Consider the following 48779-nt stretch of genomic DNA (forward strand, 5'->3'; position numbering starts at 1 on the left):
CAAAGGCCAACGTAAAGCGATGATTTTTGGAGGGTGGGGGGGGGTTGTGTTCCCGCACCACCCCGGTTACCCCCGCCGGGGGGGCCTGGTGGCCGCAGACGTGGCCCCCAACGGTCCTGCCCACCCACACCGCCCCACCTCTGACAGATCTCTGCTGCTGTTGGTAGGTGTCGACCCTGGTCGACACGGTAGATCCACGCCATGCGTGGATGAATCTCTGTCAGGCATCAAAAAACGGGCAGGGTCGGATCCCTTTTCAACAGAAAAAGGGCTCCGATCCGAGCATCGCTGAATACGGGACACAGTGCCCCTCTCCTGCTGCTATCGCCAATTCACCTTGACCTGTTAACGTGCAGTAATGACCTGTGGCATTCTCCTCGTAACACATCCCGGGGTCGGGACCGCCCTGCTTGACGTGGCGACCCGGCTCCTGCGGCAATTGCCGCTGAAAACCGAAGCTTTCGAAGTACCGTTCGACGCAGACCTGGACGCCCTGCTCCCGCTCGCCTCGGCCGCCCTGCGGCGGGTCGATGGGGGTGACGGTGTGCTGATCCTGACCGACCTGTACGGCGCCAGCCCCGCCAACCTTGCCGGGCAGCTGGCCCGGCTGGGGACCCCGGTTCGCCGGGTGTCGGCGCTGAGCCTGCCGATGTTGCTGCGGGTGATGAATTATCCGGAACAGGGACTGGATCAACTGCCCGCCACAGCCGCGGCGGGTACCCGTAATGGAGCGATAGTCGACGATGCTTGAACGAGAACTCACCGTGAGCAACCGCCTGGGCCTGCACGCCCGGGCCACCGCCAAGCTGGTGCAGACCCTGGCGCCGTTCCGCTGCAACGTGACCATGGCCGCCAAAGGCCGTGAGATCAACGCCAAGAGCATCATGGGCGTGATGCTGCTGGCCGCCGGCCAGGGCACCCCGGTCACCGTGCGCATCAATGGCGAGGACGAAGCCGCCGCGATGGAGGCGGTGGTCGGCCTGTTCGAACGCCGTTTCGACGAGGACAGCTGAGCGTGCCACGCGCACGCGCCGGCCAGCCCCCTTCCGGCCAACGGCCGGTACTGCTGCTGGCGGGCCACGGTGCCGCCCGCGGCACGGCAATGGGCCGCGCCCGCGTGCGCCTGCCGCATGCACTGGAAGTGGCCGAGCAGCGCGTTGCCGCCAACCAGGTCGAGGCCGAGCTGGCCTGCCTGCATCGCGCGGTGGATGCCGCACGCACGGAGATGCACGAGCTGCGCCAGCGCCTGCATGGGGCCCTGAACCAGGAAGTGGGTGAGTTCCTCGACCTGCATGCGCTGCTGCTGGACGATCCCGAGCTGCTCTATGGCCTGGACGAACTGATCCGCAGCGGACCGTACAGCGCCGGCTATGCATTGCGCCTGCAGCGCGACCGCCTGGCCAAGGTCTTCGACGGGATGGACGATGCCTACCTGAAGAGCCGCATGGACGACCTCGACCATGTGATCGGCCGCATCCATGCCTTCCTGCAGCCCGAACGCCCACCTGCGGTGAAAGGCCTGGCCGGCGAGATCCTGGTCTGCGACAACATCGCGCCCTCTGAACTGGCACAGCTCCAGGCACAGGGCGTAGTCGGCATCGTCACCGCCGCCGGCAGCGCGCTCTCGCACAGCGCGATCCTTGCGCGCAGCCTGCACCTGCCCTTGATCGTCAACGTGCCGCAGCTTCTCAGCCGCATCGCCGATGGCGACGTGCTGATCATCGATGGCGCCGACGGCAGCATCACCGCCAATCCACAGGCCGATAATCTGCGCGACTATCGCGCACGACTGAAGGAACACGCGCGCGAACAGCGCGAGCTCGGCCGCCTGCGCAGCAAGCCCAGCCGCACCCGCGACCAGGTCGACATCGCCCTGCTGGCCAATGCCGAATCGCTGGAGGACGTGACCCAGGCGCATGCGCTGGGCGCCCACGGCCTGGGCCTGTACCGCACCGAATTCCTGTTCCTGCAGCGCAACGAGCTGCCCGACGAAGAAGAACAGTTCCAGACCTACCGCGATGCCGCCCTGGGCATGAGCGGGCGACCGGTGACCATCCGCACCCTCGACCTGGGCGCGGACAAGGCTGATCGCACCGGCCTGACCCTGAGCAACGAGGAAAACCCGGCGCTCGGCCTGCGTGGCGTACGCCTGTCGCTGGCACGGCCGAAGGTAGCCGACACCCAGCTGCGCGCGATCCTGCGCGCCTCGGCCTACGGCAAGCTGCGGGTGCTGGTGCCGATGGTCAGCACCCGCGAGGAGCTGCTGGCGGTGCGCCGGCGCATGCTCAAGCTGACCGAACAGCTGCGCAACGAAGGCCACATGGTGTCCGACCACGTGCCACTGGGCGCGATGATCGAAGTCCCGGCCGCTGCACTGGCGCTGGAAAGCTTCATCGACCTGGTCGATTTCCTGTCGATCGGTACCAATGACCTGGTGCAGTACCTGCTGGCGGCCGACCGCAACAATGAAGCGCTGGGCGAGCTGTATTCGCCGTTGCACCCGGCGGTGCTGCGGCTGCTGCAGATGGTGATCGAGACCGGCGCGCGCCACCGCATCCCGGTGGCGGTCTGCGGCGAGATGGCCGGCGATGCGCGGATGACGCCACTGCTGCTGGCACTGGGCCTGACCGAATTCAGTCTGCATCCCGGCACCCTGCTCGAGGTCCGCCGCGCGATCCGCGAGGCCGATCTGGCGACGTTGCGTGCACGCGCGCCCAAGCTGCTGGCCGCGCGCGACCGCCGCGCCATCGAGCGCTGGCTGGCGCTGGTGGCGGACGCGTCCTGATTTCCGCGCCACGCGCTCGCCGGGCATGGCCCGGCGGAATTTGTGGACCCCGCTGGCCGCTGGCCCGACGCAGATTCGATCCGCAGAAACAGCCCCTTGTTGTTCAAGGGGCGCGCCGACAGGCGCGGGGATAAGGTTGAATGCGTGGACCCCGGTGGCCGCAGGCCAGCGGGGTATGCGTTGAAACATCCCCTTGCGATAATGACGCGCTGAACACCCCTGTTGCCGCATCCTTGCCGGGATCGCGGCTTTTCTTATACCCGCGGGAGCTGCGATGGCTGAAGCTGTACGCCACGACAAGACTGCGCGCCAACTGCGGATGTTGTCCGATGCACTGGACAGCGGCCGGCTGGGCCCGGTGCGTCGCCTGGTCAACACCCTGGCCCCGGCCGAGATCGGCAACCTGCTCGAGTCACTGCCACCGGGCAAGCGCGAGGTGGTGTGGGGCCTGGTCGATCCGGAAGATGACGGCGAGGTGCTGGTCCACGTCGGCGACGACGTGCGCGAAAGCCTGCTCGCGGACATGGACCCGGACGAGATCATCGCCGCGGTCGAAGACCTGGACATCGACGACCTGGCCGACCTGGTCGAGGACCTGCCGGATACGGTCATCGACGAAGTCCTCAAGTCGATGGACCGCGAGAACCGTGAGCGCCTGGAACAGGTGCTGTCCTATCCAGAGGACAGTGCCGGCCGCCTGATGAACCCGGACGTGGTGACCGTGCGCGCCGACGTCAATGTCGACGTCGTGCTGCGCTACCTGCGCCTGCGCGGTGAACTGCCCGACCACACCGACCACCTGTTCGTGGTCAGCCGCCGCCACCAGTACCTCGGCCGGGTGTCGCTGGCGGCACTGGTGACCCACGAGGACACCACCCCGATCAACCGCCTGATCGACGACGAGCAGCCAGCCATCGACGTCGGCGAGAGCGACCAGGAAGTCGCCCGCCAGTTCTCCGACCACGACTGGATCTCCGCGCCGGTGGTGGATGACAACAACATCCTGGTCGGCCGCATCACCATCGATGACGTGGTCGACATCATCCGCGGCCAGGCCGAGCACCAGGCGCTGGGCGCCGCCGGCCTGGACGAGGACGAGGATCTGTTCAGCCCGGTCTGGCGCGCGATGCGCCGCCGCCTGATGTGGCTGTCGGTGAACCTGTGCACGGCCTTCCTGGCCTCCAGCGTGGTCGGCCATTTCGAAGGCACGATCGACAAACTGGTGGCGCTGGCGGTGCTGATGCCGATCGTCGCCGGCCTCGGTGGCAACGCCGGTACCCAGGTGCTGGCCCTGATGGTGCGCGGCCTGGCGCTGGGCCAGGTGGGCGCCTCCAACGCCCGCACCCTGCTGTGGAAGGAAGTGCGCGTCGCGCTGCTGAACGGCGTGATGCTGGGTTCGGTGCTGGGCCTGATCGTGCTGGCCTGGTTCCACTCGCCCGGGTTGTCGGCGGTGATCGCCATCGCGCTGACCTGCAACCTCCTGTTCGCTGCATTGGCGGGCGTGCTGGTGCCGTTGACGCTGAAACGCTTCGGCTTCGACCCGGCGCTGGCCAGCGGCATCTTCCTGACCGCGGTGACCGACTCGATGGGCTTCTTCACCTTCCTCGGCCTGGCCACCCTGGTGCTGCTGCACTGACCGTCCCATGGGTCGGATCCCCGCTGCGCGGGGCTCTGGCCCGATCCCAACTGGATCCCCCATGGCAACGACAATCGAAAACTACTTCCTGCCCGGCTGGCGCGACCAGCAGCACACCTGCCCGGCCTGTGAATGGAAGGGCTGCTCGCGGGCCATGGTGATGGAGCTGGACGAGGACGCCACCGAGTACGACTGCCCGGTCTGCGAGAACCCGCTGCTGGTGGTGCTGCATCCGGACATGGCACAGGTACAGGCCGCCGCTGCCGAAGGCAATGCAGAAGCACAGGAGCAGCTGGACATCATCGCCAGCTTCCCGCGGCCGGAGTGACGCGGCGCATGATGCTGCGTTGACCCACGCCGGACTACGATGCGGGTGACCCTACCGCCTCGGGAACGCCCATGGTCCGTTCGATGTCGCGCTGGCTGCCGCTGCTGGCCTTTCTGATGATGACGGGCTGTGCCTCGCTGCCGGACAGCGCGCGCGGTCGCTTCGAGGCCCGCGCAGTGAAGGTGGATGGCGAAACGGCTTACTACCAGGTGTTCATTCCGGCGGCATCGGCGCGCACGCCGGGCTCGCTGCCGGTCGTGCTGTTCCTGCATGGCTCCGGCGAGCGCGGCGGCGATGGCGTCAAGCAGACCCACGCTGGATTGGGACCGTACCTGCGCGCGCATGCGGCCGATTTCCCGGCGCTGGCCGTATTTCCGCAGGTGCCGGGGCGCGAGGAATGGAGCGGACGCAACAACCGCGTGGCGCTGGCTGCGCTGGACGCCGCCATCGCCGAGTTCGGTGCCGACCCAGCGCGCCAGTACCTGACCGGCATGTCGATGGGAGGCTATGGCAGCTGGGACATCGCGCTGGACGACCCACGCCGCTTCGCGGCGATCGTGCCGGTGTGCGGCGCGGTACTGGCCCCGCGTGCGGTGCGCCCGACCCTGTTCGTCGAGCAGGTCGCGCAGGAGCCCGACCCGTACGCGACCATCGCCCAGCGCCTGCGGCACACCCCGATCTGGATCTTCCACGGCGCACTGGATGACGTGGTCCCACCGGACGACGACCGCCGGCTTCACAGCGCCTTCCTGGCCACCAATGCACGCGACATGCGCTATACCGAGTACCCGGAAGGCAACCACAACGCCTGGGATGCCACCTATGCGGACCCGGCAATGTGGGCGTGGCTGTTCGCGCAGAAGCGCTGAGCCACAGCCCCTGGTAGCTGCCAACCTTGGTTGGCATTGACTGCTCTGGTAGTTGCCAACCTTGGTTGGCACTGGCCTACCTGAAACCAAGCCAGTCCCCGATGTTCATTGGAAGCAGGCCTGTCCATGCTTGCTCCATGCAGAACACACGTCTCCTGCTCGGTCGTCGCTCCAGCATCGGCCTCAGCTATATCCTCACCACCGTCGTCCATGACCGCGCACCGCTCTTCACCAACGCCGCAGCGGCCGCCTTGGCAATGCGCGAATTCCAGCGACTGGATCAGGAAGGCTTCACCCGCTCGATCACCTACGTGGTCATGCCCGACCACATCCACTGGCTGGTCGAACTGCGCGCGGGGACGCTGGAAACCGTCATGAAGCGCTTCAAGTCGCGCACAGCCCAGCAGGCAAATCGCTTGCTGGGGCGGATCGGGCGCGTCTGGCAGGCGTGCTATCACGATCATGCAATCCGCTCTGACGAATCGTTGCACCGGCATGCGATGTATCTGATGGGAAATCCGATCAGGGCCGGGCTGACGACGCGGCTGGGGCAATATCCCCACGCATGGTGCGAATGGGAGCTCGGGGCTTCGTGTGATCCGCTCGACAACTTGGGCGCGGATAGATAGTGCCAACCAAGGTTGGCATCTACCAGAGCGGTGCGCGGTCAAGCCGCGCGGTAAGTGTGTCAACCAAGGTTGACACCTACCAGAGCGGGCATCAGCCCAGCAGGGTTTCCAGCACGGCCATGCGCACGGCGACGCCGTTGGCGACCTGGCGCAGTACCCACGACTGCGGGCCGTCGGCCACCTCGTCGGTCACTTCCACGCCGCGGTTGATCGGGCCCGGGTGCAGCACCGCGGCATCCTTGCCGGCGCGTGCCAGGCGCTCATTGGTCAGGCCGTACTGTGCGTGGTACTGCTCCAGCGACGGCACCAGGCCTTCTTCCATGCGCTCGCGCTGCAGGCGCAGCATCATCAGCGCGTCGACGCCTTCCAGCATCGCATCGAAATCATCGCCGACCACACAGCCCTTCAGCGTCTCGTCGTCCGGCAGCAGCGACTGCGGGCCGCACACGCGGATCTCGCCCACGCCAAGCGTGCGCAGCGCGTGCAGATCCGTGCGGGCCACGCGCGAGTGCTTCACGTCGCCGACAATCACCACCTTCAGCTTCGAGAAATCCGGGCCCTTGGCCTGGCGCAGGGTCAGCATGTCCAACAGGCCCTGGGTCGGGTGCGAACTGCGGCCGTCACCGGCGTTGATCAGCGCAGTGCCCTCGCCCGCCGCTTCGGCCAGGGCGGCCACGGCGCCGTCATCGGGATGGCGCACGACGAAGCCACGCACGCCCATCGCTTCCAGGTTGCGCAGCGTGTCGCAGGCGGTTTCGCCCTTGCGCGTGGACGAGGTCGAGGCATCGAAGTTCAGCACGTCGGCGCCCAGGCGCTGCGCGGCCAGCTGGAACGAACTGCGGGTGCGCGTGGACGGTTCGAAGAACAGCGTGCACACCGCCGAACCGCCCAATACGTGGCGCTTGTTGCCGACGCGACCGACCGCAGCATCGCGGATCTGCCCTGCCCGGTCCAGCAGCTGCAACAGGGTTTCGCGCGGCAGGGCCTCCAGGGTCAGCAGGTGGCGCAGGCGTCCGGAGGCATCGATTTGCTGGGCAGTCATGGCGGGTGTCGGTAGTCAGGGAATGGGGGTGGCGTCGTCCGGCGACGACAGCCAGCGGTCGATGATCACCGCCGCGGCCACGGCATCGAGGGCGGCCGCATCGCGGCGGCGCTTGCGCCCTTCGGCGCGCTCGACGGCGAAGCGGCGGGCGGCTTCGACCGAGCTGGAGCGCTCGTCGATCATCACCACGGGCAGCTTGAAGCGTTCCCGCAGCTGGCGGGCAAAGCCCTGCGCGCGCTTGCGGTTGGGCTGGTCCTGGCCGTCCAGGGTCAGCGGGTCGCCGACCACCAGGCCATCGGGCTTCCATTCCTTGAGCAGGCGCTCGATCGCGGTCCAGTCCGGGCCGTTGCCATGCACATCGACCACCGCCACCGCGCGCGCATGCGCCGCGAAGGCACTGCCGATGGCCACGCCGATCCGTCGCGAGCCGACATCGAAACCCAGAACGGTGCCGTCACGGCGGATCGCCGGGGCAGAAGATACCGGTGCGGGCGCGGCCGGCTCAGACATGGCCGCTGTAATCCGTCAGCCGGAACAGGTCCACGCCGATACGCGAGGCCGCACCCTGCCAGCGCTGCTCCAGTGGCAGCTGGAACACCAGCTCGGCGTCGGCCGGCACGGTCAGCCAGCTGTTCTCGGACAGCTCGCTTTCCAGCTGCCCTGCGCCCCAACCGGCACAGCCGAGGGTGACCACGGCGTTGGCCGGGCCTTCGCCTCGCGCCATCGCCTCGAGGATATCGCGCGAGGTGGTCAGGTACAGGCCATTGCCCACGGTCAGGCTGGAATCCCACGCCCGCGCGTCGTCATGGATGACGAAGCCGCGCTCGGGATGCACCGGGCCGCCGTTGAGCACCATGCGCGCCTGCAGGTCGCCATCGCCGGTGGTGATGTCCATCTGTGCAAGCACTTCACCGAGCGTGTACTCGGAAGGCTGGTTGACCAGCACGCCCATCGCCCCGTTCTCGTCGTGCTGGCAGATCAGCGCGACGCTGCGGGCGAAGGTCGCGTCGAGCAGCGACGGCAGCGCGACGAGCAGGTGATCGGCAAGGGAGGTCGGCGTTACTGGCATGGCCCCATTCTAGCGGCTGGGCGCGCCGGGCGCCTCCACTCGACGGTCACGGCGCGCATAATGACGTCCCACCGCGCAGGAGTTCGACGTGTCCGGTTACTGCCTCATCGCCCCGGGCCATCCGGTGCACGACTACTACCACGCCAACGAGTACGGCTTCCCGCAGCGTGACGAGCGCGAGCTGTTCGAACGACTGGTGCTGGAGATCAACCAGGCCGGCCTGAGCTGGGAAACGATCCTGAAGAAGCGCGAGGGCTTTCGCACGGCCTATGACGGTTTCGATGTGGACCGTGTGGCAGCCTATGCCGAGCAGGACATCGAACGCCTGCTGTCGGACGCCGGCATCATCCGCAACCGGCTGAAGGTGCTGGCGGCGATCCACAACGCGCAGGTGATCCAGCAGCTGCGGGCCAGCCACGGCAGCTTCGCGTCGTGGCTGGATGCGCACCACCCGCGCAGCAAGGCCGACTGGGTGAAGCTGTTCAAGAAGACCTTCCGCTTCACCGGCGGCGAGATCACCGGCGAGTTCCTGATGAGCTTGGGCTACCTGCCCGGTGCGCATGCCGAGGACTGCCCGGTGCATGCGCGGCTGCTAACGCTGTCGCCGCCGTGGTTGCAGGCCGCCACCCGCTGATGGATATCCGCCGGGCATGGACCGGCGTTACCACGCGTGGGTTCCGGTAGTGCCGGCCGCTGGCCGGCAACCCCGTTGAACGGTCACACGCCCATGTAGCGGCCAGGGCGGTGGTTGAACATCAGCACCAGGCTGAGCACCACCGCGCCGATGGCCGAGTACAGCACCTTCGACGGCGACAGCACGAAGAACGCGGCCACCATCAGGCAGGCGTCGTAGGACATCTGCACCTTGCCCGCGCTCCAGCCGCGGGTGCGCTGCAGGTACACCGCCAGGATGCCGATGCCACCCAGGCTGGCACGGTGGCGGATGAAGAACAGGATGCCCAGGCCCGACAACGCGCCACCGACGATCGCCGAGTACAGCGGGTGGATGTGCGAGAAGTCGATCCAGCGCGGCAGCAGGTCGGTCAGCACGCCACAGGCGGTGACCGCGGCGAAGGTCTTCAGGGTGAATTCCCAGCCCATGCGCCGCACCGCCACCCAGTAGAACGGCAGGTTGACCAGCACGAACACCACGCCGAAGTTCCAGTCCAGCGCGTAGTGCAGCAGAAAGGCCATGCCGGCCATGCCGCCGATCATCAGCCCGCTCTTGGCGAAGATGGCCAGCCCCAGCGAGGCCACCATGGTGGCCAGCACCATGCCCTGCACGTCCTCGGCGATCGAGTGGCGCAGCGCTTTTCCGTCGGCGGTGGTGCCGGCGCTGTCGGGCGGCGGGGTCAGCGGACCAGCGGTGACCAGGTGGCCGTCAGCGTCGTCGCACGGCGCGGGGCCATGGGAGGGAAGGGACATACGGGTGGGGAACAGCAGGTGGGGAGCGGTATTAGACACGATCTGCATGACAGTTGCAGATGAAATCGTTCAGCTGAATGCGCCCCACCCCGTTCTCTGCCGGCCGCCGATCAGCCTTTTCCGGCCAGGTGATGCGCCACCAGCGCGTTGGCGTGGCCATGGCCCAGGCCATGCTCACTTTTCAGGAAGCTGACCAGTTCCATGTGTTTCAGGCCCTTCTTCCCGGCCAGCAACCCGAACCAGTGCGCCACCGGCTGCCCGTAGGTCTTCTCGATGGAGGGAAAGTACGAGGCCGGGCCTTTCGGCTTGGTGTCAGTGCTCATGTGCAGCTCCCGTTGAAGTCATTCATTCGACGAACCACAGTCCCTGAGATCGACATCCCCACACGTCTACACAGAATGGGATCGGAGCCGTTCCAACAGCTCGCGGGAAACTGTCGAAGGCGGGGTGGCTCAGGTTGCGGGGGCGTGAGCGCCATGGGCCCGAGGGCATGCCTCGGGCGGGTTGGGCAGGACGCCCAACCCCGGTCTTGCCGTGTGCGCAGGACAGCGCACACGAGCAAGGCGCGACCGAGGCTACATGGGTGAGGGCACTTTGCTTGCGAAGCACTGCTTCGCAAGCGCCCGAACGCACAGCCGCCGGCGGCTGGGCCGGGCCCCGGAGGGGTACTTGCGCCGTCCCCCGCAACCTGAGCCACCCCGCCTCCCACAGGAAGCCAGCTTTTGACGTTGCCGTTGCCGTTGATTCGGCAGGTGCCGGGCGCAGCCCGGCCGTATCATTCCCGCATGCCCCGTGAAAACCTCAACGACCTGCAGGCCTTCGTCCACGTCGCCCGCGAGGGCAGCTTCACCAAGGCCGCCGCGCAGCTGGGCGTCTCCCAGTCTGCGCTCAGCCACGCCATGCGCGGCCTGGAACAGCGCCTTGGTGTGCGCCTGCTGACCCGCACCACCCGCAGCGTGTCCACCACCGAAGCCGGCGCCCACCTTCTGGAAACGCTCGCCCCTCGCCTGGCCGGGATCGAGGATGGGCTGGCCGCGCTGGCCGAGTACCGCGAGCGCCCGGCTGGAACCATCCGCATCAACGCCACCGGCCATGCCGCGGAGTACATTGCCTGGCCGCGGCTGGCACCACTGCTGCAGCAGTATCCGGACCTCAAGGTGGAGCTGACCGCCGACTACGGGCTGGCCGACATCGTCGCCGAGCGCTACGACATCGGCATCCGCCTGGGGGAGCGGCTGGCCCGCGACATGGTCGCCGTGCCGGTCAGCCCGCCGCTGCGCATGCGCGTGGTCGGCGCCCCCACTTACTTCCGCCAGCACGTGGTGCCTCGGCACCCGGACGACCTGGCCGCGCACAACTGCGTGACCCTGCGCCTGCCCACCCATGGCGGGCTGATGCCGTGGGATTTCGGCCAGGACGGCAACGAACTGAGCGTGCGGGTGAGCGGTCAGTGGATCTTCAACAGCATGGGCATGACCCGGGCCGCCGCGCTGGCGGGCAGCGGGCTGGCGTGGCTGCCTGAAGACCAGGTGCAGCCGATGCTGGAGGATGGGCGGCTGCAGTCGGTGCTGGACGACTGGTGCCCGCACTTTGATGGCTATTACGCGTACTACCCGTCGCGCCGGCATGTAACGGTGGCGATGCGCACGGTGCTGGACGCGCTGCGTGGGCCGATGAAGGACTGAGCTGGGGAGTGCGGACCAACGGTCCGCACCCACCACACTCTGCACCCACCCGAGGCAGGATGGCGCGGTGATCAGCCCTTCGCCTGCGCCGCACGCTGTGCGTTGTAGCGCTCGCCGACGATCGACACTTCATCCAGCGCCTGCGCGATGCGCTGCAGTTCCTCCGGCGCCAGCTGCAGGTCAGCCGCGCCCAGGTTCTCTTCCAGGCGGTGGATCTTGGTGGTGCCCGGAATCGGCACGATCCACGGCGCCTGCGCCAGCAGCCAGGCCAGCGCCACCTGCGCCGGGGTCGCGCCGCGTGCTGCAGCAATCGTACTGATGCGATCCACCAGCACCTGGTTGGCGCGGCGTGCTTCCACCTCGAACCGCGGCACGCTGTTGCGGAAGTCGTTGGCGTCGAAGGTGGTATCGGCATTGATCGCACCGGTCAGGAAGCCACGGCCCAACGGACTGAACGGCACGAAGCCGATGCCCAGTTCCTGCAGGGTCGGCAACAGTTCGCGCTCCGGTTCACGCCACCACAGCGAATACTCGCTCTGCACGGCCGCGACCGGCTGCACCGCGTGCGCACGGCGCACGGTGGCGGTGCTGGCCTCGGACAGGCCGAAGTGGCCGACCTTGCCCTCGGCGATCAGGTCGCGCACGGTGCCGGCCACGTCCTCGATCGGCACGTTCGGGTCGACACGGTGCTGGTAGAACAGGTCGATATGGTCGGTGCGCAGGCGTTTGAGACTGGCTTCGGCCACGGCGCGGATGTTCTCGGGGCGGCTGTCCAGGCCGGTATCGGTGCGCGCATCCTTGAAGCCGAACTTGGTGGCGATCACCAGCTTGTCGCGGTAAGGCGCCAGGGCCTCGCCGAGCAGGTCTTCATTGGTGTACGGGCCGTACACTTCGGCGGTGTCGAAGAAGGTCACGCCGCGTTCAACGGCAGCGTGCAGCAGGGCGATGCCCTGGCTGCGCTCGACCGGCTGGCCATAGGCATGGGTCAGGCCCATGCAACCCAGGCCCAAGGCGGAAACCTTCAGACCGCTGCGGCCGAGTTCACGTGTCTGCATCGTGGTGCTCCAGAGGGGGAACGCTGACGATACGCCTGCAGGGGCTGCCGATTGAATGGGCAGCGTTGCAGTTGGTCATGACTGGAATTCATCAATCGCCCGCGCGCGGTAGCGCCGACTGTCAGTCGACTGCTTTCCAACGGCCAGGGAAATCCCGCGCTGCGCGCGAGAGTCGACTGGCAGTCGACTCTACAGATCTGCAGGTCACCGGACCTCGGAGATCTCAACGCCATCCAGGCCCTGTGACAACGTGCGTGCGTCGCCGCCCTGGCTGAGCTTGATGCGCAGGCGCACTTCGTTCTGCGAGTCAGCATAGCGCAGCGCGTCCTCGTAGCTGATCTCACCGGCCTGGTACAGCTCGAACAGGCTCTGGTCGAAGGTCTTCATGCCCAGCTGGACCGAGTCCTTCATCACTTCCTTCAGCTTGTGGATCTCGCCGTCGCGGATGTAATCCTGCACCAGCGGCGTGCCGAGCAGGATCTCCATGGCGACCTTGCGCGAACGGCCATCGGGCGACGGCACCAGCTGCTGCGCGACCACGCCCTTGAGGTTCAGCGACAGGTCCATCAGCAGCTGGTTGCGGCGGTCTTCCGGGAAGAAGTTGACGATGCGGTCCATCGCCTGGTTGGCGTTGTTGGCATGCAGGGTGCACAGCACCAGGTGACCGGTCTCGGCGAACGCGATGGCGTGGTCCATGCCTTCGCGGGTACGCACCTCACCGATCATGATCACGTCCGGCGCCTGGCGCAGGGTGTTCTTCAGCGCGGCTTCCCAGCTGTCGGTATCGATGCCGACCTCACGCTGGGTGATGATGCAGCCTTCGTGCTTGTGCACGAACTCGATCGGGTCTTCGATGGTGATGATGTGGCCGGTCGAGTTCTGGTTGCGGTAGCCGATCATCGCCGCAAGCGAAGTCGATTTACCGGTACCGGTGGCACCGACGAACAGGATGATGCCGCGCTTGGTCATCGCCAGCGTCTTGATGATCGGCGGCAGGCTCAGTTCCTCCACGGTCGGAATGCGCGTCTCGATGCGACGCAGCACCATGCCGACCTGGTTGCGCTGGTAGAAGCAGCTGACACGGAAGCGGCCAACACCGGACAGGCCGATGGCGAAGTTGCATTCGTGGGTCTTCTCGAATTCCTCGCGCTGTGCCGGGGTCATCACGTTGAGGACCAGGTCGCGGCTCTGCTGGGGCGTCAGCGGGGTCTGCGTGATCGGCGAGATCTTGCCGTTGACCTTCATCGCCGGCGGCATGCCCGCAGTGATGAACAGGTCAGAGGCGCGCTGGTGCGCCATCAGCTTGAGGAACGAAGTGAAATCGATGGTGGTCGCGGTTGTGTTCACGGCGGGCTCCCGGAAAGCGGTTTACCAGGTAACGGTCGGTGGAGGAAACAACGCGGAGCGGCCGCGCCATTGCGCGCGCCGTCCGTTGCTGCCCCGCCTTACTCGAACAGGCGCTTGTCCTTGGCGTACTCGCGGGCCTGGTTGCGGGTGATCAGGCTGCGCTTGACCAGGTCCTGCAGGTGCTGGTCCAGGGTCATCATGCCGTACTGCTGGCCGGTCTGGATGGCCGAATACATCTGCGCCACCTTGTCCTCGCGGATCAGGTTGCGGATGGCCGGAGTGCCGACCATGATTTCCCACGCTGCGGTACGACCGCCGCCAACCTTCTTCAGCAGCGCCTGCGAGATCACCGCACGCAGCGACTCGGACAGCATCGAGCGCACCATCGGCTTTTCGCCGGCGGGGAACACGTCGATGATGCGGTCGATGGTCTTCGCTGCCGAACTGGTGTGCAGGGTGCCGAACACCAGGTGGCCGGTTTCCGCGGCGGTCAGTGCCAGGCGGATGGTTTCCAGGTCACGAAGTTCGCCGACCAGGATGATGTCCGGGTCCTCACGCAGCGCAGAACGGAGCGCTTCATTGAAGCCGTGCGTGTCTCGGTGCACTTCGCGCTGGTTGATCAGGCACTTCTGCGAGGTATGCACGAATTCGATCGGATCCTCGACGGTGAGGATGTGGCCGTATTCGTTCTTGTTGATGTAGTCGATCATCGCCGCCAGCGTGGTCGACTTGCCCGAGCCGGTCGGCCCGGTCACCAGGATCAGGCCCTGCGGCTGCTGGATCACCTCGCGGAACAGCGGTGGGCAGGCCAGGTCCTCGAGGGTGAGCACCTCGGACGGAATGGTACGGAACACCGCACCCGCACCGCGGTTCTGGTTGAACGCATTCACTCGGAAGCGCGCCAGCGACGGGATCTCGAACGAGAAATCCACTTCGAGGAATTCTTCGTAATCGCGGCGCTGCTTGTCGGACATGATGTCGTACACCAGCGCGTGGACCTGCTTGTGGTCCAGGGCTGGAATGTTGATCCGGCGAACATCGCCGTCCACGCGGATCATCGGCGGCAGGCCTGCGGACAGGTGCAGGTCGGACGCTTTGTTCTTTACGGAAAACGCCAACAGTTCGGCGATATCCATGAGCGGCTACTCCCCAATAACGGCTTCGACTGGAAGGATCTTTCCCCGGGAGGCAGTATAGCCTCCCGATTCAACGGAACGCGTTACGTGGCCACTCCCCTGCCCCAGATCCTGAGCAACCTGCATGCCGCCGCCGAGGCCGCTGGCAGGCCCGACCCGCGCCTGCTGGCGGTGTCCAAGACCCAGCCGGCTGAGGCCGTGGCCGCGCTGGCCGCACAGGGCCAGCACGCCTTCGGCGAGAACTACGTGCAGGAAGCGCTGGCCAAGATGCAGGCGCTGCAGCACCTGGCGCTGGAATGGCACCTGATCGGCCACCTGCAGTCGAACAAGGCCGATGCCGTGGCCATCCACTTCGACTGGGTGCAGAGCGTGGACCGGCCCAAGCTGGTAGCCGCACTGGCGCGCCATCGTCCGGCCGCGCGTGGCCCGCTGAACGTACTGATCCAGGTCAACATCGACGACGAATCCAGCAAGCACGGCTGCGCGCCGGAGCAGGTGGAGGAACTGGCCACGGCGATTGCCACCGAGCCCAGCCTTCGCCTGCGCGGCCTGATGGCGATTCCCGCGCCGTGGCCCGAGGCCGAGCGCCGTCGGGATGCGTTCGTGCGCATGCGCACACTTTTCCAGGCGCTGACCGAGCAGTACCCGCAGGTCGACACGCTGTCGATGGGCATGAGCGGCGACTACGCTGAAGCCATCGCCGAAGGCGCCACCCTGGTGCGCATCGGTACCGCACTGTTCGGCGCACGCCCGCGCCCAGCCTGACTTTTCGAGGAGATTTCCATGGCAGCTGATTCCATCACCTTCATCGGGGGCGGCAACATGGCGCGCAGCCTGATCGCCGGCCTGATCCGCCAGGGCACACCCGCCGCGCACATCCACGTCGCCGAACCGGTTGCAGCGCTGCGCGAGTCGCTGGCTGCCGACTTCGGCGTACAGGTGCACGACAACGCGGTTGATGCTGCCGCACAGGGCAGCACCTGGCTGCTGGCGGTGAAGCCGCAGGTGCTGCGCGAGGTCTGCCAGTCGCTGCAGGCGCTGGCACAGGCGAACCGACCGCTGGTGGTATCGATTTCCGCGGGTATCACCAGCACGCAGCTGGAGCGCTGGCTGGGTGGCAACCTGCCGGTGGTGCGTGCAATGCCGAACACGCCGGCCCTGCTCGGTGCCGGCGTGACCGGCCTGTACGCCACGCTTTCGGTGGATGCGCAGCAGCACGCGCAGGCCGAGAAGGTGCTGGCCAGCGCAGGCCGCACCGTGTGGATCGACAGCGAAGCACTGATGGATTCGGTCACTGCCGTATCCGGCAGTGGCCCGGCCTATGTATTCCTGCTGGCCGAAGCGATGGAAGCGGCGGGCATCGCCCAGGGCCTGCCAGCCGACGCCGCGCGCACGCTGGTGGTGCAGACCCTGCTGGGTGCCTCGCGCATGCTGGATGAGGCCGGTGAAAGCCCGGCCGAGCTGCGCCGCCGCGTGACCTCGCCGAACGGAACCACCCAGGCCGCGATCGAGAGCTTCCAGGCTGGGGGTTTCGAGGCGTTGGTGGACACGGCGCTGCGCGCCGCGCAGGTGCGTGGACAGGAATTGTCTGCGGCGAATGATTGATCCCCTGGGGTCAGATCCCTTTGCCGAGGCAAAGGGATCTGACCCCATCTACCGCCCCAAGTTGGCCATGACGAAATCAACGAAGCACTGCAACCGCGGGCGCGGCCTGCGATCAGGCAGGTAGATCAGGTGCATCGGCCGTGGTTCGGGCAGGTAGTCGCGCAGCAGCGGCTTCAGGCGCCCGGCGGCAATTTCGCCCGCCAGCAACGCGGTCGGTTGCAACACCAGGCCCGCTCCGGCCACGGCAGCTTCTCGCAGCGCGAAACCATCATTGCAGGTCAGGCGCGCCTCCCAATCCACCTGTTCGCCATTGGCCAGCTGCCAGCCGTGGCCACCACGCCAGGCCAGGTGGCTCAGGCAGTCGTGCCCTTCCAGATCGGCGGGTGTGCGCGGCGTGCCGCGCCGGCGCAGGTACGCGGGCGCCGCGCACAGGCTCATCGCGTACGGCGGCAGCGGCCGCGCCACCACTTCCTGCGACGGCAGCGGCCCGACCCGGATCGCCACGTCGAATCCCTCTTCGATCAGGTCCACGCGGCGGTTGCTCAGGTCCAGCTCGATGTTCAACTGCGGCTGTGCGCGCAACAGCGTGGCCAGCTGCGGAGCCAGCACGCAGCTGCCCCAGGTGGTCGGTGCGCTGACCCGCAGCAGGCCGCGCGGCTGCACCTGCAGGCCGGCCACATCCGCCTCGGCCTGCTGCACCTGCTCCAGCACCTGCCGGCAACCGGCCAGATAGGCCCCACCGGCTTCGGTCAGGCGTTGGCGGCGGGTGTTCCGCTGCAGCAAGGCCGTGCCCAGATGCGCCTCCAGCTGCTGGATGTACTTGCCGACCATCACCGCCGACACCTGCAGCTGTTCGGCAGCCCCTGCAAAGCTCCCGCGCTCGGCCACGGCAACAAAGGCCTGCATGCAGCGCAATGTATCCATTACTAATCCAGAGTTAGGAATCAGCGAAGCATACGCCCCTTACCTAACCCCTTTGTGAGAGCGCAGACTGCGACCATCTCCTCGCAAGGAACGACCATGAAGATTCTCCTCGTCGGTGCCAGCGGCACCCTTGGCCAGGCAGTTGCCCGCCAGCTGGGACAGCAGCACCAGATCCTGGCCGCCGGCCGCCGCAGCGGTGAGCTGCGCGTGGACCTGACCGACGACGCCAGCGTTGCCGAGCTGTTCGCACGCACCGGCCCGGTCGATGCGGTCATTTCCACCACCGGCTCGGTGCACTTCGGCCCGCTGCAGGCGATGACGCCGGCTCAGTTCAACCTCGGCCTGCAGGACAAGCTGCTGGGGCAGGTGCGGTTGGCACTGGCCGCGCAGCATCACCTCAATGCAGGCGGTTCGATCACCCTGACCAGCGGCATCATCAGCGCGCAGCCAATCCGCGACGGCGTCAACGCCACCGCCGTGAACACCGCACTGGAAGGCTTCGTGCGTGCGGCGGCGCTGGAGCTGCTGCCCCGTGGCCTGCGCATCAATGTGGTCAGCCCGAATGTGCTGATCGAATCGATGGCGGCCTACGGCCCCTACTTCCCGGGCTTCGAAGCCGTGAGCGCGCAGCGCGCGGCAATGGGCTACCAGCGCGCAGTGGAAGGCATCCAGAGCGGCGAGACGATCACGGTCTGGTGATCCGCCGGGCATGGCCCGGCGCTACCGGGAGCCGGGCGCTTTATTGCCGGTCATTCCCAGCGCATCGGGCCGTCGCCGCGTTCACCGAGGACGTCTTCGGGATTGGCCAGGCGGCAGCGCTGCAGCGACAGGCAGCCGCAGCCGATGCAACCCGTCAGCTCATCGCGCAGCAGCTGCAGCATGTGGATGCGCTCCTCCAGCTCGGTGCGCCAGCGCGCGGACAACCTGGCCCAATCCGCCTTGGTCGGTGCGCGGCCGTCGGGCAGGCTCTCGAAGGCACGGCCGACCGCTTCCAATGGCATGCCCACGCGCTGCGCTACGCGGATCACCGCCAGCCGGCGCAGAACGTCGCGGCTGTAGCGGCGCTGGTTGCCCGAAGTGCGCAGGCTGCTGATAAGCCCCTTGCGCTCATAGAAGTGCAGCGCCGAAACCGCCACGCCACTGCGCTGGGAGACTTCGCCAACGCTCAGTTCCTGGGACACCATTACTTGACCTCAACTGCAGTTGAGGTGTCATGCTGCTATCTTCGCCGCCTGTTGACAAGCGCGGCCCGCAGCTGACCCGCATGACCCCCACGCTCTCCCCCGCCAACGCCAGTACACCGGCCGACACTTCGATCCTGTCCGCGCGCTACCGCGCCACCACCATCGGCATGGTCGCGCTGGTCGCGCTGCACGCCTTTGAGGCCTTGGCGGTAGCTGCCGCCATGCCGACCGTGGCCGTGGCACTGGACGGCCTGCGCCTGTACGCACTGGCCTTCGGCGGCACCCTGGCCACCAGCGTGATCGGCATGACCCTGGCCGGGCGCTGGGCGGACCGCCATGGGCCGGCACGGGCGCTCTGGTACGGGTTGGCCTGCTTCGTGCTGGGCCTGCTGCTGGCCGGCTTTGCCATGCGCATGGGCATGCTGGTGGCAGGACGCCTGCTGCAGGGCCTGGGTGCGGGCGCGATCTCGGTCTCGCTGTACGTGATGGTCGGCCGCAGCTACCCGGAGCACCTGCGGCCGAAGGTATTCGCCGCCTTCTCGGCCGGTTGGGTGGTGCCATCGATGGTCGGCCCGGCGTTGAGCGGCCTGATCGTGCAGCACCTGGGCTGGCGCTGGGTGTTCCTGGCGGTGCCATTGCTGGCGGTTCCGGCGGCCCTGCTGCTGCGCCCCGCGCTGGCACGCATGCAGCCCAGTCCTGCCGGCAGCGCCGATGATGGAGGCGGCAAGGTGGTGCGCTGGGCCAGCGGTGCCTCGCTGGCAGCGTTGTTGCTGTACTTCGGCGGCCAGCAGCAGGGAGCAGCGGCCTTGCTCTGTATCGGCGTGGCGATGCTGGCGCTGCTGTTCTGCGTACATCGACTGCTTCCGCCCGGAACACTGATCCTGCGCCGTGGCCTGCCCAGCGTGATCGCGCTGCGTGGCATCGCGGCGGCCGCTTTCTTCGCCTGCGAGGCCTACCTGCCGCTGCTGCTGCAGCGCGAACGTGGCCTTTCGCCCAGCTGGGCCGGTGCCGTACTCAGTCTCGGTGCGCTGGGCTGGTTTGCCGGCTCGTGGCTGCAGGGCCACCAGCAGCGTGGCTGGTCACGCCAGCAGCTGCTGCGCGCCGGCACGACGATGATGACCGTCGGCATCGCCGCCACGCTCGCAGTGCTGTTCAACGTGGTGCCACTGCCGGTGTCGCTGCTCGGCTGGGCCGTGACCGGCTTCGGCATGGGCATGATCTACGCAAGCCTGTCGGTGCTGACGCTGTCGCTGTCGGCGCCGCAGGAGCAGGGTGCCAACACCTCGGCACTGCAGCTGAGCGAGGCCCTGTCGGTCACCACTGCGCTGGCGGTCTCCGGCGCCTTGTTCGCGCTGTTCGTGGAATCGGCACCACACACCGGCTACCTGCTGTGCCTGGCCATCACCCTCGGCCTTGCGGTGTTGGCCACGGTGATCGCGCGACGGGTGTAACGCCACCGGGCGGATTCCGCCGGGCCACGCCCGGCGAAGGCAGCGGTCAGGGTGTCCTGTCGGCTCCCACATCATCGATGTCCCGATGCAGGATGCGCCGCACTTCCAGCACCGCCTGCGGGGTCTCCTGCACGCTGTGGCCGGAGATGATCACCTTCTCCGACAGCGCGCCCGGCAGGTGCGCACTCCAGTACGGCACCAGCCCGTCATCGGACTTTTCCACCGGCAGTTCCGGCTTGCGCTGGGCGATGATCGAGTGGTACTTCAGGCCCGCTTCGATCGGCAACTGCGCGGCCGCCTTCACGAACGGATCGCTGGCCTTGAGGTTGTCGATGCTGTTGGGGATCTTCGGCTTGGCGGTGCCATCGACCTGCTGTTCGGCCTGCGCGAGCGCCATGAACACATCCTCGAACTTGCCGAGTATGGTCAGAGGCAGGCGCACCAGGCGACCGATCAGGCGGCCAACCTTGTTGCCGGCGATGTCGGTACCCTGGTGTGGCGCGGCGATGAAGATCGCACGCTCCACGTTCGGCTGCGCCTTGAAGTGCAGCAACGGCCCCAGCTTGTTCTGCACCCGCTTCAGGCGCTCACCCTTCAGATCGTAGTTGGCCAGCAGGTCATTCCACAGCACGTCGCCCGAATCGCTCACCAGCAGGCGCGCCAGCACGCCGCCCATGCTGTGGCCGATGTAGACCATGTCCTTCGATGCACGCGTGCTGCCGTTGGTGTCGAAATGCTTCAGCGTATCGTTGAACGCATTGGCGATCTCGTAGCGGTTCAGTGCGATCGGCGCATTGGTCGGGTAATAGACCTGCCAGACCTGGAACTGCTGGCGCAGTTCGGGGTCGCCCATGATCTCGTTGGCCAGGTTCACCCAGGCTTCCGGGCTGCTGGCCAGGCCATGCAGCATGAAGATGATGCGGCGGTTCGGATCCCACGGCTGCATCAGGTAGATGTGCGGTTCGCCGATGCCCTCGCTCATGCCGAACAGGGTGCGCAGTGATTGCCGGGCGAAACCGCTCTGCGCCAGCCACAGGCCGTAGGCCGCCGTGAAATTGCCGGCCAGCGGCACCTGTTCGCCATGCAGGGTGACGCGCTCGGTGGCTTCCGGCGAATAGGCATCCAGCTCGACCCGGCGCGTGCGCATCACGTCTTCCAGGCTGCTGCCTTCGAAGCGCAGCAGCGCTGTGACGTTGATCGAGGACATCTCGCTGAACTCAGGCACCGAGTCGTCATGGCGATGGCGGCGGCCACGGCGTGCGTCGTCCTCATCCTCCTGCGGCGCCTCGGCCTTGGGGCCATCGGCTGCAATCACCGGCGCGACCAGCTTCGGCGGGTCCATCACCATCACCAGCTCGGCACCGAAGCCATCGCGGCGATAGGTGCTGCGCAGGCCGACGAAGCTGACGGTGCCGGCCGGCACCAGCTGCGCCGGGATGCTCTTCAGGTTCAACTGCTGGTAGTTGGAAGCCAGCGACCAGCTGCCGACCGAGACCGGCTTCGTGTAGTCCTCGCCGGCAAGTGCCGCAGCACGCGCGCGCACGAACAGCACCACTGCCGCCTTCTCGGCCGCGTAGTTGTAGTAGTCGCGTACCTGCGTCTGCCGGTCCTCGAAAGCTCGATCAGACGGAGACCGGCCGCTGTAGAACAGGTAGGCATAGGCATAGCGCGCCGCTTCCAGCCATGCATCCAGCGCCGCATCGCTCATCGGCGGATCGCCGGCCGCGGTCTTCTTCGGGGTCAGCGCCAGCGCTGCTTTCACCCACAGTTCGGACAGCGCCGACAACCGCTGCTCGACATTGAGATCGTCGGTCATCAGCAGCGTGCTGCGGCAGACCATGAAGTCCTTTTCGCACTGCGACTCGTCCAGGCCTGCCGCGCTGAGCGTCTCGCGCGCGGCCGGGCTGAGCTTGCCGGTGTTGAGCACATCGGCACGCTTGTTGACCAGCGAATCGCTGGACTTGACCTGCTTGACGGTGACCATCGCGCAACCGCTGCTGCCCAGCAGCAGGAAGGCGGCGAACAACACCGGCAGCAGACGCTGCCAGCGGCTTGGGAAGAATCGGGTCATTACTGCGGGTCCTGCTCGGTGCCGGGCACGCCCTGGCGGATCACGGTGGAGAAGTGCGGGCCATCGCCCAGGTCCAGCGCACGCTGGGTGATGCGGCCCTTGTCGTGCAGCTCGGCGTACGGCACGCCTGGAGTGAGCGCGCCGACCTCCTGCGCGTATTCGGCCAGGTAACCGGACAGCAGCAGGCGGTAATCCAGCGGCAGGCGCGGTGCGATGTGGCGGGCCAGGTCGAAGACGATCGTGGTGCAGTTGCTGGTCAGCGTGTTGTAGAAGCCCGGCCTGGCATCCAGTTCACGGGCCTGTTCGATGTAGGCCGCGAACAGTTCCTTCAGCTGCGTGCGGTCCATACCATGCAGCCGGTACAGGTAGACATCCTCACCACGCGCATTGGTGCGGGTGCGGATGATGTCGGTCTCCTCCGACGCCACCAGGGTCATCTCGAACTTGCGGAAGAAGCCGCCCAGTGCCGAGAACGATTCACCGCGTTCCTTGCGGATCTCCAGCGAGAACACCACGTGGCGGCCATCCTCGAAGCCGAACGAGATCAGCGTGTGGGCGATGGCCGGTCCCATCCAGTAGGACAGAACGAGGTCGGCCGAGCGCAGCTGGTCCAGGTCGTACCCGCGGCGCACCCAGTGCGCGTCATAGTCGGTCTCGGTGCGCCAGGTGAAATCACGCACGTTGTCGAACACTACGTGGTGGCCATCGAAGGACACCACGTGCAGGCGCTGCGCGACGTCGTCGGCCCATACGCGGTCCTGGCGCGGGGTCAGCAGCAGCCACCACAGCACGGCCAGCGCCAGCGATGCGCCGAACATCAGACCCAACCTGCGTGACCCACGGCCACGCGCGATCCGCCACGACGCCCACAGGGCAACCAGCAGCCACAGCACGGCCACGCCGACGGCCAACCAGTCCGGGCCGGGCAACTGGTATGCCAGCAGCCCGGTCACCCACAGCGCCGCCAGCGCCATGGCACTTCCTGTCATCCAACGTCCTGCGGCGTTCACTGGCATCCTGTCGCGGTCTTGTAGCCGCATAGTTAGCCACAAGCCGGATCAGCGTGGCATCTACGGCCCGTTCAGGCAGGCCGGCGCAGGGTCGACAGCGGCCGTTGCGGCCGCCTTCCCCCCCCCAGGAGAAACGATGGGTATCACGTCCGTGGCCGGCGTTCCGGTCCAAGCCCGGCACCGCGCCACCTGCCACTGCGGTACGGTCGAACTGCTGCTGGACCTGCCTGATGGCATCGTCGACCCGCGCCGCTGTGACTGCTCGATGTGCCGCCGCCGTGGCGCCATCGCCGCCAGCGTCACCCGCGCCGGCCTGCAGGTGGTGCGCGGGCAGGACCACCTGCGGCTGTACCAGTTCAACACGCATGTGGCCGAGCACTACTTCTGCGGCGTGTGCGGCATCTACACCCACCACCGGCGTCGATCCAACCCGGACCAGTACGGCTACAACGTGGCCTGCCTGGAGGGCATCGACCCGTTCGCACTGGGCATGATCCCGGTCAACGACGGGGTCAATCACCCCGCCGACCGCACCGCCTAGTGACGTGTGCGCCGCGGCGGTGCGGCGACCTTCTGCCAGGGCGCCATGCCGCTGCGCCCGGCCCGCACCGGGCGTTTCAGCCAGGGGCGACGGGGCGCGGCCTGCGGCTCGGCCGCGACCGGGGGAGGTGAGGGTCTGCGGCCAGGCCAGAGATGGTCGAGCAGCCACATGGCGGGTCTCCGTGGGGGACGGGGACGACCAACGCTAGCCCTGCATCGGCAAAGAACGGGTGAGGATGCCGCGGCAGGCAGATGACAGGTGGCCCCTCAGTCCTGCGGCCGGGATCGGCCAAGGCTGCGGACCAGCACGAAGAAGAGCGGCACCAGCATCACCGCCAGCACCGTGCCGGACAGCATGCCGCCGATCACGCTCATGCCGATTTCACGTCGACTGACTGCACCCGCACCGGTCGCCAGCGCCAACGGAATCACGCCGGCCACGAAGGCCAGCGACGTCATCACGATCGGCCGCAGGCGCAGGCGTGCGCCCTGCAGCGCGGCCTCCACCGCTGAGCTGCCCGCGCGATAGCGGGCCTCGGCGAACTCCACGATCAGGATCGCATTCTTCGCCGACAGGCCGATGGTGGTCAGCAGGCCGACCTGGAAGTAGATGTCGTTGACGAAGCCCGCCGCGGTGGTCGCCAGCACCGTGCCGATGACCCCCAGTGGAATCACCAGTACCACGGCCACCGGTACCGTCCAGCTTTCATAGAGCGCAGCCAGGCACAGGAAGATGAAGGCAATCGAGGCCAGGTACAGCCACAGCGTCTGGTTGCTGGCCAGCCGCTCCTGGTAGGACAGGCCACTCCACTGCAGGTCGAATCCCGGCTGGTCCGCAACCAGCGCCTGCATGCGCTGCATCGCCTCGCCCGAACTGCGCCCTTCCGCGGCACTGCCCTGGATCTGCATCGCCGGCAGACCATTGAAGCGCTGCTGCAGCTGCGGCCCACGCGCCCAGTGGCTGCTGGCGAAACTGGCGAACGACGCCATCTGGCCGTTGCCACCACGCACATACCACTGGCCGATGTCGTCGGGCACGCTGCGGTAGGGCTGGTCGCCCTGCATGTACACACGCTTGACCCGGCCTCGATCGAGGAAATCGTTGATGTAGCTGCCGCCCCAGGCCGCTGACAGGGTGGAATTGATGTCGGCCTGGGACAGCCCCAGCGCGCTGGCCTGCGCATGGTCGATGTCCAGCCGCAGCTCGGCCTTGTCGCCCAGGCCGTTCAGGCGCACCGAGGTGAGCCCATCATCTTCGCCGGCCGCACGCACCACCTGCTCCTGCGCCGCCTGCAGGGCCACGCGCCCGGCGGCGCTGGTGTCCTGCAGCCACAGTTCGAAGCCACTGGACTGGCCCAGTCCGCGCACCGCCGGCGGCGCCAGCACATTGACCCTGGCATCGGGCAACCCGCGGAAGTAGGCATTGGCACGCGTGATGATCGCCGCAGCGGTGTTGTCGCCGGTACGCTCATCCCAGGGTTTCAGTGCGAGGAATCCCTGTCCGGCATTCTGGCCGGTGCCGGCATTGTTGCGGCCGACCACCACGAACACCACGTCCAGGTTCTGCTTCTCGTGCTCCATGAAGTAGCGGCTGATCTGCTCGCCCAGTGCTTCGGTACGCGCCATCGGCGTGCCCTCCGGCGTGGAGAACTGGAAGGTCACCTGGCCCTGGTCTTCCACCGGCAGGAAGCCGGTGGGCATGCGCGCGTACAGCGCAATCATGGCGACCACCAGCAGCAGGTAGAACGCCATCCAGCGCCGCGGCCGGGCGACCACGCCACCGAGCTTTCCCTGATAGGCCAACTGGCTGCGCTCGACACCCCGGTTGAACGCCCTGAAGAAGCGGCCCTGCGGTTTCTGCGCCGAAGACGGCTTGAGCAGGGTCGCGCACAGCGCCGGAGTCAGCGTCAGCGCAACCAGCGCCGACAGCGCCATCGCCGAAGCAATGGTGATCGAAAACTGGCGGTAGATGATGCCGGTGGAACCACCGAACAGGGCCATCGGCAGGAACACCGCGCCCAGCACCACGGTGATGCCGATCAGCGCGCCGGTGATCTCGCCCATCGATTTTTCGGTGGCCTCGCGTGGCGGCAGGTGCTCGTCGTGGATGATGCGCTCCACGTTCTCCACCACCACGATCGCGTCGTCGACCAGCAGGCCGATCGCCAGCACCATCGCAAACAGGGTGAGCGTGTTGATCGTGAATCCCGCGACCGCCAGCACCCCGAACGTGCCCAGCAGCACCACCGGCACCGTGATCGCGGGGATCAACGTGGCACGCAGGTTCTGCAGGAACAGGAACATCACCACGACCACCAGCACGATGGCTTCGATGAGGGTATGGATGACACCTTCGATCGAGACCCGCACGAACGGTGTGCTGTCGCGGGGATAGGCAACCTGCAGCCCGGGCGGGAACGTTGGCCGCAGGCGTTCGATCTCCTCGCGGACCGCATCCGCGGTGGCCAGCGCGTTGGCCCCGGAGGCCAGCGTGACCGAGAAACCCGCCGCCGGATAGCCATTGAGATAGCTGCTGGTCTGGTAATTCTCGGCACCGATCTCCACCCGTGCCACGTCGCCCAGGTGCACGGCAGCGCCGCTGGGAAGCGTGCGCAGGATGATCGCGCGGAACTGTTCGGGCGTCTGCAGGCGCGACTGCGCGGTAACGGTCGCATTCAGGCTCTGCGTTGCGCTGGATGGCAACGCCCCCAGCTCACCGGCGGTGACCTGGGTGTTCTGGGCCTGGATGGCCGTGCGCACGTCGGCCGGCATCAGGTCGTAGGCGCGCAGCTTGTGCGGGTCCAGCCACACGCGCATCGCATACGCCGAGCCGAACACATTGATCTCGCCCACACCGGGAATGCGGCTGATCGGATCCTGCACGTTGCTGACCAGGAAGTCGGAAACGTCCGCCCGTTCCATGCGCCGGCTGGTGTCATACAGCGATACCACCATCAGCGAGTCGCCCTGCGACTTCGCCACGGTCACGCCCTGCTGCTGCACTTCCTGCGGCAGCCGGTTGATGGCCTGGTTGACGCTGTTCTGCACCTGGACCTGGGCGATATCCGGATTGGCGTTCTGGTCGAACGTGACCGTGATCCGCGCCTGCCCCGATGACGAACTGGTGGAGGAGAAGTACAGCAGGTGATCGATGCCCTTGATCTGCTGCTCGATCACCTGGGTGACGCTGTCTTCCACCGTCTGCGCCGAAGCACCGGTGTAGTTGGCGGTGATGTTGACCTGCGGCGGTGCGATGTCCGGGTACTGTTCGACCGGCAGCTGGCTGACGGCGATCGCGCCGAAGGCCATGATGCAGATCGCCAGCACCCAGGCGAATACCGGGCGATGGATGAAGAAGCGCGGCAACATGCTCAGCCCTTCCCGGCGGCTGCCGGAGCGATTGCCGCCGCGGGCTTCACCTGCACCGCCATGCCATCGGAGAGCCCCTGTGCGCCGGCCACGACCACCCGTTCACCTGCAGCGATGCCATCAAGTACCAGCCACTGGTCGCCAATCGCCCGCGCGGTACGGAACAGGCGCAGCTTCGCCTTGCCCCCCTCATCCACCACCCACACCTGCGCCTCGCCCTTCGGGCTGCGGTCCACCGCAGACTGCGGCACCAGCAAGGCCTGCTGCTGCGTGCCCTGCCCCACCTGCGCCCGCACATACATTCCCGGCAGCAGCTGCCCGGCGGGATTGGGAAAACGTGCACGCAGGGTGATGCTGCCGGTTTCCTGCTGCACATCGATATCGGCAAATTCCAGGGTGCCGGGCAACGGATATTCACTGCCATCGGACAGCCGCAGCCGCACCGCAGCGGTGGTGGCCTGCACGCCTCCATCGGCGATCGCGCGGCGCAGGGCCAGGTACTCGTTGCTGGACTGGGTGATGTCAACGTTCATCGGGTCGACCTGCTGGATCCGCGCCAGTGGGTTGGCCTGGCCCGAGGTGACCAGCGCACCCGGTGTGAACAGCGCGCGGCCGATGCGACCGGCGATCGGCGCGGTCACCGTGGCGAAACCAAGCCGCGTGCGCGCGGTATCCAGGCTCGCCTGTGCCGCCTGTACCGCGGCTGCGGCCTGCTGCCCGCTGGCGATGGCGTCATCCACGTCCTGGCGCGCGGCCAGCTGCTCGCCGCCCAGCGCCTGCATCCGCTGCGCGCGCAGGCGTGCGGTCACTGCCGCTGCTTCGGCGGTCTTCAGGTTGGCTTGCGCCTGGTTCACTGCCGCCTGGTACAGGGCCGGCTCGATCTGGAACAAGGGCTGCCCGGCACGCACGGATTCGCCCTCTTCGAACAGGCGTTTCACCAGCACGCCATCCACCTGCGGCCGCACGTCAGACTCCCGCGATGCGATGGTCCGCCCAGGCAGCTCCTGTTCCATCGCCAACGGCTTCTCCTGCAGGGTCAGCACTTCCACCTCATGAAGCCTGCCGGCCGGCTTGGGCGCATCCTTGCCGCAGGCCGACAGCAGGCTGAGCAGAACGAGTGCAAGCAGCGCCGGCCGGCGCATCCTCAGTGGTCGGGCGTGGCGTGGCAACGGGGTGTGCAGGAGGTTCATCGGTGGCCGGGATTCCGTGCGCCGGGGGGAGACGCTCGGCGCCGAATATAGAAGACCCGTGCGTGGATTCCGGCGAATCACGCATGAAACATTTTTCATTTGCAGTCACCGCGCGCGGTTGCGAGGATGGCAGCCATCCAACCTGCACAATGGCCCATGCCGCGCGTACTCACCATCGAGGACGACCTTGTCACTGCGGAGGAAATCGCAACCGAATTGCGCAGCCATGGCTTCGAGGTCGACGTTGCCGTTGACGGAACTGCCGGCCTGGCATTGGCGCGGGCGGGCGACTACGCGGTGATCACCCTGGACCGCATGCTGCCCGGCATCGATGGCCTGGCGCTGGTCACTGCCCTGCGGCGCGAAGGTATCGTCACGCCCGTACTGATGATCAGCGCGCTGTCGGACGTGGACGAGCGCGTGCGTGGCCTGCGAGCAGGTGGCGACGATTACCTGACCAAGCCGTTCGCCTCGGATGAGATGGCCGCCCGCGTGGAGGTATTGATCCGTCGTCAGAGCCAGGCCGGTCCTGCCGACAATGTCCTGCGCGCCGGCGACCTCGAACTGGATCTGATGACCCGTTCGGCCCGGCGTGGCGGGCAGGAGATCAGCCTGCTGCCGACGGAGTTCAAGCTGCTCGAGTTCCTGGTCCGCAATGCCGGCCAGGTGGTCACCCGCAGCATGTTGTTCCAGGAAGTCTGGGGCTATCACTTCGATCCCGGCACCAACCTGATCGACGTCCACATCGGCCGTGTCCGCAGACGCATCGAGCAGCCCGGCCGCCCGCAACCCATCACCACCGTACGTGGAACCGGCTATGTCTTCGATGCGCAACCCTGACCAGTGGCGCTCGTCCAGCAGCCGCCTGCTCGGGTTGTACTGCATCCTGTTCGTGGCGTGGTCGAGCCTGCTGCTGGGCGTGATGTACTGGCGCATCGCGGATTACCTGAGTGACCTGACCGAATCGGGCCTGCAGCAGCGCGCGCACCTGTTCATGAGCTTCGACGGCCCGGCACTGGATGAAGCGTTGCGCGACAGCCAGCGCTTCGATCTGCACCAGGTCTATACCTATGGGTTGTTCGACAAGACCGGCATGCCGATGGCGGGCCCGCTGACAGCGATCCCCGAGGGACTGCCGCTGGATGGCAGCTCGCATCCGGTCGAGGGTTGGACGCTGGCCGATGGGCCGCACGAGGACGGTGGCAGCGCGCTCGGCGTGGTGACCCGGGATGGCAGGACGCTGGTGTTCGTGCGCCAGAACGGCAAGCTCATGGCGGTCAACAGCATCATCCTCGATGCATTGCTGTGGGGTGTGTCGCTGACCGTCATTCCCGGCCTGGTGGGCTGGCATCTGCTCCGCCGGCGGCCGTTGAAACGGATCCAGCAGATCGAAGCCGCCACCAGCCGCATCGTTGCCGGCGACCTCGGCCAGCGCCTGCCGGTCTCCAGCCGCCGCGACGAGATCGACCGGCTGTCGAGCATCGTCAACGCCATGCTGGAGCGCATCGAGCAGTTGATGACCGAGGTCAAGGGCGTGTGCGACAGCATTGCCCACGACCTGCGCACGCCCCTGACCCGCCTGCGTGCCCACCTGTACCGCATGCGCGCGGGCCTGGACGAACAGAACCCGCATGCCGATCCTCTGGACAAGGCGCTGGCCGAGACCGACATGCTGATGGCGCGCTTCGCCGCGCTGCTGCGGGTGTCGGAGCTGGAGAGCCACCAGCGACGTTCGGCCTTCGACGCGGTCGACGTCACGGAGCTGCTGCAGGAACTGCACCAGTTCTACCTGCCACTGGCCGAAGAGAAGCAGCAGTTGCTGGAGCTGCAGGTGGACCCGAAGGTCGGCCCGCTGCGTGGCGACCGCGAGCTGCTGTTCGAAGCGCTGGCCAACCTGCTGTCCAATGCCCTGCAGTTCACGCCGGCGCAGGGCCACATCCTGCTGCGCGCGGTGGACGATCAAGGTGTTCCCAGGATCGATGTGATCGACAACGGGCCGGGCATCCCACCGCAGGACCGCACGCTGATCTACCAGCGCTTCTTCCGTGGCAGCAGCAGCGTCGGCCAGGGACCTGGATTCGGCCTGGGCCTCTCGATCGTGGCCGCCATTGCCGGCCTGCACGGCTTCCGTGTCCGCGCCGGCAGCGCCCCCGGCGGCGGCGCCTGGATGAGCATCCGCGGCGCGACGGATGGCCTGCCCTGAGCAACGGCCTTCGAGCCAATGCGCAGCCCCCGCAGGAAAGGAAAAACCAGCTGGCAACCGACACACCCCCTGCTGCCCGCGCGCGGTGACCGGCGCCTTCAGCCCTCGGTTCTGATCACAGCCAACCTGGGCCGTCGCAGCAGCAGATGCAACAGCACAGCGCATGCGGCGGTCAGCAGCGCCAGGACCCGCAGCAGTATCGCCAGCGCCTCGGCACTGGCCTGCTGCAGCTGTGCGCCGCTCATCGCCGGAAGCAGTGCCTGCGCCTGTGCCTGCGCCCCCGTGGCCAGATAGGCACCAGCGCGCGCCAACGATGCGGGCGATGCTCCCTGCAGCTGGTGGCCGATCAGCAGCGCAAGCAAGGCAGTGACTGCGGCCAATGCGATGCCTTCACCGGCCACCCGCACGGTTCCGAAGATGCCGGCGGCCATGCCCGCACGCTGTACCGGCACCACACTGACCGACAGCCCATCCATCAGGCCCCACGGCAAGGCCGTTCCTGCACCGACCAGCATCAGCAACGGCACCCACTGCGAGGGCGACGGATGCGATGCATGGCGCGACAACAGGTACAGGCCAGAAGCACAGACCAGCAGGCCCAGCGTGCACAGCCGCGCACTTCCAACGCGCTCCGCCCATTGCGCAGTCAGCATCGGCAGCACCAGCATCGGCGCAGACAGGGCCAGCATCTGCAGCCCGACCAATGTCGTGCTCTGTGCATGCACGCCCAGCAACTGCAGCGGCAGTACCACCAGCAGCACCACGTAGCCGAAGCAGGTTGCGACCGGCAGCAGCTGGACACCGAGGAACGCTGGTTGCGAGAACAGCGAGAGGTCCAGCAACGGTGAGCGGTGCAGCCGTTCGATGCAGACGAATACCCCGCCCAGCAACAGCGTCGCCAGCAGCGCCAGTTGCACGCGCATGGCATGCAGGCCGAATTCACCCAGCCACAACAGGGCCAGGGTCAACGCCGCCAGCATCAGGCTGAAGCCCAGCATGCCGCCAACATCCAGCCGCCCGCGTTCGCCATGGCTTTCGGGCAACGCGCGCGCGCCCAGGGCGAACGCCGCCAGCGTCAGCACACCGCCCGCGGCGAACACACTGCGCCATCCCAGAGCATGCAGCAGCAGGCCCGCGAGCAGCGGCCCCAGTGCCAATCCTGCACCGAACGTGGTGCCCAGCAGGGCGAACACACGGGCACGCACCGGACCCTGCCAGGCATGCGCCAGCGCGGCGGTGCCGGATGCCAACGCCGCTGCAGCGGCAACGCCCTGCAGGCCGCGCGCCAGATCCAGCCACAGCAGCGTGGGCGCGAGGCAGACGACGATCGTGGCGACAGTGAAGCCTGCCGTGCCCAGCAGGAACAACCGTCGTCGGCCATAGCGGTCGGCGAGGCCACCGGCAGCAAGCAGCAGGCTGCCGAAGGTCAGCATGAAGGCATTGGTCACCCAGGCCAGCGCGGTCGGCGACGACGCCGCCGAACGAGCCAGCACCGGCACCGCGACGGCGCCGGCCGAAAAGGACAACGGCAGTGCCAGCGCGGCCAGGCAGACGGCAAGCAGCGTCCACTGCTGCTGCGTGCGGACGGGTATAGGGCGTATCGAAACCGGGGCCATGCGGGCCTCCATCCATCAGGGGCATTGATGATGGACAGGCCGCTATTCCCGAAAAACAGGCTCGATGGACGTTGATTGCGGCTTAATGTTCCGCAATCATGACTGCATGGACTCCATCTCCGCCCTGCTTGCCTTCGTTCGTACCGCCGAGGCTGGCAGCATCGTCGGCGCCGCCCGCGTGCTCGGCCTCTCCGCGTCGGCGGTCGGCAAGCGCATCGCCCGCCTTGAACAGGAACTCGGCACCCGCCTGTTCCAACGCACCACCCGCCGCGTGCACCTCACCGACGAAGGCGAACTGCTGCTGCAGCGCTGCCGGCGTGCACTGGACGAGCTTTCCGAAGCACAGGCGGACCTGGCACAGCGCCAGCACGCACCCAGTGGACTGCTGCGTATCGGCCTGCCCACCATCGGCTACCGCTTCCTGTTGCCGGTACTGCCCGGGTTCCAGCAGCGCTACCCGCAGGTGCAGCTGGAACTGGACTTCAACGACCGCATCGTTGACGTGGTCAGCGAAGGTCTGGACGCGGTGATACGCAGCGGTGAACTGGCCGATTCCAGCCTCACCGCACGGCGGCTGGGCGGCTTCCGTTTCATCCTCTGTGCGGCGCCTGGCTATCTGCAGGCGCACGGGACTCCCGGCGACGTGAGCGATCTGCGCATGCATGCGGCTCTGCGCTTCCGCTACCCGACTACCGGGAAGCTGCATCCCTGGCAGCTGCCGGGGGTGGAAGGCGATGCGGGCGCACGCCTTACGACGGCGATGACCTGCAACAACATGGAAGCCGTGCTGGCCGCCGCCATCGGTTGCATGGGCCTGGCCTGGATGCCTGACTTCCTTGCCGCCGACGCATTAGCCGACGGCCACCTGCAACAGGTGCTGCCCGCGCTGCCCACGCACAAGGGGCAGTTCTCGCTGCTATGGCCCGGTGGACGCCATCCCAGTGCGCGCCTGCGGGTGTTCATCGATTATGCTGTCGCACACCTTTTCCGCGACGCTACGTCCCCGTTTGTGTTCAGCGGCTGAAACGGCGCGCGCCGGCGACGCAGATCACCGCGACCACGGTCACCAGCACCATGCTGAGGCTGACCGCTTCATGCAGCAACAGCGCAGCCAGCGCCAGGCCGAAGAACGGTTGCAGCAGCTGCAGCTGGCCGACCGCGGCGATACCGCCCTGGGCCAGCCCGCGATACCAGAACAGGAACCCGAGCAGCATGCTGAACACCGCCACGTAGCCCAGCGCCCACCACGCGGATGCCCCCACCTCAACGAACGAGGGCGGGCGCGTCAGCACCGTCAGCGGCAGCATCACCGGCAGTGCCAGCAGCAGCGCCCAGCTGATCACCTGCCAGCCGCCGAGATGGCGGGCGAGCCGACCGCCTTCCGCGTAGCCCAGTCCACACACCACGATCGCCGCCAGCATCAGCAGGTCGGCCTGCAGCGAGGCCTCAATGCCGTTGCGCGCGGCATAGCCGACCACGCAGGCACTGCCCAGCAGCGAGAACAGCCAGAACGCCGGGCGCGGCCGATCGCCACCGCGCAGTACGCCGAACACCGCAGTGCTCAGCGGCAACAGGCCGAGGAACACGATGGTGTGCGCTGATGAGGCGTGGCGCAGGGCAAGCGCGGTCAGCAGCGGGAAGCCGACCACCACGCCAAGGCTGACCACCGCCAGCCCGGGCAGGTCGCTGCGTCGCGGAAAGGGTTGGCGCAACAGCAGCAACAGGCCGAGGCCGAGTATGGCGGCGATGGTGGCGCGCGCGGCGGTGACGAACCCGGCGTCCAGCTGCAGCACGGCCAGGCGGGTGGCCGGCAACGAGCCGGCAAAGATCACCACACCGATGAAGCCATTGATCCAACCACTCGCCGACCGTTCCACGCCTGTACTCCCGGGGTGCCGGGCGGTGCCCGGCGGGATCTCCATGGAAGCACCTGCGGCCCGCGCTCCCCAGCTACAATCCAGTACAGTTTCAAATAACTGTACCGCCCACACTTACAGCACACTTTCGCCGTGACGCGCCCGCTTACCCGCATCGAATCGGTCATCCAGGCCGTCCGCACCCGCATCGGCACGCGGGTGGATGGCGCCGGCTCGCGCCTGCCCTCGGTACGCGCGCAGGCGGCGGCGATGGGCGTGTCGGTCTCCACCGTGGTCGAGGCCTACGAGCGCCTTGCCGCTGAAGGGTGGATCAGCGCGCGTGCCGGTTCCGGCTTCTATGTCAGTGGACCGGCCGCACCGCTTGCCCTGGCCGAGATGGAACCACGCCTGGACCGCGCGGTGGACCCGCTGTGGGTGTCGCGGCAATCGCTGGAAACACCGCCCGCGCACCTCAAGCCGGGCTGCGGCTGGATGCCCAGCGACTGGCTGTACCACGACGGCATGCGGCGAGGCCTGCGTCGGCTGGCGCGCGGCGATGCTCCCCACCTGGTCGATTACGCCGGCCCGCTCGGCCTTCTACCGTTGCGCCATCTGCTGCAGCGACGTGCAGCTGCGCTGGGCATCGACGCACCGATGGAGCAGATCCTGCTGACCGAATCCGGTACGCATGCGGTCGACCTGATCTCCCGTTTCCTGCTCAAGCCCGGCGACTGCGTGCTGGTCGACGACCCAAGCTATTTCAACTACCACGCCCTGCTGAGGGCGCACCAGGTTCAGGCGGTGGGTGTGCCGTACACGCACACCGGTCCGGACCTGGACGCGTTCGCGCAGGCGCTGCAGGCACATTCGCCACGGCTGTACATCACCAACTCGGGCCTGCACAACCCGACCGGCGCGGTGCTCTCGGCCAGCACCGCGCATCGGCTGCTGGGGCTGGCCGAACGCAGCGAAACGATCATCGTCGAGGACGACATCTTCGCCGACTTCGAACTGCAGCCGGCACCGCGCCTTGCTGCGCTGGATGGGCTGTCGCGGGTGATCCACGTCGGCAGTTTCTCCAAGACCCTGTCGGCCGCTTCGCGCTGTGGCTATATCGCTGCACGCCACGACTGGATCGAAGCGCTGACCGACCTGAAGCTGGCCACCAGCTTCGGCGGCGGCCATCTGGCGATGCAGTTGATGCACATCGCGCTGACCGACAGTGGCTATCGCCGCCACATGCAATCGGTGCGCTCGCGCCTGGCCGATGCGCGCCGGCACACACTGCGGAAACTGTACTCGCTGGGCATCACCCCGTGGCTGCAACCGGAAGCCGGCCTGTTCCTCTGGTGCCAGCTACCCGATGGCCGCGACGCCGCTGCGCTGGCACGGCATTGCCTGCGCGAAGGCATCGTGCTGGCCCCGGGCAACGCCTTCAGCCAATCGCAGCGCGCGGCCGACTATGTGCGCTTCAACGTCTCGCAATGCCAGGACCCACGGATCTGGCAGGTGCTGGCACGCGCGCTGCGTTGAGCTGGTAATGCGCGACCAGCGCATCCACCACCATGCGCACGCCCGGCGACTGGCCGCGACGATGCGGCAGCGGCACGCAATGCCCCTTGCACGCCGCGCTACAGTGCTATGTCCCCCGCAACAGGAATCCGCGCATGTCTTCGTTCTCCGATCCGCAGGCGGTGGCCCGCTACGCCGAAGGTCCACTGCGCCAGGTGCCGGGCTTTGCCGCCCTGCAGCAGATGAGCCGCCTGCTGCTGGCCGAACGGGTTCCCGCACAGGGCCGCGTGCTGGTGCTGGGTGCCGGCGGCGGGCTGGAACTGAAGGCCTTTGCCGAAGCGCAACCGGCCTGGCAGCTGCTGGGGGTAGATCCGGCCGCGCCGATGCTCGCCCTGGCCGAGCAGACACTGGGCCCGCTGATGCCGCGCGTGGAGCTGCTGGAAGGCTACATCGACGACGCTCCGGACCTGCGCTTCGACGGTGCCAGCTGCCTGTTGACCCTGCACTTCCTTGATACCGCGCAGCGCCTGCACACACTGCGCGAGCTGCACAGGCGCCTGCATCCGGGTGCGCCGCTGGTGGTGGCCCACCACAGCGTGCCGCAGGACCCGGCCGGCAAGCTGCGATGGCTGCAACGCTATGCCGCGTTTGCCGAAGCCTCCGGCGTGGCCCGCGCCGACGCGCAGCGGGCGATCGAGGCGATTGCCGAACGGCTGCCGCTGCTGGCCCCCGAGCAGGAGGTCGCACTGCTGCGGGACGCAGGTTTCGACGGCGTAGAGCTGTTCTACGCAGGCTTCAGCTTCAAGGGCTGGGTCGCCTACGCCGGGTGATGCCTACGGCACCACCGTGATGCCGATGCGCTGCATCAACAGCGCCACCTGCTGCACATCCAGCGTGGCGCCGCGCAGGTTGGTGCTGCGCAGGTCCAGCTCGCCCAGCTCCGAGTTGGTCAGATCGCAGTCGGTGAAGTTGGCGCTGTTCCAGTCGATGCCCTCGAACTGGCCACCGGACAGGTCCGAGCCGGCGAAGCTGGCACCACTCACATTCGCACCGTCCCAGCGGTTTTCCCACAGCTCGCACTTTTCCAGCGTCACCCGCGAAAAATTGGCGTAGCGCAGGTTCGACTTCTTGATGAAGGCACTGCAGAACCAGCTGCGCGTGGTGATCTGGTTCATGAAGCTGGCGTTGCTGAAATCAGCGCCCTGCGCGCGGCACTCGCTGATTTCCAGGCCCAGCGCCTTGATGAAGCTGAAGTGGCACATGCTGATGTCGCAGCTGCGGAAGCTGGCCTCCTTCAGCGTGGCGCCATTGAAGCGGCAGCCCGCGCGGGTGTCGGCGTCATAGAAGCTGCAGTTGATGAACTCGGTACCGGTCAGGTCGGCGCCGGAAAAATCGCATTCGTGGAACTGCTGGTCGACCACTTTCTGGCCGGTGTACTGGTCCGCGCCGATGCGCAGCCTGCGGTGAACGGTGGGGGACATCGGGGATTCCATGCCAGGGGCCCCGCCATGATGCCGGGCTTCGCAGGCGATCCAAAGGCCCGCGGCCTCAGATCGCCGGCAGGCCCGTCGCCGCCTTGCACCCCACGCGCCAAATGCACGTTGTTGCACGTTAATGCACGAACATGCAGACTTGCGACATGAGCTCCGATCCCAGCCCCCTCCCCGCCCAGCGCACCCGGCAGATCCTTGAGGAACTGCGCCAGCAGGGCCGCGTGGTGGCCGCCGAACTGGCGCGCCGCTACGCCGTTTCCGAAGATTCGATCCGCCGCGACCTGCGCGAACTCGCCGCCCAGGGCCTGTGCCAGCGCGTCTACGGCGGTGCCGTGCTGCCGCCGCCGAAGGAACGCCCGCTGCGCGAGCGCCTGACCCGCGACCGTGGCGACAAGGCCGAGCTGGCCGCCCGCGTCTGCGCACTGCTGCAGCCCGGCCAGGTGGTGCTGCTTGATGCGGGCTCGACCAACCTGGCCATTGCCCAGCAGCTGCCCGCCGCCCTCGGGCTGACGGTGATCACCAATGCCCCGCAGATCGCCACCGCCGCCAGCCTGCATGAAGGCACCTCCGCGCAGCTGATCGGCGGCCGCCTGGCCGGCGGTGGCGGTGCAGTCGGCGCCGAGGCATTGGCCCAGGTGCAGCGCCTGCGTGCCGACGTGTACCTGCCCGGCCCGTGCGCGGTGGACGGCGACACCGGCGTGTGGGCGATGGATGCCGAGGAAGCTACGCTCAAACGCGCGATGGTGGCCTGCAGCAGCCGCATCATCGTCGCCGCCACCACGGAGAAGCTCGGTGCCCGCGGCCACTGGCAGATCGCCAGCCTGGACGAGATCGACGATCTGGTGCTCACCACATCGGCACCGCCCGCGCTGGCCGCGCGTTTCCACGCCGCCGGCATCGCGGTACACCCCACTCCGCCCTGAGCGCATCTCCAATGTCCCTCGCCAACCGCGCGCGTGCCGAACAGCACGCGACCCGCGCTGCATTCTTCATTCCCGGCTTCGCCACCGCGCTGTGGGCCACGCTGGTGCCGTTCGCCAAGGCACGCACCGACATCAACGACGCCACATTGGGCCTGGTGCTGCTCTGCCTCGGAGCGGGTTCGCTGCTGGCAATGCCCTTGTCCGGCGTGCTGGCCGCGCGCCTGGGCTGCCGCCGGGTGATGGTGGCCAGCAGCCTGCTGATCTGCCTGACCGTTCCCGGCCTGGAATTGGCCAGCTCGGCGTGGGCGCTGGGCCTGGTGTTGTTCGTGTTTGGTGCCGCCGTGGGTGCGATGGACTGCACGATGAACGTACAGGCGGTGATCGTCGAGCGCGAGGCGCGTCGCGTGATGATGTCCGGCTTCCACGCTTTCTTCAGCATCGGCGGCTTCCTCGGCGCGGCCACCATGACCGTGCTGATGTCAGCGCAGCTGCCACCGCTGGCGTCGGTACTGATCGGCGTCGGCGCCATGCTGCTGGTGATGCTGCTGTCAGCGGGGTACTGGCACAGCGAACGCATGCCCCATGACACCCCGATGCTGGCCATGCCCCATGGCATCGTGCTGTTCATTGGCGTACTGGCCTTCGTCGCCTTCCTGGGTGAAGGCGCGATGCTGGACTGGAGCGCGGTGTTCCTCAGTGATGTACGCCGCGTCGATGCCAGCCTGGCGGGCATCGGCTATGTGACCTTCACCCTGACCATGACCGTCGCCCGTCTGTTCGGCGATGCACTGGTCTCGCGCGTGGGACGCCAACGCGCGATCGTGTTCGGTGCACTGCTCGCTGCCAGCGGCGTGCTGGTGCTGACCCTGGTCACGCCGTGGCAGATATCGTTGGCCGGATACGTGCTGGTCGGCCTCGGCTGCGCCAACATCGCGCCGGCGCTGTTCTCGCTGGCCGGCCATCAGAACCGCATGCCCGGTGCGCTGGCGATCACCGCCGTTTCCACGCTGGGCTTTGCCGGCATCCTCGCCGGCCCGGCACTGATCGGCTTTGCCGCCAATCATTTCGGTCTGATTGCTGCGTTCATCGGCGTGGCCATGGCCTTGCTGCTGGTGGCGGTGTCCACCCGTTGGCTGCGGATGTAGTTTGCGACATCAGCGTCGCCGGCGCCGCAGCTTCATCCGCAACCGGCGGTAGCCAATCACTACGGCCGTCGCGCACAACGCCGTACCCGCAACGCTCAACAACAGCAGAACAGCCAATCGGGCGCTATCGAAGCGCAGCATCGCCGGCAGGTCCCAGCTGTGCAGGAAGTAGAACAGCCAGCGCCCGACACGCTCCCGATGTCCCATCGTCAGCAGTGGATCGCCGGTGGCCAGGTCGAGATAGACGCGCGTCGCCTCTGCATCACCGAAGTCCGCCACCGCCACCGGGAAGCGGCGTACGGCTGCACCGTTCATCGCTTCAGGTGAGCGCGGATAGAAGTACGCGTCCGGCGCCTGCTGGACCGCGAATCCCTGCATCGGCGCATCAGACATGGCGCGCACCTTCTGCTGCAGCCAATCCGCAGGCAGTTTCCGCAAGACCTGCAGTTCTCCATCTGCGCTGGACACGATGCGGGTATCACCCCGCCCATCCAGCAACACTGCGAACAGTTCGCCGCCGATGCGCCGCCACTGGACCTCCACTGGCCTGAAGTTCCGGGCACCCGCCGCCGCCAGCAGTGCTGCAGGCTCACCCAGCATTCCATCCACGGCTGCCGCGCCGCCACGATAGCGTTCACTGTCGATCGCCTCGCGCGTGCTGCTGAAGACGCCCAAAGGGTTCATCGACATCAGTCCGCTGAAGATCCAGGTGAACACGAATGCCGCTGCCACCAGCCCGATCAGGTGGTGCCAACGCATCCACGGCTCGACATACGGCGTCTTCGCGCCAGTGCGGTAGTGCCCACGGAAGCGCCAGCGCCACACACCCACCACGATGCCGCTGATTGCCGCCACCGTGCACAACGCTGAAAGCACGATCACCACCCACGTCCACACCGGATCGACCGACTGCATGCGCAGGAAGTACAGCCAGTGCAGCCACGCACCCACGTAATTCCAGCGCTGCTGCACGCGCGGCGCGTCCAGCACCACTTCGCCGGTGTGCGAGGACACATACACATCCCCCGGCTGCGCGCCGCCCACCTCGACCCGGTACAGTGGCCGATGCGCATCCAGCGCGCGCGAATGGGTCCAGCGGTCCTCATCCACGCGCATCGCCCCAACGAAGGCCTGCCCACCGGCGAACTGCGCGGCCGACGCTTCGGCGCGCTGGGCGGAAACCGGCAGCAGCGCCTGGCCGGTCCGTACCGACCACGCACCGACGTTGCTGCCGCTGCGCACTACATACGCCGCTTCACCGCCCACCGTGGTCAGGGCCACGGCTTCCGGTTCGGCCTGTACAGCATCCGGCAGCGCCGACAGTCCTCGCCAATCCCCTGCGTCACCCAGCACCGGCAACGCTGCCAGCCGCTCGCCGGGCGTCAACTTCGGGTAGCCGATGAACAGCATCACCATGCCGCTGATGAACCACAGCAGCATCAACAGGCATCCGCCGATGCCCAGCCAGCGGTGCACCAGATAGGTCCAGCGCTTGGCAGTGGAACGCAACGACATGGCCAGTGCCCTCAGAACCGATGGTCGACGGTGAACTCGACGCGCCGATCCGGTCCCAGCAGCCATTGGGTACTGGTGTAGTACGCCGTGGCGTAGTACGCCTTGTCGAACACATTGAACAGGCGCGCCGACAACCGCGTGCGCGGTGACGCCTGCCAGGTCAGCGCCAGGTCGGTGGTGCTGTAGCCGGGCAGTTCCAGGGTGTTGGCATTGTCGGCGTAGCGCTTGCCGACGTAACGCACGCCTGCGGCCGCGCTCCAGTCGGGCAGGAACTGCCAGCTCACCCACACATTGGCCAGGCGCTCAGCCACGTTCGGCGGCACATTGCCATCGCGCGGGACCAGTACTGCCGGCGAACCGGTGGTTTCCAGGAAGTCCTCGAACCCGGCCTTCAGCACCGTGGCATTGGCATCGAGCGACCACCGCGGCGCGAAGGCCCAGTTCAACGATGCCTCGATGCCGCGCGAGGTCTGCGCGCCCACCTGTACCCGGCGATCCGGCACCAGCGGGTCGCGGCTGAGCAAGCCGGTCTTGCGGATGCGATAGGCCGCCAGGGTCCACTCGCCACCGTCAAACGCCTGCTTCAGGCCCACCTCGACCTGCCGTCCCTTGGCGAGGTCGAAAGCACCGTTGGCCGGGCTGATCATCAGCAGGCCGCTGACCGGGTCCGCCGCCTGCGAGTACTGCGCGTAGAGGCTCAACGTCGGGCGCAGCGCGAACACCGTGCCTGCGCGCCAGCCGGTGCTGCTGTAGGTCTTCGAGAATGCGCTCTGGCCGCTGATCAGATCGGTGCGTTCGATGCGTGCGCGGTCATGGCGCAGCCCACCCAGCACCGACCAACGCTCGCTCAACGTCAGGTGGTCTTCCACGAACAGCGCGTACTGCTCGGCACCATTGCGATAGCGCGGCAGGTTCGGCGCATCGCTGGCGAACTGCCCCGGCACCGGATGGAACGGATCGACCGGGCCGGAGCTGCCGGCGTAGGTGTTGTTGGTGTGCTTGAAGTGCGCACGGTTGGCGTCCAGGCCTACGGCAAAATTGTTCTGCAGCCCCCCCACACTGCCCTGCACGCGCAGCGTCGAGGTCAGGCCGGTCTGGTCCTGGTTGTGGGTGATCTGGGTATTGCCCGAACGATCGATCAACCCGGTTCGCGGGTTGTAGACATAGGCCTCGGCATTGCGCCAGTCGCGCTGGCTGTCGATCTGGTAGACGCGCGTGCGCCATTCCACGTTCGCATTCGGTGTCCACAGCGCATCGAGTTGCGTCCAGCGGTCACGAAAGCGGATGTCACTGTCTTCCACGTTGTAGTTGCGGTGGCGCAGTGCGTCCAACTGTCGGCCATCCACCAGGGGCGTACCGAAGTAGCGCATCGGCTTCTGGTGGCCCTGCGCATGGGTCAGGGTCAGCTTCAGGTCCGTGCGTGGCTGCCACAGCAGTGCGCCGGAGAAGGTGGCATCACTGCTTCGCCCGCGATCAACCCAGCCACCGCTGTAGTTGCCGCTCACGTCCACGCGGTAGGCCAGCTCTGGCGTCAGCGCGCCGCCACTGCCGAAGCCCAGGCGTGCGGTGTCCTCGCTGCCCACGGTCACGCTGATCTCGTTCTCGATGGCACCGCGCGTCGGCTTCTTCGGCACGATGTTGATGACCCCGCCGATGGCACCATCGCCATGGATGACCGAGGCCGGACCCCGCAGCACTTCGATGCGCTCGATGGACCAGGTATCGAACGGGAACGTGATGCCCACGCCGCCGTACTGGCGCAGCCCATCGTACAGGCGCATCACTGAAGCGCCGTCGGTGAAGCCACGGCTGGACAGCGCACTCAGGCCATTGCCCGGGTGCGGCATCGCACTGATCGCACCGGCGCGGCTGATCGCATCGTTGAGGTTGGTGTCGCCGCGCTGTTCCAGCTGCGCGCGCGAAATCACCGTCAGGCTGGCCGGTATCTGCAGCACGCTCAGGCCCAACGCAGAGCCTGCGCTGGCGGTGGATGACAGCTCGCCGCTGCGGGTGTCGATCACGCGTACGGTATCCAGCGTGGTCGGTGGTGCCGCATCGGCGGCAAGTACGGAGGCGCTGTGCAGGAGCAACGCGCACGTCACAGGCAGCGTCGCCCGGCGCAGGCGCGCGGAGTTGGGGTTCGTTTTCATTTGTTCACGGCATGCAAGGCCACCCCGCAGTGGCGGGGCAGCAATCAGAAAGGGACAGACACGCGCGTGCGGGCGCCGGCCGTGGCCGGCAACCTCATGGAAGGCGATCAATGCACTGCGCGTGTGGCTCAGGCAGCCATGAAGGCCGGTGGCCCGCGCGCTCCCAATGTGCCGCTGACCCGCTGTGGCAACGCCTGCACTGCACCCCGCAACGCATGGCATATCGATACCACCGGTGCCAGCAGCAGCAATGCCGCCACCAGCAGGGTGATCAGCCGTGCGGCGATCAGGCAGTAGTCGCAGTCCACGCCCATCTCATGCTCGGCGTGTGGATCGACGGCCGGCTTCGTTGCGGCCTCGCCCTGCTGTATCGCCATCGCGTGGTGCCCGTGATGGCCCTCCATCGCATGCTGCGCATGCTGGGAATGATCCATCGCCGCCATCGGCACAGCCGCTGCAACGTGACCATGCGCCAGCCAGCGGCTCACCAGCGGGGCAAGCAGCACCAGCAGCATGGCCAGCCATGCCAGGGCCTGGAACCGGCGGTGGAGGACAGAACGACGCACCCAGCCATTCTACGGGCCTGCGACCAACCTTGGACCACGTTCAGGGTTGCCCTGCCGCCGGTGCGACGTTATGACGCAGCCTCCAGCGCAGGGGATCGTCCACTGCCCGAGGGGGACGGAAGGCAGCCTGGCCGGCCCCTTCCGTCCCCGCACCGGATGACTAGAACCGCGCCGGCTGCTGCACCGCGCGCTCCAGGAACATGACACCCGCCTGCAGGCTGTTGCGGGCGTTCTCCAACCAGCGCTCCGGATCGGCTACCGCGAATCGCTCCTGTGCATCCACATCACCCGAGTCGGCCAGATCAGCCAGCTGCAGATGGATGTGGTTCTCCACCAGGCTCACCAGCACGGCGAGCTCGGCCGATAAACCGGCGATGCGTTCGGTGAAGCCAGCGTCGTTGCTGTTCAGAGACATGTCCCCTGTTCCTATGCGTTGCGGTGTTGATGGATGGCTTCGAAACGCTCGGCACAGGCAGGCCCACAGAACAGCCTTGCCGGATCGTTGTCGAAGTCTTCGCTGCAGTCCGGGTTGTGGCATTCCCCCATGGGAGTGAGAGGGGCAACGTTGCTGGCCCGCGTTGCGTGCTGGGCCAGGGCGCGTTGCAGGTGGCGCGCTTCCATTTCCTGCGCTTCGTCGATGGTGTCCGTCATGCGGGTTGTATTTTATCGAGGGGTGGTCGCACCGATTGAGAACGTCGCAACGACCGTCAACGACGCGGATTCCGCGGCGGATCGGCGTTCGTGGTTGCAGTGGATTTCAAACATGCAGGCTCCTTGTGCACGGGCGCCCGAAGGCGCGGTGGAGAGAAACGAAGGGCCGTCGCTGACGGCGATCGCATCATCCGAAAACCGGTTCTCGCCAACTGCGACGCATCGGCACGATCACAGCAATCTGCAAACGCCATCGCAGATCCAACGTGTACTGGTCGGCTTGGTCGCGACCGGGGATGAAAGGGGTTGTAAGGTGTTGCAAAAGAAGCCCCATTCCGACACCATGAACGTGTCACCACCACCCATCACGTCCTGACCACGCCGCATCGGTCCGCCGCCGCGTGACCTGCACAAGCCAGGCACTGCACAGCACGTTGGCCGCCATCGGCCGCCGTGGACCGATCCACGTTCCCAGGGGCTCCGTCGAATGCACACACCGCATCCCACGCAGGACATCGTTCCCGCGTTCCTGCAGGCCATGCACGCGCACGGCATCGTGCCGGACGCGCGCGGCCGCGACGCGCTCAACGCCGATGGCACGCTGGTGCGTTTCCATGTGGAAGGCGACCGTCGTGGCACGCGCAACGGGTGGGCCGTGTTGTTTGGAGACCACGTGCCGGCCGGCGAGTTCGGCAGCTGGCGGACCGGCACCCGCCATGCCTGGTGCGCGAAATCGCCGACCGCGTTGAGCGCCGCCGAGCAGCGCGCCATCCGGCAACGCCAGGAAGCGGCCCGCAGCGAGCGCGAACGGCATCAGCGCGAGCGCGAGGACGCCGCCGCCAAGGCCGCCAACGTGCTGTGGAACCGTGCCATTCCCGCCGACGTCCAGCACCCCTATCTGGTACGCAAGGGCATCCACGCACATGGCCTGCGCGTGGCGCCGTGGCCGGTGCGCAACAGCGATGGCCTGGTCTTCCGCCATATCGACAATGCCTTGCTGGTGCCGGTGATGAACAGCGCGGGCCGTATCGTCTCGTTGCAGGCGATCTTTCCCCGCGTGGATCCAGCACTTGGCCGCGACAAGGACTTCCTTTCCGGTGGCCGCAAGCAGGGCTGCTTCCATGTCATCGGCAAGCCGTCCCCTGGCCAACCGATCGCCATTGCAGAGGGCTATGCCACCGCCGCATCCATCCACCAGGCCACGGGCTGGTGCGTAGTGGTGGCCTGGGATGCAGGCAACCTTGGCGCGGTCGCCCGGGCCTGGCGCGGCGCCATGCCGGACGCATCGTTCGTGCTGTGTGCCGACAACGATCAATGGACGCGGCAGCCGCTGGACAACCCGGGCGTCACCCTGGCCACGCAGGCTGCCGCGGACATCGATGCCCGCGTGGCCTGGCCCGAGTTCGCCGCGCTGCATGGCGACGATGACCGTCCTACCGACTTCAACGAGCTGCACCTGCGTGAAGGGCTGGACGCCGTGCGTACCCAGCTGTTGCCTCCCGCACCGCCCGCAGCAGGCGACGACGTGGCGCCGGACGATGCGCCGTCATCGGCCAGCGCGCGTTACCAGGTGCCTGGCAACCTGTCCGCATTCGATGCCTTCACCCCGTTTCCCGACACCAGCGCGCGCGGGCGGCCGTTGCCAACGGCCCGCAACCTGGCCGAGCTGTGCCGTCGTACCGGTGTGACCGTGCGCTACAACGTCATCCGCAAGGACCTGGAAATCCTGGTCCCGGGGCTGCACACGACCGTGGACAACGCCAAGGAAGTCGCGGCGGGCGAAGTGATGGATTGCATGCACCGCGCCGGCATGGCCACCGCCAGCTTCGAGACCAACCTGTGCCAGGTGGCCGAAGCCAATCCCTACAACCCGGTCGCAAGCTGGATCACCTCACGGCCGTGGGATGGCCAGTCCCGCCTGCAGGCGTTCTTCGACACCGTGCAGGAAGCCCAGCCCACGCGCATGGCCGACGGCCGCGTGCTGAAGGAGGTCCTGATGAGGCGCTGGCTGATCTCCGGCGTGGCGGCCGCCTTTGAGCCCGATGGCGTGGTCGCGCGCGGCGTACTGACGTTCGTCTCGAAGCAGAACCTGGGCAAGACGCGCTGGGCACGGCAGCTGGCGCCGGCCGAGCTGCAGCTGATCGCCGATGGCGTGGTGCTCGATCCGGCCAACAAGGACAGCGTCAAGCAGGTCATCTCCAAGTGGATCGTCGAACTGGGCGAGGTCGATGCCACCTTCCGCCGTACCGATATCGCGGCGCTGAAATCATTCATCTCGCGCAGCCATGACGAGATCCGCCGCCCCTACGCGCGCACCGAATCCCGCTACGCACGGCGCACCATCCTGTTTGCCAGTGTCAACGACGAACGCTTCCTGCGCGATGCCACCGGCAACACCCGCTGGTGGACCGTGCACGCCGTGGCGCTGGGCGAACCGGCACGGATCGACATGCAGCAGGTCTGGGCAGAGGCCCATGCGCTGTACTGCAGCGGCGAGACCTGGCACCTGACTGCCGAGGAACTGGATGCGCTGAATGCCACCAACAGCGAACACGAACCCATCTCGCCGATCGCCGAACTGATCGATCGCCATTTCGACTGGTCGCTCCCTGCCGAACACTGGAGCGCGCATTACCGCGCCACCGAGATCGTCATCGCGGTGGGCATCGACAAGCCCAACCGTCGCGAGGTGAACGAGGCCGCCGCCTACGTGGTCAAACGCCATGGCGTACGCACCCGCGTGGTGGGCAAGGAGCGGGCCAAGGTCTGGCTGATGCCAGAGCGCAGACGCACTCTCGCCGAGCATGCGGCAGGCCCGTTCTAGATGCCACGCCTGCATGATGGTCGCGACGTTGACAGCAGCAGCGACGACTGGCGCCTGCACTGCGAAGCACGCCGCCTGCTGCAACTGGACGGCTACCGGCGCATGGGCAACGACGGGCGCTGGACGGCGGTCAGTCCGCGCAGACATCGCCAGCAGTATCTCGAGGGTGTCCTGGCCGCACGCGGCGCGGTTGAGCGTGAGCGCCTGGCCGTGGCGGCATTGCGACTGTGGATCGCACGCCAGCCAGATCGACCAGGTCATGATGCAAGTAGATGAAAGGTGTTGCCTTGAGCCGTCTGCAAAGGCAAGATGCCTGTATCGGCCCGCCACCTTCAAGGAGCGCTTCCGCCATGCCCCGTCCCCGACTGCATGCCTTCGAAGGTGAGCAGCTGACCGTGCAGCAGATCCACCAGCGGGTACCCGTGCTGTCCGAGCGGACCATCCGCGACCACCTTGCGGCCGGCCGCCGTACGCGCACTGCCATGTTGTGTTTTGACCCGATAGCGGCCGCGTCCCGGGGGGGGGCGCATCACCCAGCGCATCCTGCGCGCACGCAGCCTCGCCGGTCGTGATTCCTGACCCGCCAGCACCTGCAGCATTCTTCCAGGAGTAGATTCCGCATGATTCCCGCCTCCCTCGACAGCGGTCATCGCATGATTGCCGACACACTGGCCGCGTTCCGTGCCGGCCCTGCACTGGGCAGCATCGCCCTGCGGCCGGCGCCGCACGCACGTGTACCGCTCTACATCGGCATCGCCGGCAGCAAGCGCTCGGGCAAGGACACACTCGCCAATGGGCTGGCATCGGCGTTGGCGCTGCCACGCGACAGCTTCGCGGCCCCATTGCGCCAGTTCGTCGCCTCCCTCCTCGGGCTCTCCCTGCATGAACTGGACCGCCGCAAGGAGGACGCCATCGATTGGCTGGCCGAACTCACCCCGCGCCAGCTGATGCAGACCGCCGGTACCGAATGGGGACGTGACCGCGTCCATCCCGAACTGTGGGTACGCTCGCTGTTCGCACGCCTGCCCGAGGGCGGGCTGGTACCCGACGTCCGATTCGCCAATGAGGCGCGCGCGATCCGGCGCCGCGGTGGTGTCGTGATCCGCGTCAACCGCCCGGGCCATTGCAGCAATGACCCTCATGCCAGCGAGCAGCCGCTGCCGCATGAACTGGTCGATATCGAAGTCGACAACGACGGCACCCCGGCCGATCTGGTCCGCAGATCGCTGGACCAGCTGCTGTCGCGCGGCCTGATCTGAGCCGGAATCGGGGTCGGCTGTGCGGCCCCGTCCGCTGAACCCACCGCAGGCCACGACCCATCATCGGCGAAAATGATGTAAGGTCATCCCCCATCACCGACGGCACCTGTCGTCACCCTGCATCCCCAACCCATTTCGCAAAGAGGAAACGCCATGGAGGTCGAACAGTTCACGTCGACGCGCCTGAAGGCCATCGAGTTGTTCAAGTCCCAGCCCAAGGGCAGCAAGGACAACGTGAGCCTGGATGCGATCTTCATCTCGCTGTGCACGCTGGCCACTGCCCAGGCCGATGCTGGCAGCACCCGGCAGTCGCGCACCGTGGCCCGCCCGGGCAGCCAGCAGCCGCCTGCGCCATGGTTCGTCGAAACCCTCGCGGCCCTGAAGGGCAAGGGCGAGTCGATCACCGTTGCGCGCTTCCTGATGTTCGCCAACCGCTTCCCGGTCAAGCGCATGGACCAGGTCAACGCGGCACGCTGGCTGCGCGACGCCGGGTACATCCCCCGCAAGACCGGCGGCAACCTGGTATTCGATCTTTGATCCAGCGCCTCCTGCAGTCCTGAAGCCCCGGCATCGTCCGGGGCTTTTTTTTGGTTCTTCTCCCATCTGAGGGGAGAGGCTCACGGCCGACCCGCTAGATTGTGGTTGTCGAGACTACAAACTGGGGCCGGCCGTGGCCAAGCTGGATTGTATGCCGTTGCTGGGATGCTGGGCGGGAT

Annotated in this window: 48 protein-coding genes; 26 read left to right on the forward strand and 22 right to left on the reverse strand. The window is 67.1% G+C overall.

What is annotated here, in order from left to right:
- Positions 1-358: 358 nt before the first annotated feature.
- From QRO91_RS09060 to QRO91_RS09090, 7 genes are all read left to right on the forward strand, one after another.
- Positions 359-751: a PTS sugar transporter subunit IIA gene (locus QRO91_RS09060; protein ID WP_005408386.1), complete on the forward strand. Its 393-nt coding sequence runs from the start codon at positions 359-361 to the stop codon at positions 749-751.
- Positions 744-1013 carry an HPr family phosphocarrier protein gene (locus QRO91_RS09065; RefSeq protein WP_005408385.1) on the forward strand — a complete coding sequence of 90 codons (270 nt, stop codon included), beginning with the start codon at positions 744-746 and terminating at the stop codon, positions 1011-1013. The genes QRO91_RS09060 and QRO91_RS09065 overlap by 8 nt, the downstream gene beginning before the upstream one ends.
- A 2-nt stretch (positions 1014-1015) precedes the next feature.
- Positions 1016-2785, forward strand: a complete 1770-nt coding sequence (gene ptsP / locus QRO91_RS09070; protein ID WP_049427624.1) for a phosphoenolpyruvate--protein phosphotransferase — start codon at positions 1016-1018, stop codon at positions 2783-2785.
- A gap of 274 nt (positions 2786-3059) precedes the next feature.
- Positions 3060-4421 carry a magnesium transporter gene (gene mgtE, locus QRO91_RS09075; protein ID WP_010483662.1) on the forward strand — a complete coding sequence of 454 codons (1362 nt, stop codon included), beginning with the start codon at positions 3060-3062 and terminating at the stop codon, positions 4419-4421.
- Positions 4422-4482: 61 nt separating this feature from the next.
- The gene (locus QRO91_RS09080) at positions 4483-4749 is read left to right on the forward strand and encodes a hypothetical protein (protein ID WP_049427625.1); all 267 of its coding nucleotides are present in this window, start codon (positions 4483-4485) and stop codon (positions 4747-4749) included.
- A gap of 71 nt (positions 4750-4820) precedes the next feature.
- The gene (locus tag QRO91_RS09085) at positions 4821-5618 is read left to right on the forward strand and encodes a prolyl oligopeptidase family serine peptidase (protein ID WP_080354970.1); all 798 of its coding nucleotides are present in this window, start codon (positions 4821-4823) and stop codon (positions 5616-5618) included.
- A 137-nt stretch (positions 5619-5755) separates the two neighbouring features.
- On the forward strand, positions 5756-6247 hold the full coding sequence (locus QRO91_RS09090) for an REP-associated tyrosine transposase (protein ID WP_197650710.1): 492 nt from the start codon (positions 5756-5758) through the stop codon (positions 6245-6247).
- A 91-nt stretch (positions 6248-6338) separates the two neighbouring features.
- Here the strand turns inward: QRO91_RS09090 and QRO91_RS09095 are convergent, their stop codons facing one another.
- From QRO91_RS09095 to QRO91_RS09105, 3 genes are read right to left on the reverse strand one after another with little or no spacing between them, the layout of a single operon-like run.
- A complete protein-coding gene (locus tag QRO91_RS09095; RefSeq protein ID WP_049427626.1) occupies positions 6339-7289 on the reverse strand; it encodes an aspartate carbamoyltransferase catalytic subunit in 951 nt (316 codons plus the stop codon).
- Between the two features lie 15 nt (positions 7290-7304).
- Positions 7305-7799 (reverse strand): Holliday junction resolvase RuvX, encoded by a 495-nt coding sequence (gene ruvX / locus QRO91_RS09100; RefSeq protein WP_049427627.1) that lies wholly within the window; start codon positions 7797-7799, stop codon positions 7305-7307.
- Positions 7792-8358 (reverse strand): YqgE/AlgH family protein, encoded by a 567-nt coding sequence (locus QRO91_RS09105; protein ID WP_049427628.1) that lies wholly within the window; start codon positions 8356-8358, stop codon positions 7792-7794. Before QRO91_RS09105 ends, ruvX begins: the two co-directional genes overlap by 8 nt.
- 88 nt (positions 8359-8446) lie before the next feature.
- Between QRO91_RS09105 and QRO91_RS09110 the strand changes: the two genes are divergently transcribed.
- Entirely contained in the window at positions 8447-8992 is a 546-nt protein-coding gene (locus QRO91_RS09110; RefSeq protein WP_049427629.1) for a DNA-3-methyladenine glycosylase I, read from the forward strand.
- A gap of 83 nt (positions 8993-9075) precedes the next feature.
- On the opposite strand, the gene QRO91_RS09115 is transcribed toward QRO91_RS09110, so the two are convergent.
- Together QRO91_RS09115 and QRO91_RS09120 are read right to left on the reverse strand one after the other, a co-directional pair.
- A complete protein-coding gene (locus QRO91_RS09115; protein WP_049427633.1) occupies positions 9076-9783 on the reverse strand; it encodes a YitT family protein in 708 nt (235 codons plus the stop codon).
- A gap of 110 nt (positions 9784-9893) precedes the next feature.
- Entirely contained in the window at positions 9894-10106 is a 213-nt protein-coding gene (locus tag QRO91_RS09120; RefSeq protein WP_014646220.1) for a DUF4287 domain-containing protein, read from the reverse strand.
- A 462-nt stretch (positions 10107-10568) separates the two neighbouring features.
- On the opposite strand from QRO91_RS09120, the gene QRO91_RS09125 reads away from it, so the two are divergent.
- Positions 10569-11468, forward strand: coding sequence for a LysR family transcriptional regulator (locus tag QRO91_RS09125; protein WP_049426722.1), 900 nt, complete (start codon positions 10569-10571; stop codon positions 11466-11468).
- A 71-nt stretch (positions 11469-11539) separates the two neighbouring features.
- Here the strand turns inward: QRO91_RS09125 and QRO91_RS09130 are convergent, their stop codons facing one another.
- The 3 genes from QRO91_RS09130 to QRO91_RS09140 form a co-directional block, all read right to left on the reverse strand.
- Positions 11540-12523: an aldo/keto reductase gene (locus QRO91_RS09130; protein WP_049426721.1), complete on the reverse strand. Its 984-nt coding sequence runs from the start codon at positions 12521-12523 to the stop codon at positions 11540-11542.
- A gap of 204 nt (positions 12524-12727) precedes the next feature.
- The gene (locus QRO91_RS09135) at positions 12728-13870 is read right to left on the reverse strand and encodes a PilT/PilU family type 4a pilus ATPase (RefSeq protein WP_080354958.1); all 1143 of its coding nucleotides are present in this window, start codon (positions 13868-13870) and stop codon (positions 12728-12730) included.
- Between the two features lie 98 nt (positions 13871-13968).
- Entirely contained in the window at positions 13969-15006 is a 1038-nt protein-coding gene (locus QRO91_RS09140) for a type IV pilus twitching motility protein PilT (RefSeq protein WP_004147099.1), read from the reverse strand.
- A gap of 87 nt (positions 15007-15093) precedes the next feature.
- Between QRO91_RS09140 and QRO91_RS09145 the strand changes: the two genes are divergently transcribed.
- Entirely contained in the window at positions 15094-15771 is a 678-nt protein-coding gene (locus QRO91_RS09145) for a YggS family pyridoxal phosphate-dependent enzyme (protein WP_049430128.1), read from the forward strand.
- Between the two features lie 18 nt (positions 15772-15789).
- Positions 15790-16611, forward strand: coding sequence for a pyrroline-5-carboxylate reductase (gene proC, locus QRO91_RS09150; RefSeq protein ID WP_197650708.1), 822 nt, complete (start codon positions 15790-15792; stop codon positions 16609-16611).
- Positions 16612-16659: 48 nt separating this feature from the next.
- Here the strand turns inward: proC and QRO91_RS09155 are convergent, their stop codons facing one another.
- Entirely contained in the window at positions 16660-17535 is an 876-nt protein-coding gene (locus tag QRO91_RS09155; RefSeq protein WP_100443775.1) for a LysR family transcriptional regulator, read from the reverse strand.
- 96 nt (positions 17536-17631) lie between these two features.
- Here QRO91_RS09155 and QRO91_RS09160 point away from each other — a divergent pair, with 96 nt between their 5' ends.
- Positions 17632-18234, forward strand: coding sequence for a short chain dehydrogenase (locus QRO91_RS09160; RefSeq protein WP_049430130.1), 603 nt, complete (start codon positions 17632-17634; stop codon positions 18232-18234).
- A 50-nt stretch (positions 18235-18284) separates the two neighbouring features.
- On the opposite strand, the gene soxR is transcribed toward QRO91_RS09160, so the two are convergent.
- Positions 18285-18719 carry a redox-sensitive transcriptional activator SoxR gene (gene soxR, locus QRO91_RS09165; protein WP_049430131.1) on the reverse strand — a complete coding sequence of 145 codons (435 nt, stop codon included), beginning with the start codon at positions 18717-18719 and terminating at the stop codon, positions 18285-18287.
- 29 nt (positions 18720-18748) lie between these two features.
- On the opposite strand from soxR, the gene QRO91_RS09170 reads away from it, so the two are divergent.
- Positions 18749-20170, forward strand: coding sequence for an MFS transporter (locus tag QRO91_RS09170; RefSeq protein ID WP_049430132.1), 1422 nt, complete (start codon positions 18749-18751; stop codon positions 20168-20170).
- A gap of 46 nt (positions 20171-20216) precedes the next feature.
- Here QRO91_RS09170 and QRO91_RS09175 read toward each other — a convergent pair whose 3' ends face one another.
- Together QRO91_RS09175 and QRO91_RS09180 are read right to left on the reverse strand one after the other, a co-directional pair.
- Positions 20217-22241 (reverse strand): triacylglycerol lipase, encoded by a 2025-nt coding sequence (locus QRO91_RS09175; protein ID WP_049430133.1) that lies wholly within the window; start codon positions 22239-22241, stop codon positions 20217-20219.
- A complete protein-coding gene (locus tag QRO91_RS09180) occupies positions 22241-23215 on the reverse strand; it encodes a DUF4105 domain-containing protein (RefSeq protein WP_049430134.1) in 975 nt (324 codons plus the stop codon). Before QRO91_RS09180 ends, QRO91_RS09175 begins: the two co-directional genes overlap by 1 nt.
- A gap of 172 nt (positions 23216-23387) precedes the next feature.
- Between QRO91_RS09180 and QRO91_RS09185 the strand changes: the two genes are divergently transcribed.
- Positions 23388-23792, forward strand: coding sequence for a GFA family protein (locus QRO91_RS09185; RefSeq protein ID WP_049430135.1), 405 nt, complete (start codon positions 23388-23390; stop codon positions 23790-23792).
- Positions 23793-24058: 266 nt separating this feature from the next.
- Here QRO91_RS09185 and QRO91_RS09190 read toward each other — a convergent pair whose 3' ends face one another.
- Together QRO91_RS09190 and QRO91_RS09195 are read right to left on the reverse strand one after the other, a co-directional pair.
- Positions 24059-27160 (reverse strand): efflux RND transporter permease subunit, encoded by a 3102-nt coding sequence (locus QRO91_RS09190; RefSeq protein ID WP_049430136.1) that lies wholly within the window; start codon positions 27158-27160, stop codon positions 24059-24061.
- Positions 27161-27162: 2 nt separating this feature from the next.
- Positions 27163-28350: an efflux RND transporter periplasmic adaptor subunit gene (locus tag QRO91_RS09195; protein ID WP_049430137.1), complete on the reverse strand. Its 1188-nt coding sequence runs from the start codon at positions 28348-28350 to the stop codon at positions 27163-27165.
- Between the two features lie 156 nt (positions 28351-28506).
- Between QRO91_RS09195 and QRO91_RS09200 the strand changes: the two genes are divergently transcribed.
- Both QRO91_RS09200 and QRO91_RS09205 read left to right on the forward strand, forming a co-directional pair.
- Positions 28507-29190 (forward strand): response regulator transcription factor, encoded by a 684-nt coding sequence (locus tag QRO91_RS09200; protein WP_049430138.1) that lies wholly within the window; start codon positions 28507-28509, stop codon positions 29188-29190.
- Positions 29177-30553: a HAMP domain-containing sensor histidine kinase gene (locus QRO91_RS09205; RefSeq protein WP_080355058.1), complete on the forward strand. Its 1377-nt coding sequence runs from the start codon at positions 29177-29179 to the stop codon at positions 30551-30553. Before QRO91_RS09200 ends, QRO91_RS09205 begins: the two co-directional genes overlap by 14 nt.
- Positions 30554-30651: 98 nt before the next feature.
- On the opposite strand, the gene QRO91_RS09210 is transcribed toward QRO91_RS09205, so the two are convergent.
- A complete protein-coding gene (locus QRO91_RS09210; RefSeq protein WP_197619831.1) occupies positions 30652-32169 on the reverse strand; it encodes an MFS transporter in 1518 nt (505 codons plus the stop codon).
- 106 nt (positions 32170-32275) lie between these two features.
- On the opposite strand from QRO91_RS09210, the gene QRO91_RS09215 reads away from it, so the two are divergent.
- The gene (locus tag QRO91_RS09215; RefSeq protein WP_111202568.1) at positions 32276-33193 is read left to right on the forward strand and encodes a LysR substrate-binding domain-containing protein; all 918 of its coding nucleotides are present in this window, start codon (positions 32276-32278) and stop codon (positions 33191-33193) included.
- Here QRO91_RS09215 and QRO91_RS09220 read toward each other — a convergent pair.
- Positions 33183-34046 (reverse strand): DMT family transporter, encoded by an 864-nt coding sequence (locus QRO91_RS09220; RefSeq protein WP_197619832.1) that lies wholly within the window; start codon positions 34044-34046, stop codon positions 33183-33185. The genes QRO91_RS09215 and QRO91_RS09220 overlap by 11 nt on opposite strands.
- A gap of 132 nt (positions 34047-34178) precedes the next feature.
- Here QRO91_RS09220 and QRO91_RS09225 point away from each other — a divergent pair, with 132 nt between their 5' ends.
- Positions 34179-35558, forward strand: coding sequence for a PLP-dependent aminotransferase family protein (locus tag QRO91_RS09225; protein WP_285310367.1), 1380 nt, complete (start codon positions 34179-34181; stop codon positions 35556-35558).
- Positions 35559-35692: 134 nt separating this feature from the next.
- Positions 35693-36367, forward strand: coding sequence for a class I SAM-dependent methyltransferase (locus QRO91_RS09230; RefSeq protein WP_197619834.1), 675 nt, complete (start codon positions 35693-35695; stop codon positions 36365-36367).
- 3 nt (positions 36368-36370) lie between these two features.
- Here the strand turns inward: QRO91_RS09230 and smqnr are convergent, their stop codons facing one another.
- A complete protein-coding gene (gene smqnr, locus QRO91_RS09235; RefSeq protein WP_197619835.1) occupies positions 36371-37018 on the reverse strand; it encodes a SmQnr family pentapeptide repeat protein in 648 nt (215 codons plus the stop codon).
- Positions 37019-37176: 158 nt separating this feature from the next.
- On the opposite strand from smqnr, the gene QRO91_RS09240 reads away from it, so the two are divergent.
- On the forward strand, positions 37177-37953 hold the full coding sequence (locus tag QRO91_RS09240; protein ID WP_049430146.1) for a DeoR/GlpR family DNA-binding transcription regulator: 777 nt from the start codon (positions 37177-37179) through the stop codon (positions 37951-37953).
- A gap of 11 nt (positions 37954-37964) precedes the next feature.
- Positions 37965-39098 (forward strand): MFS transporter, encoded by a 1134-nt coding sequence (locus QRO91_RS09245; RefSeq protein WP_049430147.1) that lies wholly within the window; start codon positions 37965-37967, stop codon positions 39096-39098.
- 9 nt (positions 39099-39107) lie between these two features.
- Here QRO91_RS09245 and QRO91_RS09250 read toward each other — a convergent pair whose 3' ends face one another.
- The 5 genes from QRO91_RS09250 to QRO91_RS09270 all read right to left on the reverse strand — a co-directional run bounded on the left by QRO91_RS09250 (position 39108) and on the right by QRO91_RS09270 (position 43980).
- A complete protein-coding gene (locus QRO91_RS09250) occupies positions 39108-40613 on the reverse strand; it encodes a PepSY-associated TM helix domain-containing protein (RefSeq protein ID WP_049430148.1) in 1506 nt (501 codons plus the stop codon).
- 11 nt (positions 40614-40624) lie between these two features.
- Entirely contained in the window at positions 40625-42763 is a 2139-nt protein-coding gene (locus tag QRO91_RS09255; RefSeq protein WP_197619837.1) for a TonB-dependent siderophore receptor, read from the reverse strand.
- A gap of 128 nt (positions 42764-42891) precedes the next feature.
- Positions 42892-43278 (reverse strand): DUF2946 family protein, encoded by a 387-nt coding sequence (locus QRO91_RS09260; protein ID WP_049430150.1) that lies wholly within the window; start codon positions 43276-43278, stop codon positions 42892-42894.
- Between the two features lie 211 nt (positions 43279-43489).
- Positions 43490-43744 (reverse strand): hypothetical protein, encoded by a 255-nt coding sequence (locus QRO91_RS09265; RefSeq protein ID WP_005408345.1) that lies wholly within the window; start codon positions 43742-43744, stop codon positions 43490-43492.
- A gap of 11 nt (positions 43745-43755) precedes the next feature.
- Complete coding sequence (locus QRO91_RS09270) at positions 43756-43980, reverse strand: hypothetical protein (protein ID WP_005408344.1); 225 nt, start codon at positions 43978-43980, stop codon at positions 43756-43758.
- On the opposite strand from QRO91_RS09270, the gene QRO91_RS09275 reads away from it, so the two are divergent.
- From QRO91_RS09275 to QRO91_RS09295, 5 genes are all read left to right on the forward strand, one after another.
- Entirely contained in the window at positions 43979-44356 is a 378-nt protein-coding gene (locus QRO91_RS09275; RefSeq protein ID WP_152906593.1) for a hypothetical protein, read from the forward strand. The genes QRO91_RS09270 and QRO91_RS09275 overlap by 2 nt on opposite strands.
- A 111-nt stretch (positions 44357-44467) precedes the next feature.
- Complete coding sequence (locus QRO91_RS09280; RefSeq protein WP_049430151.1) at positions 44468-46804, forward strand: VapE domain-containing protein; 2337 nt, start codon at positions 44468-44470, stop codon at positions 46802-46804.
- The gene (locus QRO91_RS09285) at positions 46805-47080 is read left to right on the forward strand and encodes a hypothetical protein (protein ID WP_049430152.1); all 276 of its coding nucleotides are present in this window, start codon (positions 46805-46807) and stop codon (positions 47078-47080) included.
- A gap of 344 nt (positions 47081-47424) precedes the next feature.
- A complete protein-coding gene (locus tag QRO91_RS09290; protein ID WP_049430154.1) occupies positions 47425-48063 on the forward strand; it encodes a hypothetical protein in 639 nt (212 codons plus the stop codon).
- Positions 48064-48216: 153 nt separating this feature from the next.
- Positions 48217-48600 carry a hypothetical protein gene (locus QRO91_RS09295; RefSeq protein ID WP_049430156.1) on the forward strand — a complete coding sequence of 128 codons (384 nt, stop codon included), beginning with the start codon at positions 48217-48219 and terminating at the stop codon, positions 48598-48600.
- Positions 48601-48779 lie beyond the last annotated feature (179 nt).

The sequence above is a fragment of the Stenotrophomonas maltophilia group sp. Smal32 genome (assembly GCF_030237085.1).
GTDB classification, from domain to species: domain Bacteria; phylum Pseudomonadota; class Gammaproteobacteria; order Xanthomonadales; family Xanthomonadaceae; genus Stenotrophomonas; species Stenotrophomonas maltophilia_Q.

Coding starts and splice junctions, on each gene's coding strand:
- QRO91_RS09060 (WP_005408386.1), top strand. CDS start 359: ATGACCTGTGGCATTCTCCTCGTAACACATCCCGGGGTCGGGACCGCC.
- QRO91_RS09065 (WP_005408385.1), top strand. CDS start 744: ATGCTTGAACGAGAACTCACCGTGAGCAACCGCCTGGGCCTGCACGCC.
- mgtE (WP_010483662.1), top strand. CDS start 3,060: ATGGCTGAAGCTGTACGCCACGACAAGACTGCGCGCCAACTGCGGATG.
- QRO91_RS09080 (WP_049427625.1), top strand. CDS start 4,483: ATGGCAACGACAATCGAAAACTACTTCCTGCCCGGCTGGCGCGACCAG.
- QRO91_RS09085 (WP_080354970.1), top strand. CDS start 4,821: ATGGTCCGTTCGATGTCGCGCTGGCTGCCGCTGCTGGCCTTTCTGATG.
- QRO91_RS09090 (WP_197650710.1), top strand. CDS start 5,756: ATGCAGAACACACGTCTCCTGCTCGGTCGTCGCTCCAGCATCGGCCTC.
- QRO91_RS09095 (WP_049427626.1), bottom strand. CDS start 7,289: ATGACTGCCCAGCAAATCGATGCCTCCGGACGCCTGCGCCACCTGCTG.
- ruvX (WP_049427627.1), bottom strand. CDS start 7,799: ATGTCTGAGCCGGCCGCGCCCGCACCGGTATCTTCTGCCCCGGCGATC.
- QRO91_RS09105 (WP_049427628.1), bottom strand. CDS start 8,358: ATGCCAGTAACGCCGACCTCCCTTGCCGATCACCTGCTCGTCGCGCTG.
- QRO91_RS09115 (WP_049427633.1), bottom strand. CDS start 9,783: ATGTCCCTTCCCTCCCATGGCCCCGCGCCGTGCGACGACGCTGACGGC.
- QRO91_RS09120 (WP_014646220.1), bottom strand. CDS start 10,106: ATGAGCACTGACACCAAGCCGAAAGGCCCGGCCTCGTACTTTCCCTCC.
- QRO91_RS09125 (WP_049426722.1), top strand. CDS start 10,569: ATGCCCCGTGAAAACCTCAACGACCTGCAGGCCTTCGTCCACGTCGCC.
- QRO91_RS09130 (WP_049426721.1), bottom strand. CDS start 12,523: ATGCAGACACGTGAACTCGGCCGCAGCGGTCTGAAGGTTTCCGCCTTG.
- QRO91_RS09140 (WP_004147099.1), bottom strand. CDS start 15,006: ATGGATATCGCCGAACTGTTGGCGTTTTCCGTAAAGAACAAAGCGTCC.
- proC (WP_197650708.1), top strand. CDS start 15,790: ATGGCAGCTGATTCCATCACCTTCATCGGGGGCGGCAACATGGCGCGC.
- QRO91_RS09155 (WP_100443775.1), bottom strand. CDS start 17,535: ATGGATACATTGCGCTGCATGCAGGCCTTTGTTGCCGTGGCCGAGCGC.
- QRO91_RS09160 (WP_049430130.1), top strand. CDS start 17,632: ATGAAGATTCTCCTCGTCGGTGCCAGCGGCACCCTTGGCCAGGCAGTT.
- soxR (WP_049430131.1), bottom strand. CDS start 18,719: ATGGTGTCCCAGGAACTGAGCGTTGGCGAAGTCTCCCAGCGCAGTGGC.
- QRO91_RS09170 (WP_049430132.1), top strand. CDS start 18,749: ATGCTGCTATCTTCGCCGCCTGTTGACAAGCGCGGCCCGCAGCTGACC.
- QRO91_RS09175 (WP_049430133.1), bottom strand. CDS start 22,241: ATGACCCGATTCTTCCCAAGCCGCTGGCAGCGTCTGCTGCCGGTGTTG.
- QRO91_RS09180 (WP_049430134.1), bottom strand. CDS start 23,215: ATGGCGCTGGCGGCGCTGTGGGTGACCGGGCTGCTGGCATACCAGTTG.
- QRO91_RS09185 (WP_049430135.1), top strand. CDS start 23,388: ATGGGTATCACGTCCGTGGCCGGCGTTCCGGTCCAAGCCCGGCACCGC.
- QRO91_RS09190 (WP_049430136.1), bottom strand. CDS start 27,160: ATGTTGCCGCGCTTCTTCATCCATCGCCCGGTATTCGCCTGGGTGCTG.
- QRO91_RS09195 (WP_049430137.1), bottom strand. CDS start 28,350: ATGAACCTCCTGCACACCCCGTTGCCACGCCACGCCCGACCACTGAGG.
- QRO91_RS09200 (WP_049430138.1), top strand. CDS start 28,507: ATGCCGCGCGTACTCACCATCGAGGACGACCTTGTCACTGCGGAGGAA.
- QRO91_RS09205 (WP_080355058.1), top strand. CDS start 29,177: ATGCGCAACCCTGACCAGTGGCGCTCGTCCAGCAGCCGCCTGCTCGGG.
- QRO91_RS09210 (WP_197619831.1), bottom strand. CDS start 32,169: ATGGCCCCGGTTTCGATACGCCCTATACCCGTCCGCACGCAGCAGCAG.
- QRO91_RS09215 (WP_111202568.1), top strand. CDS start 32,276: ATGGACTCCATCTCCGCCCTGCTTGCCTTCGTTCGTACCGCCGAGGCT.
- QRO91_RS09230 (WP_197619834.1), top strand. CDS start 35,693: ATGTCTTCGTTCTCCGATCCGCAGGCGGTGGCCCGCTACGCCGAAGGT.
- smqnr (WP_197619835.1), bottom strand. CDS start 37,018: ATGTCCCCCACCGTTCACCGCAGGCTGCGCATCGGCGCGGACCAGTAC.
- QRO91_RS09240 (WP_049430146.1), top strand. CDS start 37,177: ATGAGCTCCGATCCCAGCCCCCTCCCCGCCCAGCGCACCCGGCAGATC.
- QRO91_RS09245 (WP_049430147.1), top strand. CDS start 37,965: ATGTCCCTCGCCAACCGCGCGCGTGCCGAACAGCACGCGACCCGCGCT.
- QRO91_RS09250 (WP_049430148.1), bottom strand. CDS start 40,613: ATGTCGTTGCGTTCCACTGCCAAGCGCTGGACCTATCTGGTGCACCGC.
- QRO91_RS09255 (WP_197619837.1), bottom strand. CDS start 42,763: ATGAAAACGAACCCCAACTCCGCGCGCCTGCGCCGGGCGACGCTGCCT.
- QRO91_RS09260 (WP_049430150.1), bottom strand. CDS start 43,278: ATGCTGCTGGTGCTGCTTGCCCCGCTGGTGAGCCGCTGGCTGGCGCAT.
- QRO91_RS09265 (WP_005408345.1), bottom strand. CDS start 43,744: ATGTCTCTGAACAGCAACGACGCTGGCTTCACCGAACGCATCGCCGGT.
- QRO91_RS09275 (WP_152906593.1), top strand. CDS start 43,979: ATGCGGGTTGTATTTTATCGAGGGGTGGTCGCACCGATTGAGAACGTC.
- QRO91_RS09270 (WP_005408344.1), bottom strand. CDS start 43,980: ATGACGGACACCATCGACGAAGCGCAGGAAATGGAAGCGCGCCACCTG.
- QRO91_RS09280 (WP_049430151.1), top strand. CDS start 44,468: ATGCACACACCGCATCCCACGCAGGACATCGTTCCCGCGTTCCTGCAG.
- QRO91_RS09285 (WP_049430152.1), top strand. CDS start 46,805: ATGCCACGCCTGCATGATGGTCGCGACGTTGACAGCAGCAGCGACGAC.
- QRO91_RS09290 (WP_049430154.1), top strand. CDS start 47,425: ATGATTCCCGCCTCCCTCGACAGCGGTCATCGCATGATTGCCGACACA.
- QRO91_RS09295 (WP_049430156.1), top strand. CDS start 48,217: ATGGAGGTCGAACAGTTCACGTCGACGCGCCTGAAGGCCATCGAGTTG.